The following is a 43,309-nucleotide window of genomic DNA, read 5'->3' as shown; positions in this document are numbered from 1 at the left end:
CCCACAAAGGAGGCCCGTGCCACGGGGTAAATTTCAATTGGCACTGGCTTAACAAGCACCCTGTTGAGTTCTCAAACAACCAACACACACCGCCGGACTTCACCGTTTCCGGTTCCGCCCGCCCGGGGCGTTTCGTTTCGTTCCGTTCTAGTCTAGCAGGTCCGTTTTGTGAGTCAAGTTCGGCTTGCCGTACTTTGTCCCATTTCACGGACACACAACATCTCTTCCGGCAACCCGGTCGAATGTCGTATGGTGTCGCAGGACGTCCGCTGCGGCTCGTTTCGCGACCCGCGTGCCTCGTCCGTGTTCCCTGCCGGCTAACTACCTTACCCGGTCTGCGTCCGGCGTCCAAATCGCGTTCGCCGTTCGTTTCCCCGGGCACGACCACTACCCGGTCACCCGGCTCGTGGTCGTTTTGGGCTTCGACAGGCCGTCCGCCGCGGCGCGTCTTGCGCTCCGCTGTCTCGTCCGTTTCCCTGCCGACCGTCTACGTTACCCGGCTTCCCGATCGCCACCAAATCGATCACTCTCTTCGGTGGCGCCCGGCCGGAGCCGGGTGTTGCACGGGCGCGCCGGGCGCCGCAGCGAGGTCAGAAGCTACACGGCGCCCGGCGGCATCACCAAATCAAGAGGTCACGCAGGGGTGAGCTCAACCCCCGCGAACGTGCGCTTTCCCTTGCGCAGCACCAGAAGTCCACCGGCCAGGGCACGGTCGGCGGGCACGATCTCCTCGGCGTCGGACACCCGCTCGTTGTTCACGTACGCACCGCCCTCGGCCACCGTCCGCCGCGCGTCGTTACGGCTGGAGACCAGGCCGGCGGCGATGAACAGGTCGGCGACCGTCGAGCCTGCGGGCGCCGCCACAAGCCCCGCCTCGCTGAGCGCGGCGCGCAGCGTCGACGCCGAGAGCTCGCCGAGTGAACCCCGGCCGAACAGCGCCTGGCTCGCCGCGATCACCTGCGCGGTCTCCTCCGGCCCGTGTACGAGCCTGGTCATCTCCTCCGCGAGCCGGCGCTGGCCGATCCGCGCCGCGGGCCGCTCGGCGGTCTCCTTCTCGATCGCCTCGATCTCCTCGCGCTCCAGGAACGTGAGCTTGCGCAGCAGCCCGCCGACGAGCGCGTCCTCGAGGTTGACGAAGTACTGGTACAGCGCGTACGGGCTGGTCATCTCGGCGTCCATCCACAGGCTGCCGCCGCCGGTGGACTTGCCGAGCTTCTCTCCAGCCGAGTTCACCAGCAGCGGCGTCGCCAGGAGGTGTACCGAAACACCCTCCACCCGATGGATCAGGTCCGTGCCGGCCGTGAGGTTGCCCCACTGGTCGCTGCCGCCCGTCTGCAGCTTGCAGCCGTAACGGCGGTACAGCTCCAGGAAGTCCATGCCCTGCAGGATCTGGTAGCTGAACTCCGTGTAGCTGATGCCGGCGTCCGAGTTCAGCCGGGCGCTCACCGCGTCCTTGGTGAGCATCTTGTTGACCCGGAAATGCTTGCCGATCTCGCGCAGGAAGTCGATCGCGGATAGCGAGGCGGTCCAGTCGTAGTTGTTGACCATGCGCGCGGCATTGCTGCCGGTGAAGTCCAGGTACGGCTCGATCTGCCCGCGCAGCTTGTCGACCCACTCCGCGACCTGGTCGCGCGAGTGCAACTGCCGCTCGGCGGACGGCCGCGGGTCACCGATGAGGCCGGTGGCGCCGCCGACGAGGGCGAGCGGACGGTGCCCGGCCAGCTGCAGCCGGCGGACCGTGAGCACCTGGAACAAGTGGCCGATGTGCAGGCTCGGCGCCGTCGGGTCGAAGCCGCAGTAATAGGTGATCGGCCCCTTCGCCATCTCCGCGCGGAGTTCGTCGAGGTCGGTCGAGAGCGCGATCAGGCCGCGCCACTGCAGATCGTCGAGCACATCGGTCATGGCGCGATTGTCCCACCCTCCCCCGGTCGTCCCCCACCGCGTTACCGGCCTGAGGGTGACCGGTTTTGTCATACCCGGCCGTTAGGGTTGAGCCATGGCAGTCGTGAAGATCAACGCGATCGAGGTCCCCGAGGGCGCGGGGCCCGAGCTGGAGCGCCGGTTCGCCGCGCGGCACGGCGCCGTCGAGGACGCGCCGGGCTTCCTGGGCTTCGAGCTGCTGCGCCCGACGGCGGGTGAGACGCGGTATTTCGTCTACACCAAGTGGGAGTCCGAGGAGCATTTCCAGGCGTGGTCCACCGGACCGGCCCGCGAGGCCCACTCCGGCGAGCGGGCGAAACCGGTGGCGACCGGCTCGAGCCTGCTGGAGTTCGAGGTCGTCCAGCAAGCGGACCCGCGGGCCTGACACGTGGCGCGGCACCACCTGTTGACCGAGGGCGGCCATGCGAAGAGCCTTCAAAACCCCGGATTTCGTACTGCGGGAGGGCCCCCCGGCACCGCGACGATCGTCTGGGCCGTCACCAGCGGCCAACCACCAGAACACGAAGCGCAAGGTTCCTGACCCACAAGGACCATCCCGGCAACTGGCTGTCGCCTGGAGTTCGCCGACTGGAAGGCGCTGCTGACCGACGTCGGCTTCGAGGTCGACGCCGCCTCGCACGCCTGGCGAAACGACTGGATCGTCGACAACCGCATCCGGCCGTTCGCCAAGCTGGCCACGGTCGACGACGAGCCGATGGACTGGCCCGACACGCACGTCGGCCCGTCGCCCGCTCAACACCTGACCGCAGCCGAAGCAGCACGCGATCACCGAGCCACGGCCGGCGCGGGGCCGAGCACGAATCACACACACGATCCGGAGCAGATGTGAAGGCGTTGCAGTATTCCGACTACGGGCCGTCGAGCGTGCTGCGGGTGGTCGACGTGCCCGAGCCGCAGCCGGCGGCCGGGCGTATCCGAATCGCGGTGCGGGCCGTGGGCGTCAACCCGTACGACTGGAAGGTGCGCAGCGGCGCCTTCGGGGACACGACCCCCAGCCGGCTGCCCGTCGTGCCGCACTCCGACGCGGCCGGGGTGGTCGACGCCGTCGGCGAGGGGGCCGAGGGCGTCGCGGTCGGCGACGAGGTGTTCGGGGTCGCCCCGGGCGGGGCCGCGGCCGAGCTCGCGGTGCTGCGAGTGTGGGCGGTCAAGCCCGCGGCGATGTCGTTCGAGGAGGCGGCCGGGATGCCCAACGTGGTCGAGACGGCCGGGCGTGCGCTCGACCTGCTGGGCCTGCGGAAGGGGCAGACCCTGCTGGTCAACGGCGCCGCCGGCGGTGTGGGCATCGCGGCCGTGCAGCTGGCCGTCGCGCGGGGCGCCACGGTGATCGGCACGGCGAGCGAGCGCAACCACGAGTTCCTGCGTGGGCTGGGCGCGATCCCGGTCACCTACGGCGCGGGGCTGCCCGGCCGCGTCCGCGCCGTCGCGCCGGGCGGCCTCGACCTGGCGCTCGACACGGCGGGCCGGGGCGCCGTCGCGGACCTGGTCACGCTGACGCCGGCGCCCGCCGACGTGGTGAGCATCGCCGACTTCGACGCGCCGCGCCTCGGCGCCCGGGTCACGGACGGCTCGGAGGGGCGTGCGTGGCAGACGCTGGCCGAGGCCGCCGCCCTTTTCGCCGAGGGTCGCTTCACCATGCCCGTCGACCGCACGTTCCCGCTGGCCGAGGCCGCGGCCGCCCACGATCTGAGCGAGTCGGGCCACGTGCGCGGCAAGGTCGTGCTGACCCTCTGAGGCCCGCGCCCCGGCAGAGGGCGGCGAGGGCACTCAGCGCGGGGGAAGGCGCGTCAGGGGTCGAGCAGGACCGGGGCCGGGGTGGCGCGCTTGCAGACGCGATTGTCGCCCGAGGAGCGGCCCAGCAGGTGGCGGCCCGCCCACGGCAGCAGGTGGCGGCGCATCCAGGCGAGCTCCGCGCAGATCACCTCGTGCCGGCGGCGCGGCGCGGGCGCCGGGAACGGGGCGGTCCAGGAGTCGTCGGTGCCGGGCAGGCCCAGGCAGTACGCGAGCGCCGCGCCGATGCGCTCGTGCCCGGCGCTGTTGGCGTGCAGGCGGTCGTCGCTCCAGAGGCGCGGGTCGGAGGCGACGGGATGCGCGCCGAGGTCGAGCAGGATCGCGCCGCTGTCGGCGGTGGCCTTGCGGATCTGCTCGTTGAGCGCGAGCACCCGGCCCCGCAGCGGCCGGGCGATCGGCATCACCGGCGCCGGGTCGGGCAGCGTGAAGGTCAGCACGGTCGTGCCCCGCATGACGAGGGCGAGCTGCATCGCGTGGATGTCGCGGGCGACCTCGGCCACGTCGAACGAGGTCCGCAGGATGTCGTTCATGCCGGCGACCACGGTGGCCAGATCGGGCTTGAGGTCGAGAGCGGGCGCCAGCTGCTCGGCCCGGATCCGGGCGGTGGTCCGCCCGCGGATGGCGAGGTTGGCGTACTCCAGGCCGTCCGGCGCCTGCGCGCGGGCGACGTGCTCGGCGAAGCGGTCGGCCCAGCCGCGATACCCGCCGTTGCCGTCGGGGTCGTCCATGCCCTCCGTGGTGCTGTCGCCGATGGCGACATAGCGGCGGTACACGCGGGCGTTCATGCGCCGCGCAGCGCGTAGGCGGCGCGGGCCGACTCGACGGTGGGCAGGTGCTCGGCGGCCCAGGCGCGGCAGGCGTCCATCGCCGGGAACAGGGTGCGGCCGAGGTCGGTGATGGCGTACTCGACCCGGGGCGGGATCTCGTCATACGCCGTGCGGGTGATCATGCCGTCGCGCTCCAGGGCGCGCAGCGTCTCGGCCAGGACCTTGGCCGAGACCCGGCGCAGCGGCACGCGCAGCTCGCCGAAGCGTCGCGGGCCGTCCCGCAGGCAGATCAGCACCATGCCCGCCCACTTGTCGCCGATCTGGAACGGCGTCGCGGCCGACGGGCAGGCCGGGTCGAACAGGTTCGGCGGGAGGGGGTCGCGCATCGCCCCACCGTAACGCGCGCCCCGGTAACGTTGCAGTTACCGGGGTATCGCGTTCTACGGTGCCCGGCATGACTTCGGTGGTGGTGTTCGGGGCGGGCGGACGGGCCGGGCGGCAGATCCTGGCCGAGGCCCGGAGGCGGTCGATCGAGGCGACGGCGGTCGTCCGCGATCCGGCGAAATATCCGGATATTTCCGGTGCGGTCGCCGGCGACGCGACCGACGCGGGGCTCGTGGAGCGGGCGGCGCGCGGGCACGACGTGGCGATCTCGGCCGTGTACGGCGCGGATCTCGATCCGGCGGCGTACGGCGAGGCGATGGCGGCGCTGCTGCACGGCCTCGAGCGCGCCCGGGTGCGACGGCTGCTGCTGATCGGCGTCGCGACGACGCTGCCGGGCGACAGCGGCGCGCGGAAGTTCGAGGAGCCCGGTTTCCCGGCCGAGTGGCGGCCGTTCTCGCAGGCGCGCGCCGACGAGCTGGCGGTTTTGGAGCGGTACGACGGCGCCGTGGACTGGGTGGTGTTCACGCCGCCGATGGAGCTGGTCGAGGACGAGGGCAGTTCCGGATACCAAATCCGGAATTTCGGAAATGCCCTGAGCTACACGGCGCTGGCGGCCGCCCTCCTGGACGAGGTGGCCGCCGACCGCCACCACCGCACCCAACTCGGCGTTTCGGGCATCTAACCAATAACCGGAAAATCCGAAAAGTCCGGACACGAAGTGTTCGGACTTTTCGAGATTCCAAAGAGCATCCCGGAACATCCCGGAACATCCCAAGGGCGCCTACACCGACCGTTGATACGCGCGGAACGTCCGGCCCGACAAGTACACCAGCGCCGCCGCCAGCACCAGCAGCCCGCCGCCGTAGGACAACGTCCGCGGCCAGTCCACCGCGCCGGCCAGCGCCGAGCGGCAGGTCTCCAGCGCCCAGTTCACCGGGTTGCCCCGCGCGACCGCCTGCATCCACCCCGGCATCAGGCCCGGCGCGATGAAGGCCGAGGACAGGAACGTCAGCGGCAGCAACAGCAGCGTGTTGAGGCCGATGATCGTCTCACGCTGGCGGACCAGCATGCCGGCGGTGTTGGACAGGGTGCTGAAGACGACGCCGAGCAGCGCCGAGGAGGCGACGAGCAGCAGGACGCCGCCGATCGGGTAGCGCGCGCCGGCGGCCACGCCGAGCAGCACGATGATGATCGACTGGATGGTGACGCTGAGGGTTTGCTCGATGACCACGGCGTCGAGGATCGCGCCGCGGCGGGCGGGCGTGATGAGGAAGCGGTTCATCGTGCCGCGATCGATCTCCTCGAGCACGCCCATGCCGGACCACATGCTCGACGAGACCGCGCTCATGACGACGACGCCGGGCACCAGGTATGCGAGGTAGCTGTCGCCGCCGAAGCCGGGCAGGTCCACGACCCGGCGGAAGAGGTTGCCGAACAGGAACAGCCAGATCGCGGGCTGGATGAGCGTCACGAACAGGAACGCGGGCTGCTTGACGAAGACCTTGAGCCGGCGACCCGTCAGGTATGCAAGGCTCACGCGGCCACCGCCATCCGGCGGCCGGCGTGCTTGAGGTACACGTCGTCCAGGCTCGGCCGGGCGACGGTGACCGTGGCGACCCGGATGCCACGGGCGTCCAGCGCGGCGAGCGCGGCGGGGACGGCGGCCGCACCGTCGTCGGCCCGCGCGGAGAGGCGGTTGCCGTCGAGCGTGACCTCGCGCAGCCCAGGGAGCCCGGTCAGCGCCGTCCGGGCCTGCGGCCCTTCCGGAGATTCCAGGATTTCGATGTGTACCGCATCCCCGCGCAGCTCCCCCTTGAGCCGGTCGGGCGTCCCCTCGGCGACCACGCGCCCGCCGTCGACGATGACGAGCCGGTCGGCGAGGCGGTCGGCCTCGTCCAGGTAGTGCGTGGTGAGCAGGATGGCCATGCCGTCCAGCCGGCGGATCTCGTGCCAGAGCGCGGCCCGGCCCTCGGGGTCCAGGCCGGTGGTCGGTTCGTCGAGGAACAGCACGGCGGGGCGGTGCACGAGCCCCATGGCGACGTCGAGGCGCCGCTGCATGCCGCCGGACCAGTCCCGGGTACGCCGGCCGGCGGCCCCGCCGAGGTCGAAGCGCTCGAGCAGCTCGTCGACCCGGCGGCGCAGTTCGGCGCCGTGCAGGCCGAACAGGTGGCCCTGCAGGGTGAGGTTCTCACGGCCGGTCGCCGCCGGATCGAGGCCGGAGCGCTGGGCGACGACGCCAATGGCGGCGCGGACCCGCCGCGGATGCCGGGCCACGTCATGGCCCATGACCTCGGCGTGGCCGGCGTCGGCGCGGGCCAGAGTGGTGAGGATCTTGACGGTGGTGGACTTGCCGGCGCCGTTGGGGCCGAGCAGCCCGACGATCTCGCCGGGCTCGACGACAAGCGAGAGGTGGTCGAGGGCGCGCACGCCCCGGGGGTAGGTCTTGACGAGGTCGCGTGCCAGTACGGCAGCGGGCATGACGGTCTCCGTCGGTCGGGACCGGTCCCACGCAATTCGCTATCCTGGCGGTCGCAGACACCGAGGCCGGCTCGTTCCCGCGGGATCGGTCGAGGTCGTTTCCCCGGGCCGTGGTGTTCCCGCACCGCGGCCCGGGGTTCTTACTGTTCGTGGTGTTCGCGCCAGAGCTCGATCCCCGAGAGCGTGCCGGCCCGGATCTCCTCCAGCAGCCCCCGCAGCCAGTCCGCTTCGGCGCGCAGCAGCGCCAGGCCGTACTCCGCCTCGACGGTGAACACCCGGGGCACCTTCCCGGCGCTCGCCCCCAGCGCGGCCTCCTCGGTCGCGATCTGGAAGTCGAGGATCTCGACCCGCTTGCGCATCAGGTAGACGGCCTCGTCGGGCGGGAGGATGCCGAGCACGGACAGCCCGGCCCGCAGTCGCGGATACTCCCGCTCGGGGGCGCCGACGATCTCCCGCAGCCAGTCGACGGTCTCCTCGCGACCGGCCTCGGTGATCTGGTAGACGGTCCGCTCGGGGCGCCGGCCTTCCCGGGCCGTGTGCGCCGCCTCGACGAAACCGTGCTTCTCGAGGTTCTGCACCACGGTGTAGAGCGAACCCCACTGGATCTTGAAGTCCTGCTCCTTGCCGCGGCCCCGCATCTCCGCGGCGATCTCGTAGGGGTGCATCGGGCGCTCGTACAGCGTCGCCAGCACGTGCAGGCCGAGCAGGTTGCCCACCTTGCGGCGCTTCGCCATCGCACCCCCCGGCATGCTCGCGTGCGGTTACTCGTGAACGAGCATACGCAATACTCGTCCACGAGTAAACGCCCGCGAGCGATTCGGTCAGGACGCGGCGGCGAAGGTCTCGAAACGCTCGGCGACGCCGGCCAGGTCCGCCTGTTCCGACTCCGCGCTGGTCTCGTCGCCGACCGTGGTGGAGACGCGCCACCGGCGCTGGGCGGGCACGAACGCGACCCGGATCGAGGCTCCGTCCTCCCGCCACAGCACCGCCGTGGTGTTGTCCTCGTCGAGCCGGCCGATGAAGTCGCGGATATCGTCGCCCGTCGGGTGGTGCGCGAGCGAGCCGTCCTCGGTCGTCATGCGCGGCACCGGCAGGCGGAGCAGCCGCCGTGGCTGCCACAGCGCCGCCGGCCGATGGCGCCCGGACCGCTGGAAGCACAGCAGCTCACACTCGTCGGCCAGCTTGTGGATCAGGTGCAGGGTCTCCTCCGGCGCATCGCCGCGCAGGGTGAGCAGCACGTGCGTGTCGGCGACGACCGCCGGCTCGGCAAACAACGCCGGGTCGACGCCGGCGCGCACCTCGCGGTCGAACCGTTCCACACCGGGATCGACTGCGGTCCATCCAACGTCGCCCCGCCGCAGCGCCTCGTATCGGTCGACGCCCTGGTCAACCGTGATCGGTCGGGCCTCGTACCAGACACCAACCTCGATCAACTCCGCCATGGAAACACACCGTACGGAACCGCAGGAAACGGGCGCAACTCAGCCACGCATCGTGCAAAATCCATCACCCATCCGCCGTTTCATTCACGACGCCCCATCGATTCGGCTATCTTGTGCGCCTGCACCGTTTCCACGAGCCCCGCGGCGGCGTGGGTCGTCACGACGAGCGGGCCGCCCGGGTCGCCGGGCAGGTCGAAGGTGACGACCGTCATTGGCAGCGCGGCGACCCGGCCCCACTCGGTGAAGCGCCCGGCCGGGGCGGCGCGCACGGCGGCGATGTCGCGCCACAGCACGGTCACCGGCGGGTGACGGCGGGAGGCGGGGCGGCGCACGCTCAGCATGAGCCCGTCGGAGCCGGTCGTGACGCGCACCGGCACACCACCACCGAACAGCAGCGCGAAGCCGGCGCCGAGCTCCCAGATCACGGCGGCGCGGTGCAGCGGCACGTGGCCGAACCAGCGCTCGGCGCCGGCCGCGTGCGCGGCGCGCTGGCGCCGCCGCGCCCACCACTGGGCGAGGAAGACGGGTCCGATCGCGGCCGCGGCCAGTCCGGCGAAGGCCAGTGCGGCCCGCCACCGCGCGAGCAGCGGCAGCCCGACCGGGACCGCGGCGGCGAGGAACAGCCACCAGCCGCGCCCCCGCACCGGATCCAGCCTACGCGGGCGAGGCATGTCACACCCGTGGCCGAACGGCGCATCGGCCATGCTCCCAGCGGCTCCCAGCCGCGGGCCACGTGATGCAGGTGCACATCGGCACCTTCCTCGACACCCGCGCGGGGCGAATCTGCGGGCAGGGCAGCCGCGACCACCACGAGCGACCGGGGCCTGACAGGGCATGACGGGGGTTTGTGCGGGCCGGGTCCGCCGGTAAGGATGGGGCATGCCCTCCGCGACCCCCGTCCGGCTGCTCATGGTGCTCACCTCCGCCGCCGTCGTCCTCGGCGCCGCCGGCTGCGGCGCGAAGGCGGACCCGCCGGAAACCGCGCCGCTGTTCGCATCGGGGGCCCCGTCCTCCCCCGCCGCCCCGGCGCCGTCCAGCGCCGCACCGTCCGCGGCGGCATCAGCGGCATCGGTACCCGTACCGGCGGGCGTGACCGCGGGCATCGTGATCTACGACCGGCAGGCCGGCGCGTATGTGCTGCAGCAGAAGGAGAGCTGGCGCTTCCGGTCCGCGTCGCTGGTCAAGCTGCTCATCGCGCTGGACTACTTCTGGAACAAGGGCCCCTCGTACTCCGTGCCGGCCGCCGACAAGCCGAATCTGGAGATCATGCTGCGCAGCAGCGACGACGCCGCCGCGAGCGCGTTCTGGAAGGCGGCCGGGCAGCGCGACGTGGTGACCCGCATGGTCCAGCGGCTCGGGCTGCACGACACCGACCCGCCGCCGGCGAGCCAGCCCGGCTACTGGGGGTACACCGCGGTCAGCGCCGGCGACCTGGTCCGTGTCTACCAGTACATCCTCGACAAGGCGCCGCAGCCGGTGCGCGAGTTCATCATGAGCAACCTGCACGCCACCACGAAGTGCGGCACCGACCGGTACGACCAGTCCTTCGGCATCCCGAGCACGTTCAAGCAGCCGCGCGCCGCGAAGCAGGGCTGGTCGGGCTTCGGCGACAACCCCGCCACCCCGTGCGTGGCGAACGCCGGGCTGGCCGCGCCGGGCGGCGCCGCATTCGTGCCGGCCGCCGAGCCGAACAAGCCCGACATGATGGGCGAGGTACTGCACACCACCGGCACCGTCGGCGCCGACGACCGCTACATCGTCGCGGTGCTGAGCGTGCACCCGGACGGCACGCAGTTCGCGAAGGCCGCCGCCGCCCTGACGAAGATCACCAAATCGCTGCCGTTGCCGGCGTCAACGAAGCTCTGATTCCCGCAGTACACCTGGAAGCCCGAACAGCGGGAAGAGCTTCGCGTCGAAGGTGGTGAACTCGGCGACCCGCCCGCCGGCGCAGCGCACCACGTCGAGCTTGAACGCACGGAACTCGGTGCCGCCGGGCTCGCGCAGGTAGCTCGCGGCGGCGGGCATCCGGTTGGCGCGGGTGGGCACGAGCCGCCACTGGCCCATCGAGGGCGGCCCGGACGCCCGGTGCAGCAGCGGCAGAAACTCGGCCAGCCCGGTGTACTGCAGCGGCAGCGGCGGCATGGTCACCCGTACGTCCTCGCGCAGCAGCGCCACGGCGGCGTCGACGTCGGCGCGCTCGTGCGCGTCGATGAGCCGCTGCAGCAGCTCCAGCTCGTCGCCGGTCGGCTCGGCGCGGGCCTGATCACCGGCCGGATCGCGGTGCGGCGCCGACCTGAGCGTCGCCCGGGCGCGCTGCAGGGCGCTGTTCGCCGCGGGCACGGACAGCTCCAGCAGCTCGGCGGTCTCGGCCGCGGACCAGTCCAGCACGTCGCGCATCAGCAGCACCGCGCGCTGGCGGGCGGGCAGCAGCTGGATCGCGGTCAGGTACGCCAGCTCGATCGTCTCGCGGGCCACGACCACCGCGTCGGGCCGCTCGTCGGCCGGGGCGACCTGGTCCAGCAGGTGGTCCGGGTAGGGCTCCAGCCACGACACCTCCGTCGACGCCGAGGGCGGGCGGCGGTTGCCGCGCCGGATCGCGTCGAGGCAGGCGTTGGTGGCGATGCGGTACAGCCACGCCCGCGCGTTGGTCCCCGGCTCGAAGTCGTCGCGGTGGCGCCAGGCGCGCAGGAACGTCTCCTGCACGGCGTCGTCGGCGTCGGTGAAGGACGCGAGCATCCGATAGCAGTGCACGTGCAACTCCCGCCGGTGCTGCTCGAACAGTTCGCGGAAGTCCACGGCCTCACGCTACCGAGTCGTGTAGAGATGGGCCGGGCGGCTCCGACCACTGGATGAGTTCCGCCTTCTTCCGTGAGGAGTTGATCGTCGTGAAGTATCTGCTGCTGATTCACATGAACCCGGAGGTGTGGGAGACGCTGACTCAGGCCGACGTCGACGAGGTGATGGCCGGGCACGAGCGGTTCATCAAGACCATCAGCGAGTCCGGCGAGCTGATCCGCACCGATGCGCTCGGCCAGCCGGCCGAGAGCGCGGTGGTGCGCATCCGCGCCGGCGCGCAGACGGTGACCGACGGGCCGTACGTCGAGGCGAAGGAGTTCCTCGCGGGGTTCTACCTGGTCGAGTGCGCCTCGAAGGAGCGCGCGGTCGAGCTCGCGGCCATGATCCCCGACGCGAAGTGGAACGCGATCGAGGTACGCCCGATCGTGTACACCCAGGAGGCATGACACAGCGTGTCGACGCGATGGCCGGTCCGTCACCGCGCGGATCGGCCGTCCGGGTTTTGTCGGTGGTGGTCCGTAGAATCGCCGGCGTGGACAGCGAGATGGGTGCGCTCGATGTGTTACGCAGGGTGTTCGGCTACGACGAGTTCCGGGGCAGCCAGCGGGAGATCATCGAGCACGTGATCGGCGGCGGCGACGCGCTGGTGCTCATGCCCACCGGCGGCGGCAAGTCGCTGTGCTACCAGATCCCGGCGCTGGTCCGGCCCGGCACCGCGGTGGTGATCTCGCCCCTCATCGCCCTCATGCAGAACCAGGTCGACGCCCTGCGGGAGCTGGGCGTGCGGGCCGGGTTCGTCAACTCGTCCCTCGACTTCGACATGCGCCGCACCGTCGAGGCGCAGTTCGCCGGCGGCGACCTCGACCTGCTGTATCTCGCCCCCGAGGCGCTGGCTTCGCCCGGCACCATGCGGCTGCTCGAGCGTGGCCGGATCGCGCTGTTCGCGATCGACGAGGCACACTGCGTCTCGCAGTGGGGCCACGACTTCCGCCCCGACTACCTCAACCTGTCGATGCTGCACGAGCGCTGGCCGGACGTGCCGCGCATCGCGCTCACCGCGACGGCGACGACCGCCACCCACCGGGAGATCGCCACCCGGCTCGGGCTGACCGACGCCCGGCACTTCGTGTCGAGCTTCGACCGCCCCAACATTCAGTACCGCATCGTCGGCAAGCAGGACCCGCGCCGCCAGCTGCTGGAGTTCCTGCGCGGCGAGCACCGCGGCGAGGCCGGCATCGTCTACTGCCTCAGCCGCAACTCGGTCGAGAAGATCGCCGACTTCCTCAAGGACAACGGCATTCCGGCGCTGCCCTACCACGCCGGGCTCGACGCGCGGACCAGGGCCGACAACCAGAACCGCTTCCTGCGCGAGGACGGCCTCGTCATGGTCGCCACGATCGCGTTCGGCATGGGCATCGACAAGCCCGACGTCCGCTTCGTCGCGCACCTCGACCTGCCGAAGTCCATCGAGGGCTACTACCAGGAGACGGGCCGCGCCGGCCGCGACGGGGAGCCGTCCGTGGCGTGGCTGGCATATGGGCTGCAGGACGTCGTCCAGCAGCGCAAGATGATCGAGACCTCCGAGAGCGACGCCGCCCACCGCCGCAACCTCTCCCAGCACCTCGACGCGATGCTGGCCCTCTGCGAGACGGTCGAGTGCCGGCGCGCCCAGCTGCTGGCGTACTTCGGCCAGGATCTCGCCGGCTCGTGCGACAACTGCGACACGTGCCTGACCCCGCCGGAGTCCTGGGACGGCACGATCGCCGCGCAGAAGCTGCTCTCGACGGTCTACCGGCTGCATCGCGAGCGCAACCAGAAGTTCGGCGCCGGCCAGTGCATCGACATCCTGCTGGGCAAGAAGACCGACAAGGTCGTGCAGTGGCACCACGACGAGCTGACCGTCTTCGGCGTCGGCGCCGACCTGCGCGAGGCCGAGTGGCGCGCGGTCGTCCGGCAGCTGCTGGCCCAGGGCCTGCTCGCGGTGGAGGGCGACTACGGCACCCTGGTCCTGACCGACGCCAGCGCCGAGGTCCTCGGCCGCCGCCGCCAGGTCATGCTCCGCCGCGAACCCGAGCGCCCGATCTCCGCCGCGAAGACCGCGAAGACCGCCCGCCGCGACGCCACCGCCGCGGCCGACCTTCCCGCCGAGGCGACCCCGGTCTTCGAACACCTCCGCGCATGGCGCGCCGCCACGGCCAAGGCCCAGTCCGTCCCCGCCTACGTCATCTTCCACGACGCGACGCTGCGCCAGATCGCCGCCGAACGCCCCGCCACCCTGTCCCAGCTGTCGACGATCAACGGCGTGGGCGAGAACAAACTGTCCAAGTTCGGCCAGCAAATCCTCGACGCCCTGTCCGAGCTCGCCCCACCCCCCAACGCCACCGTCGACCCCCCAGACAACGAGGAGCCGTAACCACGCGCACCACGGTCTCGACACCCATCGGATTTATCGGAAATTTCGTATTCGTTCGGGTCAGTGTGACCCGGTCCGAGATGGTGCGGGGCCTCGGTCAGCCGGTGACCATCGGGCGGACTCGGGGTTCGGGCAGGGGCACGGTGATCGAGCCGTCGACGAAGATGCCGTGCCATAGGCAGAACGACAGCAGGATCCACAGCTTCCGGGCGTGGTCGGCGTCGCCTCGTTCGTGGGCGTTGAGCAAGGCGTGGGCGTAGTCCAGGTCGATCAGCTGGCCGGCGCCCGACGTCGACAGGACGTGGTGTGCCCACTCGGCCAGGTCCGTGCGCAGCCAGCGGCGGGCCGGGGTCGGGAAGCCCAGTTTCGGGCGGTCCGTGATGAAGTCCGGGACGATGCCCTCCATTGCGCGGCGCAGGGCGTACTTGGTGGTGCGGCGCCGGCCGGGCACCTTCAGGTGGGCGGGCAGGCGCGACAGCACGTCGAAGACGCGCCGGTCCAGGAACGGCACACGCAGTTCGAGGGAGTGGGCCATCGACATGCGGTCGGCCTTGGTGAGGATGTCGCCGGGCAGCCACGTGTTGATGTCGATGTGCTGCATCGTGGCCACCGGGTCGAGGGCGGCCGCCTCGGCGTAGAGGGCCGCGGTCACGTGCGGGTGGCCGACGCCGGCGGCGTCGCGCAGGATGCGGGCCTTCTCGTCGTCGGTCAGGATGCGGGCGTTGCCGAAGTACCGTAGCTCCATCGGCGTCGTCGCGCGCTGCAGGTAGCTCTTGCCCCGCATGCCGTCCGGCAGGTGGCGCGCCAGCGCACGGAGGCCGCGCTGCAGCGGCTCGCCGAGGCGGGCGACGGGGGCGAGCGAGCGGGGCTCGCGGTAGATGGTGTAGCCGCCGGCGAGCTCGTCCGCGCCCTCGCCGGACAGGACGACGGTGACGTGCTCGGCGGCGGTGCGGGCCAGGAAGTAGAGGGGCACGATCGACGGGTCGGCGACCGGGTCGCCGAGGTGCCAGATGATGCGGGGCAGCGCCTCCATGACCTGCTCGGGGCGCACGACGGTCGGGATGAGCTCGACGCCGAGGTGGCGGGCCGAGCGCTCGGCGACCTCGATCTCGGAGAACGCGGTGGACGTGTCGAAGCCGGCGGTGAAGGCGCGCAGCCGCGGGTGGAGCTCGGCGGCCAGCGCGACGATCGCGGTCGAGTCGATGCCGCTGGACAGGAACGCGCCGACCGGCACGTCCGCGCGCATGTGGGCGCGGACGCTGTCGCGCAGCGCGGCGCGCAGTTCGTCCACCACGGCCGCCTCGGTCGCGGCCGGGTCGGGGCGGAAGGTGGGCCGGGCGTAGCGGCGGATCGTCGAGACGCCGGCGAACTTGCGGATGAGCACGCCGCCTGCGGGCAGCCGGGCCACATCGCGGTGCAGCGTGTACGGCTCCGGCACGTACTGCATCGTGAGGTACAGCGACAGGGCGGTCCGGTTCAGTTCGGACCCGGCGTGCTCGAGCAGCGGCGGCTTCTCGCTGGACAGCCACAGCCCGTCCGGGGTCTCGAGGTAGTACAGCGGCTTGATCCCGAAGGGATCGCGCGCGGCGTACAGGGTCTCGGTCGCGTCGTCCCACAGCGCGAACGCGAACATCCCGCGCAGCCGGTCGAGGGCGGCCTCGCCCCAGTAGTGGAAGGCGGCGGCGAGGACCTCGGAATCGCCGTCGGTGGCGAAGACGGCGCCGTGGGCGCGGGTCAGCTCCTCGCGCAGCTCCTCGAAGTTGTAGATCTCGCCGTTGAAGACGAGCGTCCAGCGGCCCGCCTCGGGGCCGACCGGCGGGTACCGCAGCGGCTGCCGGCTGCCCTGCCGATCGATGATCGCGAGGCGCTTGAAGCCGGCCGCCGTGCCAGCCCCGATCCGCTCCAGCGCCATGTCGTCGGGGCCCCGATGGTCGAGCAGCGCGAGCTGCCGCTCCATGGTGCCGAGAAGTTCCGGGGTGATGATGGCGTTTCCGGTGTACATCAGGAAGCCGCACATGGCGTCGTTTCCCTTCGCTCGAACGGCCACGATTCGCCGTGCCATCCAGCCGAACAGAGGCCGCGGACCAGGGCGGACCGTTGTGCGGGCGTCCATCCGATCGCTCGCCCACGCACGCACCCGGGTGATCTTCCGGCGGCGGCGGTTAGGGGTGGGTGGTGCGGGTAGCCGCGCGCCGCCGAGCTAACCGCCCACAGTCGTCTGGAGACGGAACATGCGCCGACACGGCCAGCGAGCGAAGCGACAGCGAGCGAAGCGTCCCCGTTCGAAACTCGCCCGGGTGCTGCTCGGCATGCTGCGGCTGACGCTGTGCGGGGTGCTGGCCGGCCTGGTGTTCACGGCCGCGACGCTGCCGCTGGCGCTCGCCGGCGGCGGGCTGGCGAAGGCGGGCGCCGACACGTGGGAGAACCTGCCGACCAACCTGTCCACGCCGCGGCCGCCGGAGACGACCTACGTGTACGCCAGTGACGGCAAGACGCTGATCACCACGTTCTACGACGAGAACCGCCGCGACGTGCGGCTGGACCAGGTCGCGAAGGTGCTGCAGCAGGCCGTCGTCGCCGCCGAGGACACCCGCTTCTACCAGCACCACGGCGTCGACGCGCGGGGCGTGCTGCGCGCGTTCGTCTCCAACAGCCGCGGCGGGGCGCAGCAGGGCGCCTCGACGCTGACCATGCAGTACGTCCGCAACGTGCTCAAGAACGACCCGAGCCTCACCCCGCAGCAGCACCTGGAGTCGCTCGCCGACACCCCGGCGCGCAAGCTGCGCGAGATGCGCTACGCCGGAGCGCTGGAGAAGCGGATGAGCAAGGCCGAGATCCTGCAGCGGTACCTCAACATCGCCTACTTCGGCGCCGGCGCCTACGGCATCTACGCCGCCAGCCAGACGTACTTCGACAAGAGCCCGGCCGACCTCACGCTCCCGGAGGCGGCGCTGCTGGCCGGCCTGCTGCAGTCCCCGGACGTGGACAACCCGCTCACCGGCGAGCGCAAGACGGCGCTGGAGCGGCGCGAGTACACGCTCGACTCGATGGCGAAGATGCGCGTGATCACGCCCGCGGAGGCGACCGCGGCGGAGGGCACGGAGCTCAAGACGACCGAGCGCCGGCTGCCCAACGACTGCACGTCGGTGGCGCAGGAGCACAACGACTGGGGCTTCTTCTGCGACTACTTCCGCCAGTGGTGGAACAGCCAGCCCGAGTTCGGCGCGACGCCGAACGACCGCGACGAGAACCTGCGCACCGGCGGATACACGGTGGTCACCTCGCTGGACCCGAACGTGCAGGCGACCGCGCTCTCCCAGTCGCTGGGCGTCTACGGCTACGGCAGCGCGCGTTCGGTGCCGCTCGCCGTGGTCCAGCCCGGCACCGGCCATGTGCTCGCGATGGCCGTCAACCGCCACTTCAGCCTCGAGGCCAACCCGCCGGAGCACCCGCAGTACCCCAACACCGTCAACCAGCTCGTCTCGGGCGGCTCCGGCGTGGACGGCTACCAGGCCGGCTCGACGTTCAAGATGTTCACGATGCTCGCCGCGCTGGAGGCCGGCCTGCCGCTGAGCACCCAGTTCAACGCGCCGGCCCGGATCGTGACCAACTGGCCGGGCAGCGCCGCGGCCAGCTGCGGCGGGCACTGGTGCCCGGCCAACGACAGCCCGGGCTGGATGGACGGCCCGCGCACGATGTGGACCGGGTTCGGCCGCTCGGTCAACACCTACTTCGTGTGGCTGGAGCAGCGGATCGGCGCACAGCGCGCGGTGGAGATGGCGCAGCGGCTCGGCATCACGTTCCGCAACGAACTGGACACGTCTCTGGTGGCGAAGGCGGAAGGCTGGGGCTCGTTCACCCTCGGTACCTCCTTGACCACGCCGCTGGACCTCGCCAACGCCTACGCGGCCGTCGCCGCCGGCGGGCTGTACTGCCGACCGCTGCCGGTGGTGTCGATCACCGACCCGGACGGCAAGGCCGTCGAGGGCGCCGCCCCGAAGTGCAAGCAGGCGGTCGACCCCGACGTGGCGGCCGCGGCGACCGACGCGGCGCGGTGCCCGGTCGGCAAGGGCTCGGCGTACGGCAAGTGCGACGGCGGCACGGCCGAGGCCGTGTCCGGCATCCTGGGCGGGCGCCCGGTCGCTGGCAAGACGGGAAGCTCGGAGAACAACGCGACCGAGACGTTCGTGGGGTTCACGCCGCAGGTCGCGGCGGCCGGCATCGCGGTGAACGTGGACAACCCGAACGACTACGTCGGCGGCGGGGTCTCCAGCTCGGTCGACCAGGCCGTGGCGGAGACCATGGCGGTAACGCTGCGCGGGCAACCGACGCAGGGCTTCCCGGCCCCGAGCCGGGCACGCGCCCTGGGCTGACGGGGGCCGGGACGCTCCCCGGACCGGCGCGCCGTCCACAGTGGACGGCGCGCCGGATCGAGGGGGCTAGGCCTGGTCTGGCTCGATGCGGCTTCGCGCTGATCGACCCAGGCTAGGCGGCGATCAGGCCGAGTAGCCGCGCTGGGCGATCCAGTCGGCCATCTTGGCCGTGGACAGCGTGTACGAGCCGACACCCTGGGCGTCGGCCGGATCCGCGATCTTCACGGTCTGGCCGCCGTCGCTGTACCCGACGATCGTCAGGTAGTGCCCGCCGGAGTAGGAGTGGCCGTTCCCGGCGTCGTCCACCGTGGACCCGGCGATGTTGGCGACCACGGCGAACCCCTGGCCGATCGCGTTGAGCACCGACTCCTTGAGCTGTTCGGCCTCGGCCGGGGTGGCCGTCTGCCCGGTGATGAAGTGTGACTTGTAGAAGGACGTCCCGGTGTACGAGTTGAGCGCCCGCGTGGTGTCGTCGGCCGAGTTGGTGCCGTTGACGGTGGTGCCGAGGCTCTGCGCGACCTGGGACTGCGACGGGGAGAGTCCCCGCGCGGTGAGGGCGATGCGCGTGGCGGCCGGGCCGCAGAAGTAGTAGTTCTCCTGCCAGGCGAACTGGTAGGGGAGGTCCTTCTGCTGCGGGGGCGCCGTGGAGGCGGCCGCCGATGGCGACGGCGGCGCGGTGGTGGGGTCGGCGGTGGTCCCGGAGGTGCTCCCGGCGCCGGCCTGGGCGGTGGCGGTCGGCTTGGCCGCTCCGCCCTTGGGTGTGCTCGCCGCGTCGGGCACCGCCCGGTCGCGCTGCTTCTCGCGGGCGGCGGGGGCGCCACCCTCGGTGACCCTGGACTCCGCGCCGGTCAGGGTCTGGGGGCCGGCGGCGCTGGCCGGTGTCGAGGACTGCTGCAGGGCGGCGACGCCGATGCCGGCCGCGACGGCGAGGCCCGCCATGCCGGCCGCGACGTGGATGCGCCGGACCCGGGGGATGCGTCCCGAGTGGCGAGGTTTGTAGAGGTACGTCACGGGTACCTCCGCTCGTGGGGCAACACGCAAGCTCCTTCCGGTGCCGCCTACCGGGTTAGCTGACGGGTTCGGACGGGAAGCTCGCCCTTCCCGAGGCCGTGTGGCCCCGCGGATTCACCCCTGGTGGTGCATGGTTCCCCGGCTCGTGCGCGCGCACGATTCAGCGGATCCGCTACGGGGTCACCCGAATGGGTGAACGGAGGCCACAGCGGATTCGAAAACCGTAAACACGCCGCTCAGGGCCTGTTTAACCCCCCGCTGATTCGGCCACCGGGCGCGGCGCCGCCATGACAGGCGACCGGGCGCACACGGCCCGTGCGCCGTTTCTCATGCCCAAAATCACCCCTTTTCCACACCGGTCCTAGTCTCGCCGGATGCTAGCCGGTGACGACGAAAATCCGCAGGTCAGCGACATGGCCGCAGGCGGCCCCCGCCATCTGCGGTCTCGCCGCGGCCGTCATGCCGCACACCTCCGCAACCTCGTGCCCGATGCCGAGCGCCTGCTCGCGTCCGGGCCGGTACGCGTGCTCACGTCCGGGTCCGCACGCGTGCTCGCAGCAGGGTCCGCACGCGTGCTCGCCTCCGGGCCGGTACGCGCGCTCGCCAAAGGGTCCGCACGCGCGCTCGAATCCGGGCCGGCCCGCACGCTCGCATCCGGGTCCGCGCGCGCGTTCACGGCCGGACGCGCGCGCCTGCTCGCATCCGGCCCCGGGCGCCTCGGCGCGGCCATGCCGCCGGGGGCGCGCCGCACCGCCGCGGCCGCGGCGGTCGTCGCCGTGGCGGCGTTCGGGCTGTCCTCGACGCTGACGTCCTCGGACCCCCCCGCCGCATCGGGCGGCGCGGTGAGCCTGACCGCCCAGGACGGGGCCGGCGCGGCCCAGGCCGAGGCGACGCGCGGCAACGACCGCGCGGGGCGCTCGTCGGACCGCTCGAAGGCCGCCGACCCGAAGGCGACCGGCAAGAAGGCGACCGACAAGAAGGCCACCGGTCAAGGCGGCGCACAGCCGCCGGCAGCCGCGCCGGCGCCGACGACGCCGGCACCCGTCGGCGGGCTGAGCCGGGCCGAGATGGACAACGCGATCGCGATCGTCGACGTGGCCAAGCGGGAGAACCTGCCGAAGCGCGCGGCCGTCGTGGCGCTCGCCACCGCCCTGCAGGAGAGCCACCTGCGCAACCTGGCCAACGCCAACCTGCCGGAGTCGCTGCAGCACCCGAACGAGGGCGTCGGGTACGACTACGACTCGGTCGGCCTGTTCCAGCAGCGGCCGAACTGGGGCACCGTCGAGCAGCTGATGGACCCGCACGAGTCGGCCCGCCGGTTCTACGCGGCGCTGCTGTCGATCCCGGGCTGGGGCGACTACGCGATCACGGTCGCCGCGCAGATGGTGCAGCGCTCGGCCTTCCCGGACGCCTACGCCAAGTGGGAGGGGCTCGCGGCGCAGATCGCCGACGCCACCATGTAGCCCCCGGGTGACGGTCAGTATCGCACCCGTTGTCACTCGTTTGCCGGCCCGGCCTCGCCCGGGTCGGCACGACGATGCCCCCATGTGCAGACAACGGCAGAGAACATGAGGCGCCCGGGCCGGTCCGTGACCGCGCTGCTCATCCTCGCGGTCGCGGCACAGCCGGCGCTGTCCGCCTGCGACGTCATGTCGCATCGCAAACACACAGCGACCAAGTCCACCGCACCCCCGACGGTGCCGGTGGGGCTGTCCCTCACGCCGGCGGCGGGCGACGCCGCGGTGCCGATCAGCGCCGAGATCGGCACCAAAATCAACAACGGGCGGGTCACCGACGTCTCCCTCGTCGACGCGACCGGCCAGAAGATCGCCGGCGCGGCGCGGGCGGACGGGTCGTCCTGGGTGCCCGACACCGCACTGCGCTACGGCACCACGTACACGGCGAAGGTGACCGCCGTCGGCGCCGACGGCAAGCCGGTGATCAGGCAGACGACCTTCACCACGGCGGCGAAGCCGACCGGTCAGGCGGTCACCTCGGACCTGAATGTCATCAACGGCGGGACCTACGGCGTCGCGATGCCGGTCGTCGTGGAGTTCGGCAGCGACGTACCGGCGGAAAACCGGGCCGCCGTGCAACAGCGGCTGTTCGTGACGAGCGACCCGCCCCAGCCCGGGGCGTGGCACTGGTTCAACGGCAAGCAGGTGGAGTACCGGCCGGAGCACTACTGGCAGCCGGGCACGAAGATCACCGCCCGCAAGGCCCTCAACGGCGTGCCGATCGGCAACGGCCACACCGACGAGGACGCCTCCGCGACGTTCACGATCGGCCGCAAGCTCACGATCGACATCGACAACGCCACCAAACAGCTGAGCGTGTACCACAACGACGCGCTCGTGAAGACCATGCCCGTCAGCCTGGGCAAGTCGTCCACGCCGACCTCGAGCGGCACCACCGTGATCATGTCGCGGGAGCGGACGTCGTTGTTCAAGACGCCGGAGTACACCACCACCGTCGAGTACGCCATGCGCCTGACCTGGGGCGGGCAGTACATCCACGCGGCGCCGTGGTCGGTCTACGACCAGGGCCGGAGCAACGTCTCGCACGGCTGCACCAACGTCTCCACGGCCAACGCGGAGTGGCTGTACGAGTCGGTGCTGGTCGGCGACCCGGTGACCACGCGCAACACCGAGGTGGGACTGGACCCGGGCGACGGCTGGACGGCGTGGGACATGTCGTGGGCGGACTACACCAAGGCCTAGAGGGCCCAGAGGAGGACATCGAGATGGAGGTCATTCGCGTCCCGAGCACCAGCCGGCCGGCGCCGCAGCAGCGGTACTCCGGCGTGGCCTGGATCGGGCGGGACGTCACCGCGATGGAACCGTCGCGCCTGGCGACGTTCCACGCCCAGTTCAACCCCGGCGCGCGCACGGCGTGGCACCGCTGCCCGTACGGCCGGGTGCTGCACATCCTGCACGGCGTGGGGCGCGTGCAGCGCCGGGGCGGCCCGGTCCACGAGGTGCGGGCCGGCGACACCGTAGTCGTGGCGGCCGGCGAGTGGCACTGGCACGGCGCCGGCCCCGGCACGTTCGTGGCGGTGGTGTCGACCCAGGAGACCGACCCGGACGGCGGCGACACGGAGTGGGCGGAGCAGGTGACCGAGTCCGAGTACCTGCGCCCGCCGCAGTCCGCGACGATCCGCCTGCCGGACACGGACCGCGTCCCGAACCGCGAGGCCTGCTGGTAGTTCACGAGCCGCTCCGGCTGACGGCCCGGGCCCCGCCGCACCCGCGACGGGGCCCGGGCCGTCAGACCTTGCGCAATCGCGGGACGTGGCGGCGGTACTCGCTGACCGTCGGATCGCCCTCCAGCCAGAAGCGCCACGGCTTGTCGTGCGCGCCCGTGACGCCGACCCGGGGGCCGGCCGCGATCGGGCCGGGCGGCTCGGGGGACTCGACGAGGTGCCCGCCGAGCAGGTACGTCCCGTAGAACGTGCGGTCGATCGCCAGCGCGCTGCACAGCCGGGCGGGGCCGCGGGCGAGCTCGGCGTCGGAGCGCGCGGCCGGCCGGCGCGAGCGCGCCGTGTCGAGGCCGCCGACCACCTCCCCGGCCCGCAGCAGCACGGCCGAGGCGGTCCCCTCGGTGCCGCTGACGACGTTGAGGCAGTAGTGCATGCCGTAGGTGAAGTAGACGTACGCGTAGCCGGCCGGCCCGAACATGATGGCGTTGCGCGGGGTGCGGCCGCGGTGGGCGTGGGAGGCCGGGTCCTCGCCGGTGCCGGAGTACGCCTCGACCTCCGTGAGCCGCACCGTGACCCCGCCGGCGGTGAGGCGGCAGCCGAGCAGTGCCCGGGCCGCCTCCTCGACCGGACCCCGCAGCCGCTCGAGCAGCGTCACGACCGGATCAGCGCGATGCGCCGCACCAGGTCGTCGACGGTCGCGTCCAGCGGCGGCAGCGGGAAGCCGGGGATGAACTGGCGCATCGTCACCGCGCCGTGCAGCGACGTCCACAGGGTGGCGGCGTCGGCGAACGGGTCGGTGCTGTCCGACCGGCCCGCCTTGACGCACTCGGCCAGCGCGTTGATGAGCAGCATGAACGCGTCGAGCCGGCGCCGCCACACCTCGGGCAGCTCAGCGATGTCCTTCGGCGACCCGACCAGCGGGCGGTGGGCCCGCTGCCGGCCGTAGAGGACGCGGTACCGCGCGGGGTCGCTCAACCCGAAGTTCGCGTACGCGTGGCAGCCGGCCAGCAGCCGCTCGACCGGGTCCTCGACGCCCCGGGCGGCGTCGAGGATCACCAGGTGCAGCCGCTCGAAGGCGATGTCGAGCACGGCCTCGATGATGGCGTCGCGGTCGGCGAAGTGGGTGTAGATCGACGGGGCGGAGATCCCCGCCTCCCGGGCCACCGAGCGCAGGGTGAGCGCCTCCTCGTTGCCCTCGCGCTCCAGCAGCCGCTCCGCCGCGGCCACGATCTCGTCGCGCAGCAGGGCGCCCTCGCCGCGCCGGTTGCGGGTGCGGCCACCGTGCGGGGTGGCCGTACCCCCCGCCGGACCTGTCGGTTCCGCCTTCATGACTTCATCATGCCGTCTGGAGGGCGAGCCGCGGCTCGGGGACCTCGGCTGCGGCGACCTCGGCCGCGGGGACCTCGGCGGCGGGCTCACCGGCGGGGCGCCGGGCGGGCCGGACCACCAGCACCGCGAGCGCCATCAGGAAGGCGAGCCCGGCCGCGATGAGCGCGCCGCGGTCCATCGCGTCGGTGAAGGCGCGGTCGGCGACCTCGAGGACGTGCTGCGCGGCGGGTGCCGGGAGGCTCGCCGCCACCCCGTGGGCGGTGGGCAGGTCGGTGCCGGCGGGCCCGAGGGAGGTACCGACGGAGGAACGGTACGCCGAGGAGACCACGGTGCCGAGGACCGCGATGCCCAGCACGCCGCCCAGCTCGCGGATCACGCTGTTGAGCGCGCTGGCCATCGAGGCGAACTGCGGCGGGACCGAGTCGCTGATCTGCACGCTGGCCGGGGCCATCATCATGCCCATGCCGAGGCCAATGACCGCGGCGCCGACGGCGATCCGCCAGAACGGGGTGTGCACGCCGGTGGTGGCGACGCTCAGCAGGCCGGCGGTGGTCAGCAGCAGGCCCAGCACCAGGGTGCCGCGCACGCCGAGGCGGCGGGCGATGATCGGCGAGGTGGCCGAGGTCAGCGCCATGGCCACGGCGAACGGCATCGCGCCGAGCCCGGCCACGAGCGGCGTGTAGCCGTGCACCAGCTGCAGGTACTGCGAGAGCTCGAACAGCGTCCCGAAGAGCACGAAGAACACCACGGCGAGGCTCAGCGCGGCGACGGCGAAGGTGCGGTTGGCGAACAGTTCGAGCCGGACCAGCGGGGAGCCCGCCCGGGCGGCCAGGCGGCGCTGCCAGAGCACGAACGCCGCGACGAGGACGGCCGACGCGCCGAGCTCGGCGAGGGTCACGGCGTCGGCCCAGCCCCGCGACGGGGCCTGGATGACGGCGTCGACCAGGGCGGCGACGGCGGCGGTGGACAGCAGCCCGCCGAGGACGTCGAGGCGGCCACCGCGCACGGCCGGGACCGGCGGGACGAGGACCAGCACGGCGCCGATGGCGAACGCGACCAGCGGGACGTTGATCCAGAACGCGCTGCTCCACGAGAAGTGCTCCAGCAGGGCGCCGCCGGTGACGGGGCCGATGAGCACGCCGACGCCGGCCGCGGCGGACCAGGCGCCGAACGCCTTCGGGCGCTCGGCCGGCGGGAAGATCCGGCTGATGATGGCCAGCGTCGCGGGCATGACGAACGCGGCGCCGAGGCCCATCACGGCCCGCCAGGCGATGAGCTGCCCGGGCGTGCCGGACAGCGCGGCGATCGCCGAGCCGCCGCCGAAGACGACCAGGCCGCCCAGCAGCGCGTTGCGGGAGCCGAGCCGGGCGCCGAGGGTGCCGGCCAGGATCAGCGCCGAGGCGAAGACCAGGGTGTACGCGTCGGTGATCCACTGCAGGTCGGAGGTGCCCGCGTGCAGCGCGTGCGCCAGCGACGGCAGGGCGGTGTTGAGCACGGAGTTGTCGAGGGTGACGGCGACGAGCGTGAGGCTGAGCACCGCGAGGGCGGCCCAGCGACGCGGGTACTCGGACATGAGGGCAGGCTCCTTACGGGCGTTTACTAACGCCCGTAAGGTTAAGTCCGTCAGCTAACGCCTGTAAAGTTAATCCACGCTGTCTCGGTCGTCACACTGTCCAGGACGTCCCGCAGCGGGGAGACGCCGATGCCGGGGCCGGCCGGGACGGCCACGTGCCCGTCGTCGAGCTTGAACGGCTCGGTGATGTCCTGCGCGTAGTAGCGGTCCGACGCCGACGTGTCGCCGGGCAGCGTGAAGCCGGGCAACGCGGCGAGCGCCACGTTCGCGGCGCGGCCGAGGCCGGTCTCGAGCATGCCGCCGGCCCAGACCGCGATGCCGTTGGCGGCGCACACGTCGTGGATGCGCCGCGCCTCCAGGTAGCCGCCGACCCGGCCGGGCTTGATGTTGACGATTCGGCAGGCGCCGAGGGCGATCGCGTCGGCGGCGGCCCGCGCGCTGACGATCGACTCGTCGAGGCAGATCGGGGTGCGGATCATGGAGGCCAGCCGGGCGTGGCCACGCACGTCGTCCTCGGGCAGCGGCTGCTCGATGAGCAGCAGGCCGAACGGGTCGAGGCGGGCCAGGTGCTCGGCGTCGGTCAGGGTGTACGCCGTGTTGGCGTCGACCTGCAGCAGCACCTCGTCGCCGAAGCGCTCGCGGACGGCGCGGACCGGCTCGACGTCCCAGCCGGGCTCGATCTTGAGCTTGATCCGCAGGTACCCGGCCTCCAGATAGCCCTCGACGGCGTCGAGCAGCTGCGGGATCGAGTCCATGATCCCGACGGAGACGCCGGCGGGCACCCGGCCGCGCACCGCGCCCAGGAACGCACCTAGCGGCATGCCCGCGGCGCGCAGGTGCGCGTCGAGGACGGCGGTCTGCACCGCGGCCTTCGCCATCGGGTGCCCCTTGAGCGGCTCGAAGAGCGGCTCAAGCGCGTAGACCCCGGCCGGCCTCGAGTCGTTGAAGCGCCGCAGGACCGGCACGATGTACCGCTTGATGAACGCCTCGGCCCCGTCGACGTACTCGGCGGAGTACAGCGGCGCGCTCAGCGCCACGCACTCCCCCCAGCCCTCGGCGTCGGCCGTGACGGCCCGCACGAGCAGCACGTCGCGGGCGTGCTCGGTGCCGAACGACGTGCGGAACGGCGCGACCAGCGGCATCGCCACCCGGCGCAGCTCGAGACCCTCCAGGCGCAAACCACTCATTCCAGTTTCTCCGCTTTCTGCGTTTTCTCGGCTTTCTCGGCTTTCTCGCTTCGTTCCGTAACGCTCACCGGTCACGCACCAGCAGGTAACGGCCGTCGCGGGACATGCCGGCGACGCGGTGGCCGGCGGCGAGGCGGCCCATGAGCGCGTCCCGCACGGCGTGCCGCCAGCGCAGCGCCGCGCCCGGGTCGCGCCGGCGCAGCTCCTCGACGTCGGCCGGCACCGCCACCGTGACCGCCGCCGCCGAGTCCTCCGGATCGTGCACGACCGGCTCGTCGCCGGCCCCGGCCTCACCGGAGCGGGAGACCAGCGGCACCGCGCCGGCGAGGTCGAGGCCGGCCGCGACGCCCCGGGCCGCGTCCACCACGCGCGGATCGCCCAGCCGCCACACGACCAGGATCCGGTCGGACAGGTCGCCGCTGTTGATGCCGTCGGTCATCGGCCCGTAGAACTCGGGCAGGTACTCGACCGCGTCGGCGCACAGCTTCTGCAGGTTGAAATACGCGTTGCGCAGTATGAGCGGGTCGTACGTCCAGTGCACCTCGGCCACGCCCCGGGCGAGGGTCCAGGCGCGCTGGTGCAGCTTGAGGGCGAAGCCGACGCCGTGGCCGTGCCCGCCGCGCTCGACGCCGGCGAGATGGGAGTGCAGGTGCGGCAGGCCGTGCCCGCCGTGCGGGGCGAGGCCGAAGAACCCCACCGAGGCACCGACGAGCACCCCGCCGCGGTAGGCGCCGGCGACGTAGTTGCCGGAGTGGGCGTACGTGCGCAGCATCGACGGCGACGCGAGCTCGCTGGGGTGCTCCGCCCGCCACACGCGCTGCAGCAGCGCGGAGCAGTCGCCCAGCTCCGCCATCGCGGACAGCTCGACCACCTTGACCCCGATGCGGTCCGCGGCCGCCGCCGCGCAGGCCCATGCCAGATCGAGGGCCTGATCGAGGGCAGGATCGACCCGGTCCATCACTCCGCCCGCCCGATCGTCGCGGCGAGCGTGCTGACCAGGGCCGCCCGGTCCGGCAGGCTGGACAATTCGATCCACTCCCCCTCTGCGTGCGCGTTGCCGCCGACCGCGCCGAGCCCGTCGAGGGTCCGCACGCCGATGCCGGCGGTGAGATTGCCGTCCGAGCCCCCGCCGACCGCCTCCCCGGTCACCGGGCGCCCGCCGAACCGCTCGGCCAGCCGCTGCGCCAGCGCGAACAGCTCGGCCGAGGCCGTCTGCGGCATCGCCGGGCGGGCCGGGCCGGGCTCGACCTCCACCGCGGCGCCGGGCAGCACCGGCGCCAGCGCGCGCAGGGCCTCGTCGACCCGGCGCAGCTCGAGCGGGTCGAAGGAGCGCACGTCGACGCTGACCCGCGCGGCGGCCGGCACGGTGTTGCTGGTGGTGCCGGCCACGGCGTCGGTGGGCGTGACGGTCGTGCCCCGCTCGGCGTCGCCGAGCGCGGCGATGCGCAGCACCTGGTGGGCGAGCTCCACGCCGGCGTTGATCCCGCGGTGCGGCGCGTTGCCGGCGTGCGCGGCGCGGCCGGTGACCCGCACCGAGTAGTGCGCGATGCCCTTGCGGGCGACCTTCAGCCGGCCGCCGTGGCTGCCCTCCAGCACCAGCGCGCCGGCCGCGCCGCGGGCGGTGTCCTCGATGAGCGCGGTCGAGGTCGGCGAGCCGATCTCCTCGTCGGCATTGACCAGCACCGCGACGCCGTCGAGGTCGCCCAGCGCGGCCAGGGCCCCGAGGGCGTGGAACAGCACGACCAGGCCGCCCTTCATGTCCACCACGCCCGGTCCGGTGGCGCGGTCGCCGTCGACGGAGAACGGCCAGCGGGCCAGGGTGCCGCGCGGCCAGACGGTGTCGTAGTGCCCGATGAGCACGACCCGCGGCGGCCCGTCGCCGAAGCGCCAGCGCAGGTGCGGCCGGTCGCCGACGACGATCCGCTCCGGCGCCCGGCCGGTGCAGCGCGCGCCGAGGGCGGTCACGACGTCGGCGCACCGGGCGAGGGCGTCGACGTCGGACGACGGGGACTCGACGCCGACCAGCTCGGCGAGGTCGTCCTGCATCTGCGGGGCCGCGGCCGACAGCCCGGCCCGTACCGTGTCCAGCGCCGTCATCCCCTTACGGTAGTCGCCGGCGCGGGCAAGCCGGCGGGCAGCTTGGCGCGCACGGTGGCCGGCCGGGCGATACATCGCAAAAGGTCTCTTGAAACCGGTGGCTACGTTGAACGCATGGCGCAGCAGGCGAAGTACGACCGGCGGGATCAGTACGAACAGATCGCCTCGGGGCTGTTGCCGGGCGAGAGCATCATCGCCGTCTACGACGCCGTCGGCGTCGGCACCGGGTTCATCGGCCTCACCGACCGCCGGGTGATCCTGCAGGACCGCTCCTTCGTCGGCAAGCGGGTGGCGATCACCTCGATCCCGTACGGCAAGGTCACCGCCGTCTCGGTGGTCAGCAACAAGTCCTGGGCGGGCAGCTTCTTCAGCAGCGGCACCGTGGCCCTGCACGTCGGCACGCAGACCTACGAAGTGGACGTGCGCGGGGTCGAGAAGACCCAGCACATCCACAACGTGATCCTGCACTATGCCGGTCGTTAGGTTGGATACGCGACCCTCGGGCCGCGCGGTGGCGGGCATAGGTCATCCTGGACGGCGGACCACCACCCCGAGGAGGACCCGTTGCCGATCCTGTTCCGTAAGGCGCTCCGCATCGGCCCGCTGCGGCTGAACTTCACCCCGAAGGGGTTCTCCTCCTGGGGGCTGAAGATCGGCCGCTTTTCGTGGAACTCGCGCACCCGGGCGTACCGCTACGACCTGCCCGGGCCGTTCTCCTGGCGCAGCAAGGGAAAGCGCGGCTGACACGCGGTCGAGGGGCGGCGCGGGCCGCCCCTCGCGGCGTCTTCAGAGGCGGTAGAAGTCGGTGTAGTGGTTCGGTGAGTACCAGGTCGCCCCGGTGCTGCGGTTGATGATGATGCGCTTCGCGTCGCGCGCCGCGCCCTTGTTGCGGGGGATCACGTCGTACTCGTAGTACGTGGCGCCCGAGGGCAGTTGGCCCTCGTAGTTGTAGTACTGGCCGCCGGCGAAGTTGTAGTTGCCGTAGGGCCACGCATACCAGTTCCGCGAGGTCGGGAAGCCCAGGCTGCTCCAGCCGGCCCGGGCGGTGCGCGCGTCGGCGCACCCGGAGATGTTGCACGAGGAGAACACCGACGCGTGCGCGGCGGTGGCCGGGGCGACGAGCAGCCCGGCCAGCAGCACCGTCACCAGCCCGAGGGCGACGGCCATGCGGCTCAGCAAGCGAGTCATACGGCCATCGTCGGCCACGAATATCGACGCGCGGAAGATTACTCGTGAACAGGTACCGCCGCGATATGTAACGACACAACGGGCAGCGCCCGCGGGTCGACGCTCCACTCGGCCGCGATGCGGAAGACGTCGTTCTCGTCGACGAGCGCCTCCTCGTCGGACACGAACACGTCCGCGCCGTACGCCCGTGCCCAGCGGTGTATGACGAGGCTGCGGTCGGTGGCGAAGTACTGCACCTCGGCCCCGATCCGCATCGACAGCGCCGCGATGCCGCTCCACCGGAACAGCCACTTCCCCGCGACCAGGGTCCACTTGTCCACGGTCGCGACGACCACCCGGTCGTCGGTGAAGTGCGCCAGGTCGAGCCCCGTGCGCGGCTCCACGTTGCCCAGGTCGCGCAGCCCGAGCGCGCCCATCACCAGATCCGGCTCGGCCCGCACGGCCAGCCACGCCATCTTGGGCCCGAACCCCACCGTCGCCATGTCACGAACATAACCCTTGACGCCGGGGGTTCCTCGGTTGCATGGTTAGTTACATGAGTAATGAACCAACCAACCACGACGAGTGATGGCCAGCGATGGATGACGGACGGCCGATCTTCCTGCAGATCGCGGAGCAGATCGAAAACTCGATCATCGACGGGAGCCTGCCGGAGGAGACCCAGGTGCCGTCGACGAACGAGCTCGCCGCCTTCCACCGGATCAATCCCGCCACCGCCGCGAAGGGCGTCAACCAGCTCGTCGACGACGGGGTCCTCTACAAGAAGCGAGGCATCGGCATGTTCGTCTCCCCCGGCGCGCGGGCCAAGCTCCGGCAGCGCCGGCGCGATCAGTTCGCCGAGCAGTACCTGCAGCCCCTGCTCGCCGAGGCGGCGAAGCTCGGCATCCACCCCTCCGAGTTGAAGTCGATGATCGAGCGCTACGAAGCGGAGGCATCGGCATGAGCGCGATCGTGGCCGCGCGCGGCGTGACGAAGCGATTCGGGCGCGTCACCGCCCTCGACGGCGTGACGTTCGACCTGCAGCGCAACGGCATCTACGGCCTGCTCGGGCGCAACGGCGCCGGCAAGACCACCCTCATGCAGGTGCTGACCGGCCAGCAGATCGCCTCGGGCGGCACGGTGGAGGTGTTCGGCGGCCACCCCTACGAGAACGAGCAGGTGCTGCGGCAGGTCTCGTTCATCAAGGAGAGCCAGCGATACCCGGACGCCTTCCGCGTCCGCGACGCGCTGTTCGCCGCCCGCCTGCTGTTCCCGAACTGGGACGAGGCGTTCGCCCGCGAGCTCGTGCACGACTTCGGGCTGCCGGCGAAGCGGGAGGTCAAGAAGCTGTCGCGGGGCATGCTGTCCGCGCTCGGCGTGACCCTCGGCCTCGCCTCGCGCGCCCCGCTCACGTTCTTCGACGAGCCGTACCTCGGCCTGGACGCCGTCGCCCGCCAGCTCTTCTACGACCGGCTGCTGGCCGACTACGCCGAGTTCCCGCGCACCGTGGTGCTGTCCACCCACCTCATCGACGAGGTCAGCGACCTGATCGAGCACGTGCTGCTCATCGAGCGCGGCCGGCTCGTGCTCGACGAGAGCGCCGAGACGCTGCGCGGCCAGGTGGTCACGCTCACCGGCCCGGCGAACGCGGTCGACGCCCTGACCGTCAACGCCGACGAACTGCACCGCGAGCGCCTCGGCCCGCTGACCCGCGCCACGATCCGCGGCCGCGTCGAGCCGGGCGAGGCCCGCGCCGCCGGGGTCGAGCTGCAGCCGGTGAGCTTGCAACAGCTGGTCGTCCGCATCACCACCGCAGACCTCAAGGAGCACGCGTCATGAACCGCATCGTCGCGATCGCCCGGCTGCAGGCCCTCGGCCGCCACGACGCGCTCTTCTGGCCGATCACGATCCTGGCGATCGCCTTCACCGTCAACATGGCGGTGTTCGCCTCCATCTCCGACACCGTCACCGACGACCCGGTCACCGCCGCGCTGGCGAGCATCTACGTCACGACGCTGGCCTTCGGCGCCATGGCGGTGGCGCAGCACTTCCCGTTCGCGCTGGGCATGAGCGTCACCCGCCGCGAGTTCTCGGCGGGCCTGGGCCTCTTCGTGGCCGTGCAGACCTTCGCCTACTCGGTACTGCTCGTCGTCCTGCAGTCGATCGAGGACTACACGCACGGCTGGGGCATGCGGCTCCGCTTCTTCGGCCTGGGTTTCATGAACCACTACGCCCCGCCGGTGCAGTTCGTGATGTACGCCGTCCCCATGCTGTTCATGACCCTGCTGGGCATCTCGGCGGGCGCGGTGTACGTGCGCTGGCGCGTCAACGGCGTCCTCACCGCGACGGCCGCGGTGCTGTTGCTCCTGGGCGGGGCGGCCGCCCTGATCGGCGTCTTCGAGCGCTGGCCGGCGGTGGGCCACTGGCTGACCCACACGAGCCCGGTCGCCCTCTTCGCCGGCTGGCCCCTGGTCCTGGTCGCGGCCCTCGGCACCGGCTCCTGGCTCGCGCTGCGCCGCGCAACCCCCTGACCGATGCGGTTCTCCATGATCACGAAGTGACACTCGTGATCATGGAGAACGTGCCTCGCGGGCTCAGTCGCGCGGGATCACCTGCTCCGCCGACCAGTCGCGCCAGCGGTCGAGCTTGTCGGCGGCCGTGGCGAGCTGGTCGGCGACCGGACCGGGGCCGGTGGAGCCGGGGGTGGTGCGGGCCGCGAGCGCGCCCTGGACGGAGAACACCTCGCGGACCGCGGGGGTCAGATGCGGGCTCACGGCGGCGAGATCCTCGTCGCTCACCTCGTCCAGGCCGACGTCGCGGGCCGCGCAGATGACCACGAGCTTGCCGGTGATCTCGTGCGCCTCCCGGAACGGGACGCCCTGCCGGACCAGCCACTCGGCGACCTCGGTCGCGAGCGTGTACCCGACCGGGGCCTGCGCGGCGAGCCGGTCGACCCGCACGGTCATCGTGGAGATCATCCCGGCCAGTGCGGGCAGGACGAGCTCGAGCGTGTCGACGGCGTCGAAGACCGGTTCCTTGTCCTCCTGCAGGTCCCGGTCGTATGCGAGGGCCAGCCCCTTGAGCATCGTGAGCACCCCGGTGAGGTGCCCGACGAGCCGGCCGGACTTGCCGCGGGCCAGCTCGGCGATGTCCGGGTTCTTCTTCTGCGGCATGATCGACGAGCCGGTGGCGAAGGCGTCGTCCAGCTGCACCCAGCCGAAGGCGGGCGTGGTCCACAGCACCACCTCCTCGCCGAGGCGGGACAGGTGCACGCCGGTGAGCGCGGCCACGAACAGGAACTCGGCGACGAAGTCCCGGTCGGCGACGGCGTCGATCGAGTTGGGCGCGGCGGCGGCGAACCCGAGCTCCTTGGCGACCTGGGTCGGGTCCAGCGGCAGCGACGAGCCGGCGAGCGCCCCGGCGCCGAGCGGGCTCACCGCGGCGCGGGTGTCCCAGTCGCGCAGCCGGTCCAGGTCGCGCAGCAGCGCCTGGACGTGCGCGAGCAGCTGGTGGCCGAACGCGATCGGCTGGGCCGGCTGCAGGTGGGTGAAGCCGGGCGCCGGCGTGTCGACGTGCCGGGCGGCCTGCTCCATGAGGGCGTCGGCGAGCTCAACGATGCGCGACGCGACGCCGCGGGCGTGGTCGCGCAGGTAAAGCCGCAGGTCGGTGGCGACCTGGTCGTTGCGGGACCGGCCGGCGCGCAGCTTCCCGCCGAGCGTGCCGAGCCGCTCGAGCAGGCCGCGCTCCAGCGCGGTGTGCACGTCCTCGTCGTCGACGGTCGGACGGAATTCGCCGGCGGCACAGGCGGACTCGAGGTCGTCGAGGGCCGCGAGCATCCGGCCGAGCTCCTCGGCGTCCAGCAGCCCGGCGCGGGCCAGGACCCGGGCGTGGGCGCGGGAGCCGGCGATGTCGTACGGGGCGAGCCGCCAGTCGAACTGCACGCTCAGGGACAGCCGGGCGAGCGCCTCGGCGGGGCCGCCGGCGAAGCGGCCGCCCCACAGGCGGGTCGGGGTCTCAGAAGCCACGCAACGATCCTTCCACAACACGAAATGCAAGATCGCCGCGGCACGGGGCCGCGGCGGGACGGACAGGACAGGACCGCAGGATCTCCGGTGTTCAGGCGCCGTCGTCGCCGGGCTGGCTCCACGCGGTCAGCTTCGACGCCAGCAGCTCCCCGGCCGACGGCGGCCGGGACGGATCCGGCGCCTCCCGGGCGACGACCAGGATCGTGTCGTCCCCGGCGATCGTGCCGACGATGTCCGGCAGCCCGGTCCGGTCGATCGCGCTGGCCAGGAACTGCGCCGCCCCCGGCGGGGTGCGCAGCACGACCAGATTGCCCGAGCAGTCCACGCCCGTGAGCAGCTCCCGCAGCAGCCGGATGAGCCGCGTCGGCGCCTGCTCCGCGGGGCGCAGCGCCCGCTCGCCGTCCTCCGGGATGAGGTACGCCCCGCGCACCTTCACCGCCCGCAGCTCCTCCAGGTCCCGCGACAGCGTCGCCTGCGTGACCTGGATGCCGTCGCCGGCCAGCAGTTCCGCGAGCTCGGTCTGCGAGTGCACCGCCGCGCCGCGGATCAGCGCCGAGATCCGATCCAGCCGCGCCGCCTTCGTAGTGGGAGCACTCATCGTCGCTCCCGGCCTTCCATGAGGAACGCCAGCAGCGCCTTCTGGGCGTGCAGGCGGTTCTCCGCCTCGTCCCAGATCGCGGACTGCGGCCCGTCGATGACCTCGTCGGTGATCTCGTCGCCGCGGTGGGCGGGCAGGCAGTGCAGCACGATCGCACCCGGCTTCGCGCTCAGGAGCAAAGAGCCGTTGATCCGGTACGGCATGAAAGGCGTCCGCCGATCCAGCCCGTCGTTCTCCTGCCCCATCGACGTCCACGAGTCGGTGACGAGCACGTCGGCGCCCTTGACCGCCTCGGCCGGGTCGCCGATCACCTCGACCACGCCCCGCTCCCGCGCCGCGGCGAGCACCGCCGGGTCGGGGTCGAACCCGGCCGGCCCGGACAGCCGCACCCGCATCCCCGCGATCGTGCCCGCGAGGGCGTAGGAGTGCGCCATGTTGTTGGCGGTGTCGCCGAGGTACGTCACGATCCGCCCCTGCGTCCCGCCGAGCCGCTCCCGCACGGTCTGCAGGTCGGCGAGCAGCTGGCACGGGTGGAACCCGTCGGTGAGGGCGTTGACGACCGGCACCGTCGCGCCGGCCGCGAGCTGCGCCACCCGCTCGTCGGAGGTGGAGCGGATGACGATCGCGTCGACGTAGCGCGAGAGCACCTTCGCCGCGTCGCCGATGGTCTCGCCCCGGCCGAAGTGCGTGCTGAGCGCGTCGATGATGACCGGTTTGCCGCCGAGCTGGGTGATGCCTACCTCGAACGAGACGCGGGTGCGCAGCGATGATTTCTCGAAGATGACCGCGACGGACCGGCCCTCGAGGGGCCGGAACCCGGTCCGGTCGGCCTTCATCGCCGCCGCGAGCTCGAGCACCCGCAACTGCTCCGCGGCCGTCAGGTCGTCGTCGCGCAAGAAGTGTCTCAGTGTCATGCCGGCTGCACCGCGGTGAGCGCCGGGCCGAGCGCGGCGACGAACGCGTCGGCCTGCTCGTCGGTGAGGATCAGCGGCGGGGCGACGCGCAGCACGTCCGGCTGCGCCGCCTGGGCCAGGAAGCCCTTGTCGCGCAGCACCGCGGCGAGCGCGCCGGCGGCCGGGCCGCGCAGCGCGATGCCGAGCAGCAGGCCAGCCCCGCGCACGCCGGTGACGAGCGGGTGGCCGAGCGCCTCGACGCCGCGGCGGATCCGCTCGCCGAGCCGCTTGGCGGCGTCGAGCAGGTGCTCCGACTCGATCGTGTCCAGCACGGCGAGAGCCGCGGCGCAGCAGACCGGGTTGCCGCCGAACGTTGAGGCGTGCATACCCGGGCCGAGCAGCGTCGCCGCGTCGTCGAACGCCATCATCGCGCCGAGCGGCAGGCCGCCGCCGAGACCCTTGGCGAGCGTGACGACGTCGGGGCGCACCCCCTCGGCCTGGTGGGCGAACCAGTACCCGGTGCGCCCGATGCCGGTCTGCACCTCGTCGAGGGCGAGCAGGGCCCCGTGCCGCGCGGTGATCTCCCGGGCCGCGCTCAGGTAACCGGCCGGCGGTACCACCACCCCCGACTCGCCCTGGATCGGCTCCAGCAGCACCATCGCGGTCGCCTCGTCCACGGCGGCGGCGAGGGCCTCGACGTCGCCGTACGGCACGTGCACGACCTCGCCCGGCAGCGGCAGGAACGGCTGCTGCTTGGCCGGCTGCCCGGTCAGCGCCAGTGCGCCCATGGTCCGGCCGTGGAACCCGCCGTCCGCCGCGACGATCTTCGTGCGGCCGGTGCGCCGGGACAGCTTGAACGCCGCCTCGTTCGCCTCCGCGCCGGAGTTGCCGAAGAACACCGCGCCCGGCCGGCCCGCGAGGGCCAGCAGCCGCTCGGCGAGGGCCACCACCGGCGGCGAGGCGAACAGGTTGGACACGTGGCCGAGCGTGGAGATCTGCGCGGTGACGGCGGCGACGACCGCCGGGTGGCCGTGGCCGAGCAGGTTGACGGCGATGCCGCCGAGGAAGTCCACGTAGGAGCGGCCGGACTCGTCGACGACGACCGCGCCGGTGCCGCTGACCAGCCCCAGCGACGGCGGGCCGTAGGTGTTCATCACCGACGCCTCGAAGCGAGAAGTCAGAGAGCCCGTCATTGCGCCACCACCATCGTCCCGAACCCCTCCGACGTGAACACTTCCAGCAACAGCGAGTGCGGCACCCGCCCGTCGACGACGTGCGCGGCCGGCACCCCGCCCTTGACCGCCCGCAGGCAGGCCTCCATCTTCGGCACCATCCCGGACTCGAGCCCCGGCAGGAGCTCGGCGAGCTCGTCCGCGGTCAGCTGCGAGATCAGCGTGGACGGGTCCGGGTAATTGCGGTACAGCCCCTCGACGTCGGTGAGCACGACGAGCTTGCGCGCCTGCAGCGCCACGGCCAGGGCCCCGGCCGCCGTGTCGGCGTTGAGGTTGTGCAGCACGCCGTCGGCGTCGGGCGCGACCGTCGACACGACCGGGATCCGCCCGGCCGCGATGAGGTCCGCGACCGCGGAGACGTTGACCCGCTCGACGTCGCCGACCTGGCCGATGTCGACCGGCGTGCCGTCGACGATGGCGGGCCGGCGCACCGCGGTGAACAGCCCGGCGTCCTCCCCCGACATGCCGACCGCGTGCGGACCGTGCTCGTTGATGAGCCCGACGAGCTCGCGGCCGACCTGCCCGACAAGGACCATCCGCACCACGTCGGCCGTCTCCGGGGTGGTGACCCGCAGGCCGCCCTTGAACTCGCTGGCGATCCCGAGCCGCTTGAGCATCGTCGAGATCTGCGGTCCGCCGCCGTGCACGACGACGGGCTTGATGCCGACGTGGCGCAGGAACACCATGTCGGCCGCGAACGCGCGCTTGAGCTCGTTGTCGACCATCGCGTTGCCGCCGTACTTGACGACGACCGTCGAGCCGGAGAACCGCTCCAGCCACGGCAGGGCCTCGATGAGCGTATTGGCCTTGCCCAGCGCGATCCCGAGGTCACGCCCGTTCATGACGAGTACGCCGAGTTCTCGTGCACGTAGCCCATGGACAGGTCGTTCGTCCAGATCGTCGCGCGCTCGTCGCCGGCGTGCAGGTCCACCGTCACGGTCACCGCCCGGCCGCTCAGGTCCACCTTGGACCGTTCCTCGCCGGCGGCGCCGCCCTTGCAGATCCACACGCCGTTGATGGCCACGTCGACCTCGTCCGGCTCGAACGCCGCCGCGGTCGTGCCGATCGCCGCCAGGATGCGCCCCCAGTTGGGGTCGTTGCCGAAGAACGCGGTCTTCACCAGGTTGTTGCGGGCGATCGAGCGGCCCACCTCGACCGCGTCTTCCGCCGAGGCCGCGCCGGTCACGTCGATCGCGATCTCCTTCGTCGCGCCCTCGGCGTCGGCGATGAGCTGCCGGGCCAGGTCGGCGCAGACGGCGGTGACCGCCTCGGCCAGCTCCTCCGGCGTCGGCTCGATCCGGGAGGCGCCGCTGGCCATGAGCAGGACGGTGTCGTTGGTCGACATGCAGCCGTCGGAGTCGATCCGGTCGAAGGTGACCGACGTCGCCCCGCGCAGCGCGGTGTCCAGCGTGGACGCGTCGGCCACGGCGTCGGTGGTGAGCACCACGAGCATGGTCGCCAGGCCCGGCGCGAGCATGCCCGCGCCCTTGGCCATGCCGCCGACGGTGAAGCCCTGGCCGCCGTGGACGGCGGTCTTCGGCACGGTGTCGGTGGTCATGATGGCCTTCGCCGCCTCCGGCCCGCCGTCGCGGGCGAGCGCGCGGGCGGCCGCGTCGACGCCGGACAGCAGCTTCGGCAGCGGCAGGCGCTCGCCGATCAGCCCGGTCGAGCAGACCGCGACGTCGCCAGCCCCGACCGGGAACCGCGACGCCCGCCCGGACAGCACGGCCGCGGTGTGCTCGGCGGTGGCGTGGGTGTCCTGGAAGCCGGCCGGCCCGGTGCACGCGTTGGCGCCGCCGGAGTTGAGGATGACGGCGCGCACGATGCCGGCCCGCAGCACCTGCTGGCTCCACAGCACCGGCGCCGCCTTGATGCGGTTGCCCGTGAACACGGCCGCGGCGGTGAAGTCGGGCCCGTCGTTGACCACGAGCGCCACGTCGAGCGCCCCGGCCGCGGCCTTGATCCCAGCGGCCACGCCAGAGGCCCGGAAACCCTTCGGAGCAGTAACAGTCACGGTGCGATCCCGTCCACGCTCAGGCCGGCGGTCTCCGGCAGGCCCAGCATGATGTTCGCGTTCTGCACGGCCTGGCCGGCCGCGCCCTTGACCAGGTTGTCGACGGCGGAGACGACGACGATCCGCCCGCTGTCGACGTCGAGCGTCGCCTGCAGGTGCACCGCGTTGGAGCCGAACGTCGCGCCCGTCTGCGGCCACTGCCCCTCCGGCAGCACCTGCACGAACGGCTCGGCGTGATACGCCGCGGCCAGCGCCACCCGCGGGTCGGCGTGCCCGAGTGGCTTCGTGGTGACCGTCGCTAGGATGCCCCGCGGCATCGGCGCCAGCACCGGCGTCATGGACAGCGTCCGCGCGCCGCTGGCCTGCTTGATCTCGGCCACGTGCTGGTGCGCGCCGACCTTGTACGGCGACATCGACCCCATCACCTCGGAGGCGAGCAGGTGCTGCTTCGCCGACCGGCCCGCGCCGGAGGTGCCGGAGGAGGCGACCACCACCACGTCGTCCGGGTCGGCGACACCGACCGAGATCAGCGGGGCCAGCGCCAGGATCGTCGCGACCGCGTAGCAGCCGGTGTTGGCCACCCGGGTCGACGCCTTGATCAGGTCCCGCTGGCCGGGCAGCTCCGGCAGCCCGTACGTCCAGGTGCCGGCGTGCGGCCCCGGGTAGTACCGCTCCCAGTCCCCGGAGTCCTTGAGCCGGAAGTCGGCGCCGAGGTCGACGATGCGCACCGACTCGGGCAGCTGCGCCGCGAGGGCCGCGGACTCGCCGTGCGGCAGCGCCAGGAACACCAGGTCGGCGTCGGCGAGCGCGGCCGGGTCGGTCTTGGCGAGCACGACGTCGCGGAAGGATCGCACGTGCGGGTGCACGCTCCCGATCGTCGAACCGGCCTGCGCGAACCCGGTGGCCACGGCAAGCTCGAGATGCGGGTGGCCGGCGATGAGCCGCAACAGCTCACCGCCGGCGTACCCGGACGCTCCCGCGACGGCGACACGTATTCCCATGCGTTCGACTGTATCGCTATGCAACCACCTGTTTCAAGGAGGTTGCGGTGCCGCTCTACGCCCAGTCTGGCTCGGTAAGGCTTCGCGGACACCGACCCAGACCAGGCGACTACCCTCAGCCTTCCTAGGAGGCTAGCTCGAAGGAATGATGCTGAGGTCATCCAGCAGGAATGAGGTCTGCAGCTTGCTGCCCTCGACACCGGTGAACGTGATCTTCACGGACCCGGTGCCGGTCACCGTCAGCGTGCGCTGCCGATATGCCGTCGAGGCGTCCAGGTTGGAGTAGGTGGCCAGGGTCGCCGAGCCGGCCGCCACGGTGAGCGTGTCGTAGGCCGTCGTGGTGGTCGTCTCGTCGGTGGCCACGCGCAGCCAGAACGACAGGGTCGCCCGCGTGCAGCCCGCCGGGATCGTCACCGTCTGCGACAGGGTGTCGGTGTGCGCCGCGCCGTACCCGTCCAGCCACGCCTTCCACGACCCGCCGTGCGCCGGCATCGACGTGTCGTTCGACACCACGCCGGAGGTCGCCGTCCAGGGGCTCGCCGCGCCCGTCTCGAACCCGGGGTTGCCGAACAGCTGCCCGCCCGGGCAGGTGCCGCCCGTCGGGGTCGTCGCCGGCGGCGTCGTGGGGGGCGTGGTGCCGGAGCCGGCCAGCCAGGCCGTCGCGTTCAGGGCCAGGGCCGCGTTGGTACCCGCCGTGTCGTTCCACCCGTCGTAGAGCGTGTTGCCGGGCTGGCCGGTGCCGTCGTCGATCGGCGAGCTGTCGCCCCACACCGCGACCCGCCCGGCGCCGAACGTGGAGGTGGTGAAGAACGCCCCGGTCGTGCCGCCGGGCGTGAACCCGGTGCGGTACACGAGCCCCTTCACCGTGGCGTTGTCCGCCGGGCGCAGCGTCTGGGTGCTGCCGTTGCGGATGATGCTGCCCCGCACCTTGCCGAACGGCCCGTTGATGACCGGGTCGGTCGAGCTCGTGATCGCCACCGGGTTCTCGGTACCGATGTTGTTGACGTCCACGCTGAAGCCGAACGGGTCGCTGTTGTTGACCCCGTTGTTCGTCATCAGGTCGTTGGCGATGCGCACCGAGTCCCAGCCGTCGTTGTTGCGGTCGCTGCCGGTGTGGTCGACGATCAGGAAGAACCCGCCGCCGGCCTGGATGAACCGCATGATGGCGGTCTTCTCGGCGGCGCTGAGCGGGGCGTTGGGCTCGGGCATGACGAACTCGTCGAAGTTCTTCAGGTCCAGTGCGCCGGACCCGCCGTAGGTGATGGTGTTCCCGGCGGGCAGGGTCTTGAGGCTGTACTCCCCGGTGCGCTGCAACGCCACGCCCCACGACGACAGCGCCCCGGTCCAGGAGCTCTCGGTCGTCGGGGCGGGGTTCTGCCCGAGCGGGTCGGGCTGCGACGTGCTGATGATCCAGTCCGCGTTGCCCGCGGTCTCGGCCTTGGAGTTGTCGAACAGGACCCGGTGCGTCACGGCGGCCTCGGATGGGCCGGCCTGGGCGACGACGACGGCGACAGTGCCGGCGGCCACGATCGCGGCGGCCAGCAGGGCGCGGTTGAGCACAAAACACCTCCGATGGAAGGAATCGGAGGTAGTCTATGTCTTACTCGGGATCCAGGAACCGGGCCAACTGTGAACGGTTGCGGACGTTCAGGCGGCGGTACAGCCGAGTCAGATTCGCCTCGACGGCCTTGATGGACAGGAACAGCGCCCGGGCGATCTCGCGGTTGGTGGACCCCGCCCGCACGAGCTCGACGATGCGCCGCTCGGTCTCCGACAGGCCCGCGCCCCGGCCGCCGTCGAGGCGGGCCAGGTCGGCCGCGGCGACCTCGCGCCACGGGTGCGCGTCGGCCTGGGCGTAGCGGCGGACCGCCTCGGACAGGGCCGCGCGGGCGGCGCCCCGGCGGTGGGCGCGCCGCTCCAGGCCGCCGAGCGTGTGGTGGGCGCGGGCCACCTCGAGCGGGTACGGATGGTCCGGCCACTCCCCGATCGCCCGGTGCAGTGCCTCCGCGCCCTCGCGGGCCTCGCCGGTCGCGGCGGTGAGCACGGCGCGGGCCCGGGCCAGGCCGAGGAGCACCACCCGCCGGTCGAGGTGCCGGGCGCGCTGCTCGACCTCGTCGAGGACCTCGGCGGCCTCGGCGCGGGCGCCGGCCCCGACGAGGGCCTCGACGAAGTCGGCATGCCAGGGCAGGATTCCCGGGTCGAGCCGGCCGAGGCGCTGATCGAGGTGGTAGGCCTCGCGCATCGCGTCGGCGGCGGCGATCGGGTCGCCGCGCAGGACGTGGACCAGGCCGCTGGTCGCGTAGGCCAGCTTGATCCAGTCCTCGTCGCCGGCGGCGAGGCAGGCGGCGACCCCGCGCTCGGCATACCCGGCGGCGGCCGTCGCCGTCCCGCCCGCGTACTCCACGAGCGCGGCCACCAGGTATCCGGGGCCGGGGGTGGTCTCGACGTCGACGTAGAGGCGCACGCAGTCGCGGCCGGCGACGAGCGCGTCGGCGCAGCGGCCGGCCCGCCAGTAGATGCCGGCCACGGAGACCAGCACCGCGGCGAGGTCGCGCACGGTCCCGGCCCGCTCGACCGCGATCCGCAGCGCCTCGATGCGCCGCACCGCCTCGGCGGTCTCGCCCTTGAACAGCCGGCTCATCGCGGCGACCTGCCGGGCGGCGACGGTGGCCGGGGTGAGCGACAGGCCTCGGGCGAGCTTGCCGGCCCGCTCCAGGTACTCGTCGCCCTCGCTGCCGACCAGGATCTGGCCCCGCCAGCTGAGCACCTCGACGAGCCGCTCCATGTCGCCGCACAGCTCGGCGGCCTCCTCGGCCCGCTTGAGCTCGGCGAGGGCCGCCTCGCTGTCGCCGTCCCAGTACGCCTTGATCGCCTTATACAGCCGGACGTGGGCGAGCAGGTCCGGGGTGTCGACCGCCTCGACGAACGCCGCGTCGAGCAGCGGGCCGGAGTTGGAGTGGTCCTCGCCGGACATCTCCACCAGCAGCAGCCGCGCCCCGACCCGGGTGCGCCGGTCGGCGGCGTCGCGCAGGGCGGCCGCGGCGTGGCGGCGGGCGTCCACCGGCGAGCCGGCCGAGTACGCGTACTGGGCGGCGCTCAACCGGCGTACCGCGGCCACTCCCGGCGTGTCGCGCGGGGTGCGATCCGCCGCGAGCGCGGCCAGGTCGGCGGCCATCGCCGGCGCGCCGCGCAGCCGGGCGGCGGACGCGGCGTCGGCGAGGCACTCGGCGAGGGCCTCGTCGGGCTCGGGCCGGGCGGCGGCGAGGTGCCGGGCCCGGTCGACGGGGTCGGTGACCGTCTCGGCGAGCCGCTCGTGGGTCTCGCGCCGGGCCGCGGCGGTGGCGTCGGCGTAGACCATCTCGCGCAGCAGCGGATGGGAGAACCGGATCGCGCCGTCGGGCTCGACGTGCAGTACACCCGCGGCGATGGCGGCCTCGACCAGCCCCTCGGCGAGCCCGCACGCGGCCAGCAGGGTCAGGCTGGGGCGGGCCGCCGCGGCGACGACCAGCAGCGCTGGCCAGTCGGCGGCGGGCAGCGAGGCCAGGCGGGCGGCGAGCAGCTCGCGCAGGCGCTCCGGGACGGGCAGCGGGTCGGTGACCGG

Annotated in this window: 42 protein-coding genes, 1 pseudogene and 1 riboswitch (1 of these 44 running past the window's edge); of the genes and pseudogenes, 15 read left to right on the top strand and 28 right to left on the bottom strand. The window is 72.4% G+C overall.

Features of this window, described 5'->3' with window-relative positions; all coding sequences use genetic code 11:
• Positions 1–633 precede the first annotated feature (633 nt).
• Positions 634–1,902: a tyrosine--tRNA ligase gene (gene tyrS, locus ACGFI8_RS32595; protein WP_392810643.1), complete on the bottom strand. Its 1,269-nt coding sequence runs from the start codon at positions 1,900–1,902 to the stop codon at positions 634–636.
• A gap of 94 nt (positions 1,903–1,996) precedes the next feature.
• Here tyrS and ACGFI8_RS32590 point away from each other — a divergent pair, with 94 nt between their 5' ends.
• Together ACGFI8_RS32590 and ACGFI8_RS32585 are read left to right on the top strand one after the other, a co-directional pair.
• A complete protein-coding gene (locus ACGFI8_RS32590) occupies positions 1,997–2,305 on the top strand; it encodes an antibiotic biosynthesis monooxygenase (RefSeq protein ID WP_366231163.1) in 309 nt (102 codons plus the stop codon).
• A gap of 461 nt (positions 2,306–2,766) precedes the next feature.
• Positions 2,767–3,672, top strand: a complete 906-nt coding sequence (locus tag ACGFI8_RS32585) for an NADP-dependent oxidoreductase (RefSeq protein WP_392810642.1) — start codon at positions 2,767–2,769, stop codon at positions 3,670–3,672.
• A 53-nt stretch (positions 3,673–3,725) separates the two neighbouring features.
• Here the strand turns inward: ACGFI8_RS32585 and ACGFI8_RS32580 are convergent, their stop codons facing one another.
• A complete protein-coding gene (locus ACGFI8_RS32580) occupies positions 3,726–4,514 on the bottom strand; it encodes an SGNH/GDSL hydrolase family protein (RefSeq protein ID WP_392810641.1) in 789 nt (262 codons plus the stop codon).
• A complete protein-coding gene (locus tag ACGFI8_RS32575; protein ID WP_392810640.1) occupies positions 4,511–4,882 on the bottom strand; it encodes a winged helix-turn-helix transcriptional regulator in 372 nt (123 codons plus the stop codon). Before ACGFI8_RS32575 ends, ACGFI8_RS32580 begins: the two co-directional genes overlap by 4 nt.
• Positions 4,883–4,950: 68 nt before the next feature.
• Here ACGFI8_RS32575 and ACGFI8_RS32570 point away from each other — a divergent pair, with 68 nt between their 5' ends.
• Complete coding sequence (locus tag ACGFI8_RS32570; protein WP_392810639.1) at positions 4,951–5,562, top strand: NAD(P)-dependent oxidoreductase; 612 nt, start codon at positions 4,951–4,953, stop codon at positions 5,560–5,562.
• Between the two features lie 99 nt (positions 5,563–5,661).
• On the opposite strand, the gene ACGFI8_RS32565 is transcribed toward ACGFI8_RS32570, so the two are convergent.
• From ACGFI8_RS32565 to ACGFI8_RS32545, 5 genes are all read right to left on the bottom strand, one after another.
• Positions 5,662–6,417 (bottom strand): ABC transporter permease, encoded by a 756-nt coding sequence (locus ACGFI8_RS32565; protein WP_392810638.1) that lies wholly within the window; start codon positions 6,415–6,417, stop codon positions 5,662–5,664.
• Positions 6,414–7,358: an ATP-binding cassette domain-containing protein gene (locus ACGFI8_RS32560; RefSeq protein WP_392810637.1), complete on the bottom strand. Its 945-nt coding sequence runs from the start codon at positions 7,356–7,358 to the stop codon at positions 6,414–6,416. The genes ACGFI8_RS32565 and ACGFI8_RS32560 overlap by 4 nt, the downstream gene beginning before the upstream one ends.
• 140 nt (positions 7,359–7,498) lie before the next feature.
• On the bottom strand, positions 7,499–8,092 hold the full coding sequence (locus ACGFI8_RS32555; RefSeq protein WP_392810636.1) for a PadR family transcriptional regulator: 594 nt from the start codon (positions 8,090–8,092) through the stop codon (positions 7,499–7,501).
• An 87-nt stretch (positions 8,093–8,179) separates the two neighbouring features.
• Complete coding sequence (locus ACGFI8_RS32550) at positions 8,180–8,800, bottom strand: hypothetical protein (RefSeq protein WP_392810635.1); 621 nt, start codon at positions 8,798–8,800, stop codon at positions 8,180–8,182.
• Positions 8,801–8,880: 80 nt separating this feature from the next.
• On the bottom strand, positions 8,881–9,444 hold the full coding sequence (locus ACGFI8_RS32545) for a hypothetical protein (RefSeq protein ID WP_392810634.1): 564 nt from the start codon (positions 9,442–9,444) through the stop codon (positions 8,881–8,883).
• Positions 9,445–9,679: 235 nt separating this feature from the next.
• Here ACGFI8_RS32545 and ACGFI8_RS32540 point away from each other — a divergent pair, with 235 nt between their 5' ends.
• Positions 9,680–10,666, top strand: a complete 987-nt coding sequence (locus tag ACGFI8_RS32540) for a hypothetical protein (protein WP_392810633.1) — start codon at positions 9,680–9,682, stop codon at positions 10,664–10,666.
• On the opposite strand, the gene ACGFI8_RS32535 is transcribed toward ACGFI8_RS32540, so the two are convergent.
• Positions 10,652–11,596, bottom strand: coding sequence for an RNA polymerase subunit sigma-70 (locus ACGFI8_RS32535; protein WP_392810632.1), 945 nt, complete (start codon positions 11,594–11,596; stop codon positions 10,652–10,654). The two genes, ACGFI8_RS32540 and ACGFI8_RS32535, sit on opposite strands and share 15 nt — an antisense overlap.
• A gap of 53 nt (positions 11,597–11,649) precedes the next feature.
• Between ACGFI8_RS32535 and ACGFI8_RS32530 the strand changes: the two genes are divergently transcribed.
• Together ACGFI8_RS32530 and recQ are read left to right on the top strand one after the other, a co-directional pair.
• Positions 11,650–12,042, top strand: a complete 393-nt coding sequence (locus ACGFI8_RS32530; protein WP_392810631.1) for a YciI family protein — start codon at positions 11,650–11,652, stop codon at positions 12,040–12,042.
• Positions 12,043–12,140: 98 nt separating this feature from the next.
• Positions 12,141–14,009, top strand: coding sequence for a DNA helicase RecQ (gene recQ / locus ACGFI8_RS32525; protein WP_392810652.1), 1,869 nt, complete (start codon positions 12,141–12,143; stop codon positions 14,007–14,009).
• Between the two features lie 97 nt (positions 14,010–14,106).
• Here the strand turns inward: recQ and asnB are convergent, their stop codons facing one another.
• Positions 14,107–16,071: an asparagine synthase (glutamine-hydrolyzing) gene (gene asnB / locus ACGFI8_RS32520; protein ID WP_392810630.1), complete on the bottom strand. Its 1,965-nt coding sequence runs from the start codon at positions 16,069–16,071 to the stop codon at positions 14,107–14,109.
• A 169-nt stretch (positions 16,072–16,240) separates the two neighbouring features.
• Between asnB and ACGFI8_RS32515 the strand changes: the two are divergent.
• Positions 16,241–18,361, top strand: a pseudogene (locus ACGFI8_RS32515) (transglycosylase domain-containing protein); the annotation flags it as partial.
• Between the two features lie 144 nt (positions 18,362–18,505).
• Here the strand turns inward: ACGFI8_RS32515 and ACGFI8_RS32510 are convergent.
• A complete protein-coding gene (locus ACGFI8_RS32510) occupies positions 18,506–19,393 on the bottom strand; it encodes a C39 family peptidase (RefSeq protein ID WP_392810629.1) in 888 nt (295 codons plus the stop codon).
• Positions 19,394–19,422: 29 nt separating this feature from the next.
• Positions 19,423–19,569, bottom strand: a riboswitch (cyclic di-AMP (ydaO/yuaA leader).
• Positions 19,570–19,767: 198 nt separating this feature from the next.
• Here ACGFI8_RS32510 and ACGFI8_RS32505 point away from each other — a divergent pair.
• From ACGFI8_RS32505 to ACGFI8_RS32495, 3 genes are all read left to right on the top strand, one after another.
• Entirely contained in the window at positions 19,768–20,856 is a 1,089-nt protein-coding gene (locus ACGFI8_RS32505; protein WP_392810628.1) for a hypothetical protein, read from the top strand.
• Positions 20,857–20,961: 105 nt separating this feature from the next.
• Positions 20,962–22,113 (top strand): Ig-like domain-containing protein, encoded by a 1,152-nt coding sequence (locus ACGFI8_RS32500; RefSeq protein ID WP_392810627.1) that lies wholly within the window; start codon positions 20,962–20,964, stop codon positions 22,111–22,113.
• Positions 22,114–22,136: 23 nt separating this feature from the next.
• A complete protein-coding gene (locus ACGFI8_RS32495) occupies positions 22,137–22,598 on the top strand; it encodes a cupin domain-containing protein (protein WP_392810626.1) in 462 nt (153 codons plus the stop codon).
• Positions 22,599–22,659: 61 nt separating this feature from the next.
• Here the strand turns inward: ACGFI8_RS32495 and ACGFI8_RS32490 are convergent, their stop codons facing one another.
• From ACGFI8_RS32490 to ACGFI8_RS32465, 6 genes are all read right to left on the bottom strand, one after another.
• Positions 22,660–23,247, bottom strand: coding sequence for a DNA-3-methyladenine glycosylase (locus tag ACGFI8_RS32490; RefSeq protein WP_392810625.1), 588 nt, complete (start codon positions 23,245–23,247; stop codon positions 22,660–22,662).
• Positions 23,244–23,921 (bottom strand): TetR/AcrR family transcriptional regulator, encoded by a 678-nt coding sequence (locus tag ACGFI8_RS32485; RefSeq protein WP_392810624.1) that lies wholly within the window; start codon positions 23,919–23,921, stop codon positions 23,244–23,246. The genes ACGFI8_RS32490 and ACGFI8_RS32485 overlap by 4 nt, the downstream gene beginning before the upstream one ends.
• Before the next feature lie 7 nt (positions 23,922–23,928).
• Entirely contained in the window at positions 23,929–25,494 is a 1,566-nt protein-coding gene (locus ACGFI8_RS32480; RefSeq protein WP_392810623.1) for an MFS transporter, read from the bottom strand.
• Between the two features lie 50 nt (positions 25,495–25,544).
• Complete coding sequence (gene menC / locus ACGFI8_RS32475; protein WP_392810651.1) at positions 25,545–26,672, bottom strand: o-succinylbenzoate synthase; 1,128 nt, start codon at positions 26,670–26,672, stop codon at positions 25,545–25,547.
• A 73-nt stretch (positions 26,673–26,745) separates the two neighbouring features.
• Positions 26,746–27,639, bottom strand: coding sequence for a GNAT family N-acetyltransferase (locus tag ACGFI8_RS32470; RefSeq protein ID WP_392810622.1), 894 nt, complete (start codon positions 27,637–27,639; stop codon positions 26,746–26,748).
• Positions 27,639–28,778 carry a M20 family metallopeptidase gene (locus ACGFI8_RS32465; RefSeq protein ID WP_392810621.1) on the bottom strand — a complete coding sequence of 380 codons (1,140 nt, stop codon included), beginning with the start codon at positions 28,776–28,778 and terminating at the stop codon, positions 27,639–27,641. Before ACGFI8_RS32465 ends, ACGFI8_RS32470 begins: the two co-directional genes overlap by 1 nt.
• 114 nt (positions 28,779–28,892) lie before the next feature.
• Here ACGFI8_RS32465 and ACGFI8_RS32460 point away from each other — a divergent pair, with 114 nt between their 5' ends.
• The gene (locus ACGFI8_RS32460) at positions 28,893–29,261 is read left to right on the top strand and encodes a PH domain-containing protein (RefSeq protein WP_392810620.1); all 369 of its coding nucleotides are present in this window, start codon (positions 28,893–28,895) and stop codon (positions 29,259–29,261) included.
• 81 nt (positions 29,262–29,342) lie between these two features.
• On the top strand, positions 29,343–29,522 hold the full coding sequence (locus ACGFI8_RS32455; RefSeq protein WP_392810618.1) for a DUF4236 domain-containing protein: 180 nt from the start codon (positions 29,343–29,345) through the stop codon (positions 29,520–29,522).
• A gap of 42 nt (positions 29,523–29,564) precedes the next feature.
• On the opposite strand, the gene ACGFI8_RS32450 is transcribed toward ACGFI8_RS32455, so the two are convergent.
• Positions 29,565–29,966: a ribonuclease domain-containing protein gene (locus ACGFI8_RS32450; RefSeq protein WP_392810616.1), complete on the bottom strand. Its 402-nt coding sequence runs from the start codon at positions 29,964–29,966 to the stop codon at positions 29,565–29,567.
• A gap of 38 nt (positions 29,967–30,004) precedes the next feature.
• Entirely contained in the window at positions 30,005–30,448 is a 444-nt protein-coding gene (locus tag ACGFI8_RS32445; RefSeq protein WP_392810615.1) for a hypothetical protein, read from the bottom strand.
• Between the two features lie 95 nt (positions 30,449–30,543).
• Here ACGFI8_RS32445 and ACGFI8_RS32440 point away from each other — a divergent pair, with 95 nt between their 5' ends.
• The 3 genes from ACGFI8_RS32440 to ACGFI8_RS32430 are packed head-to-tail and all read left to right on the top strand — an operon-like array spanning position 30,544 to position 32,476.
• On the top strand, positions 30,544–30,909 hold the full coding sequence (locus ACGFI8_RS32440; RefSeq protein WP_392810614.1) for a GntR family transcriptional regulator: 366 nt from the start codon (positions 30,544–30,546) through the stop codon (positions 30,907–30,909).
• Positions 30,906–31,784 carry an ABC transporter ATP-binding protein gene (locus ACGFI8_RS32435; RefSeq protein WP_392810613.1) on the top strand — a complete coding sequence of 293 codons (879 nt, stop codon included), beginning with the start codon at positions 30,906–30,908 and terminating at the stop codon, positions 31,782–31,784. The genes ACGFI8_RS32440 and ACGFI8_RS32435 overlap by 4 nt, the downstream gene beginning before the upstream one ends.
• A complete protein-coding gene (locus ACGFI8_RS32430; RefSeq protein WP_392810612.1) occupies positions 31,781–32,476 on the top strand; it encodes a hypothetical protein in 696 nt (231 codons plus the stop codon). Before ACGFI8_RS32435 ends, ACGFI8_RS32430 begins: the two co-directional genes overlap by 4 nt.
• Before the next feature lie 63 nt (positions 32,477–32,539).
• Here the strand turns inward: ACGFI8_RS32430 and argH are convergent, their stop codons facing one another.
• The 9 genes from argH to ACGFI8_RS32385 all read right to left on the bottom strand — a co-directional run.
• On the bottom strand, positions 32,540–33,970 hold the full coding sequence (argH, locus tag ACGFI8_RS32425; RefSeq protein ID WP_392810611.1) for an argininosuccinate lyase: 1,431 nt from the start codon (positions 33,968–33,970) through the stop codon (positions 32,540–32,542).
• Positions 33,971–34,061: 91 nt separating this feature from the next.
• Positions 34,062–34,568, bottom strand: coding sequence for an arginine repressor (argR, locus tag ACGFI8_RS32420; RefSeq protein WP_392810610.1), 507 nt, complete (start codon positions 34,566–34,568; stop codon positions 34,062–34,064).
• Positions 34,565–35,482 carry an ornithine carbamoyltransferase gene (gene argF, locus ACGFI8_RS32415; RefSeq protein WP_392810609.1) on the bottom strand — a complete coding sequence of 306 codons (918 nt, stop codon included), beginning with the start codon at positions 35,480–35,482 and terminating at the stop codon, positions 34,565–34,567. The genes argR and argF overlap by 4 nt, the downstream gene beginning before the upstream one ends.
• The gene (locus ACGFI8_RS32410) at positions 35,479–36,654 is read right to left on the bottom strand and encodes an acetylornithine transaminase (RefSeq protein WP_392810608.1); all 1,176 of its coding nucleotides are present in this window, start codon (positions 36,652–36,654) and stop codon (positions 35,479–35,481) included. The genes argF and ACGFI8_RS32410 overlap by 4 nt, the downstream gene beginning before the upstream one ends.
• A complete protein-coding gene (gene argB / locus ACGFI8_RS32405) occupies positions 36,651–37,535 on the bottom strand; it encodes an acetylglutamate kinase (RefSeq protein ID WP_392810607.1) in 885 nt (294 codons plus the stop codon). The genes ACGFI8_RS32410 and argB overlap by 4 nt, the downstream gene beginning before the upstream one ends.
• Positions 37,532–38,707: a bifunctional glutamate N-acetyltransferase/amino-acid acetyltransferase ArgJ gene (gene argJ / locus ACGFI8_RS32400; RefSeq protein ID WP_392810606.1), complete on the bottom strand. Its 1,176-nt coding sequence runs from the start codon at positions 38,705–38,707 to the stop codon at positions 37,532–37,534. The genes argB and argJ overlap by 4 nt, the downstream gene beginning before the upstream one ends.
• Positions 38,704–39,708 carry an N-acetyl-gamma-glutamyl-phosphate reductase gene (gene argC, locus ACGFI8_RS32395; protein WP_392810605.1) on the bottom strand — a complete coding sequence of 335 codons (1,005 nt, stop codon included), beginning with the start codon at positions 39,706–39,708 and terminating at the stop codon, positions 38,704–38,706. Before argC ends, argJ begins: the two co-directional genes overlap by 4 nt.
• A 132-nt stretch (positions 39,709–39,840) precedes the next feature.
• Positions 39,841–41,268: a hydrolase gene (locus ACGFI8_RS32390; protein ID WP_392810603.1), complete on the bottom strand. Its 1,428-nt coding sequence runs from the start codon at positions 41,266–41,268 to the stop codon at positions 39,841–39,843.
• A gap of 40 nt (positions 41,269–41,308) precedes the next feature.
• Positions 41,309–43,309: the 3' portion of an AAA family ATPase gene (locus ACGFI8_RS32385; protein WP_392810602.1), read on the bottom strand. It continues 717 nt past the right edge of the window; 2,001 of the gene's 2,718 nt are visible here — the last part of the coding sequence; its start codon lies beyond the right edge, outside the window; its stop codon occupies positions 41,309–41,311.

It is taken from the genome of Dactylosporangium sp. NPDC048998, assembly GCF_043197855.1.
Classification (GTDB): Bacteria; Actinomycetota; Actinomycetes; order Mycobacteriales; family Micromonosporaceae; genus Dactylosporangium.
Note: the sequence above shows the minus strand (reverse complement) of the source record. Positions and strands in the feature narration are given on the sequence as shown.

Coding starts and splice junctions, on each gene's coding strand:
- ACGFI8_RS32450 (WP_392810616.1), bottom strand. CDS start 29,966: ATGACTCGCTTGCTGAGCCGCATGGCCGTCGCCCTCGGGCTGGTGACG.
- ACGFI8_RS32440 (WP_392810614.1), top strand. CDS start 30,544: ATGGATGACGGACGGCCGATCTTCCTGCAGATCGCGGAGCAGATCGAA.
- ACGFI8_RS32570 (WP_392810639.1), top strand. CDS start 4,951: ATGACTTCGGTGGTGGTGTTCGGGGCGGGCGGACGGGCCGGGCGGCAG.
- ACGFI8_RS32465 (WP_392810621.1), bottom strand. CDS start 28,778: ATGACGGCGCTGGACACGGTACGGGCCGGGCTGTCGGCCGCGGCCCCG.
- tyrS (WP_392810643.1), bottom strand. CDS start 1,902: ATGACCGATGTGCTCGACGATCTGCAGTGGCGCGGCCTGATCGCGCTC.
- ACGFI8_RS32560 (WP_392810637.1), bottom strand. CDS start 7,358: ATGCCCGCTGCCGTACTGGCACGCGACCTCGTCAAGACCTACCCCCGG.
- ACGFI8_RS32480 (WP_392810623.1), bottom strand. CDS start 25,494: ATGTCCGAGTACCCGCGTCGCTGGGCCGCCCTCGCGGTGCTCAGCCTC.
- ACGFI8_RS32575 (WP_392810640.1), bottom strand. CDS start 4,882: ATGCGCGACCCCCTCCCGCCGAACCTGTTCGACCCGGCCTGCCCGTCG.
- ACGFI8_RS32445 (WP_392810615.1), bottom strand. CDS start 30,448: ATGGCGACGGTGGGGTTCGGGCCCAAGATGGCGTGGCTGGCCGTGCGG.
- ACGFI8_RS32550 (WP_392810635.1), bottom strand. CDS start 8,800: ATGGCGGAGTTGATCGAGGTTGGTGTCTGGTACGAGGCCCGACCGATC.
- ACGFI8_RS32430 (WP_392810612.1), top strand. CDS start 31,781: ATGAACCGCATCGTCGCGATCGCCCGGCTGCAGGCCCTCGGCCGCCAC.
- ACGFI8_RS32530 (WP_392810631.1), top strand. CDS start 11,650: ATGAGTTCCGCCTTCTTCCGTGAGGAGTTGATCGTCGTGAAGTATCTG.
- ACGFI8_RS32435 (WP_392810613.1), top strand. CDS start 30,906: ATGAGCGCGATCGTGGCCGCGCGCGGCGTGACGAAGCGATTCGGGCGC.
- argF (WP_392810609.1), bottom strand. CDS start 35,482: ATGACACTGAGACACTTCTTGCGCGACGACGACCTGACGGCCGCGGAG.
- argC (WP_392810605.1), bottom strand. CDS start 39,708: ATGGGAATACGTGTCGCCGTCGCGGGAGCGTCCGGGTACGCCGGCGGT.
- ACGFI8_RS32470 (WP_392810622.1), bottom strand. CDS start 27,639: ATGGACCGGGTCGATCCTGCCCTCGATCAGGCCCTCGATCTGGCATGG.
- ACGFI8_RS32485 (WP_392810624.1), bottom strand. CDS start 23,921: ATGAAGGCGGAACCGACAGGTCCGGCGGGGGGTACGGCCACCCCGCAC.
- asnB (WP_392810630.1), bottom strand. CDS start 16,071: ATGGCACGGCGAATCGTGGCCGTTCGAGCGAAGGGAAACGACGCCATG.
- ACGFI8_RS32580 (WP_392810641.1), bottom strand. CDS start 4,514: ATGAACGCCCGCGTGTACCGCCGCTATGTCGCCATCGGCGACAGCACC.
- argR (WP_392810610.1), bottom strand. CDS start 34,568: ATGAGTGCTCCCACTACGAAGGCGGCGCGGCTGGATCGGATCTCGGCG.
- ACGFI8_RS32410 (WP_392810608.1), bottom strand. CDS start 36,654: ATGACGGGCTCTCTGACTTCTCGCTTCGAGGCGTCGGTGATGAACACC.
- ACGFI8_RS32500 (WP_392810627.1), top strand. CDS start 20,962: ATGAGGCGCCCGGGCCGGTCCGTGACCGCGCTGCTCATCCTCGCGGTC.
- ACGFI8_RS32590 (WP_366231163.1), top strand. CDS start 1,997: ATGGCAGTCGTGAAGATCAACGCGATCGAGGTCCCCGAGGGCGCGGGG.
- recQ (WP_392810652.1), top strand. CDS start 12,141: ATGGGTGCGCTCGATGTGTTACGCAGGGTGTTCGGCTACGACGAGTTC.
- argB (WP_392810607.1), bottom strand. CDS start 37,535: ATGAACGGGCGTGACCTCGGGATCGCGCTGGGCAAGGCCAATACGCTC.
- ACGFI8_RS32540 (WP_392810633.1), top strand. CDS start 9,680: ATGCCCTCCGCGACCCCCGTCCGGCTGCTCATGGTGCTCACCTCCGCC.
- ACGFI8_RS32460 (WP_392810620.1), top strand. CDS start 28,893: ATGGCGCAGCAGGCGAAGTACGACCGGCGGGATCAGTACGAACAGATC.
- ACGFI8_RS32495 (WP_392810626.1), top strand. CDS start 22,137: ATGGAGGTCATTCGCGTCCCGAGCACCAGCCGGCCGGCGCCGCAGCAG.
- ACGFI8_RS32505 (WP_392810628.1), top strand. CDS start 19,768: ATGCTAGCCGGTGACGACGAAAATCCGCAGGTCAGCGACATGGCCGCA.
- ACGFI8_RS32555 (WP_392810636.1), bottom strand. CDS start 8,092: ATGGCGAAGCGCCGCAAGGTGGGCAACCTGCTCGGCCTGCACGTGCTG.